This is a genomic window from Stenotrophomonas maltophilia, from assembly GCF_023518235.1.
Taxonomy (GTDB): Bacteria; Pseudomonadota; Gammaproteobacteria; order Xanthomonadales; family Xanthomonadaceae; genus Stenotrophomonas.
This window is the reverse complement of sequence record NZ_CP090423.1, coordinates 2,325,472-2,382,150: the sequence shown is the minus strand read 5'-3', so window position 1 is coordinate 2,382,150 and position 56,679 is coordinate 2,325,472. Positions and strand designations below refer to the sequence as shown.

Annotated in this window: 49 protein-coding genes, 2 tRNA genes and 1 other RNA gene (2 of these 52 cut by a window edge); 34 read left to right on the top strand and 18 right to left on the bottom strand. The window is 67.6% G+C overall.

Annotation, left to right across the window (positions count from 1 at the left end):
• Positions 1–584: the 3' portion of an MBL fold metallo-hydrolase gene (locus tag LZ605_RS11215; protein ID WP_249844873.1), read on the top strand. Its footprint begins 184 nt before the window's first position; only the last 584 of its 768 coding nucleotides appear in the window; the start codon falls outside the window, past its left edge; the stop codon is at positions 582–584.
• Positions 581–970 (top strand): DUF4440 domain-containing protein, encoded by a 390-nt coding sequence (locus tag LZ605_RS11210; RefSeq protein ID WP_249844872.1) that lies wholly within the window; start codon positions 581–583, stop codon positions 968–970. The genes LZ605_RS11215 and LZ605_RS11210 overlap by 4 nt, the downstream gene beginning before the upstream one ends.
• Positions 971–1,053: 83 nt before the next feature.
• Here LZ605_RS11210 and ffs read toward each other — a convergent pair.
• Positions 1,054–1,144, bottom strand: an RNA gene (gene ffs / locus LZ605_RS11205) — signal recognition particle sRNA small type.
• Positions 1,145–1,444: 300 nt separating this feature from the next.
• Here ffs and LZ605_RS11200 point away from each other — a divergent pair.
• Positions 1,445–1,762, top strand: a complete 318-nt coding sequence (locus LZ605_RS11200) for a DMT family transporter (protein ID WP_107230015.1) — start codon at positions 1,445–1,447, stop codon at positions 1,760–1,762.
• A 374-nt stretch (positions 1,763–2,136) separates the two neighbouring features.
• Complete coding sequence (locus tag LZ605_RS11195) at positions 2,137–13,029, top strand: autotransporter-associated beta strand repeat-containing protein (protein WP_249844871.1); 10,893 nt, start codon at positions 2,137–2,139, stop codon at positions 13,027–13,029.
• A 57-nt stretch (positions 13,030–13,086) separates the two neighbouring features.
• On the opposite strand, the gene LZ605_RS11190 is transcribed toward LZ605_RS11195, so the two are convergent.
• The 3 genes from LZ605_RS11190 to LZ605_RS11180 form a co-directional block, all read right to left on the bottom strand.
• On the bottom strand, positions 13,087–13,530 hold the full coding sequence (locus tag LZ605_RS11190) for a GNAT family N-acetyltransferase (protein WP_249844870.1): 444 nt from the start codon (positions 13,528–13,530) through the stop codon (positions 13,087–13,089).
• A 76-nt stretch (positions 13,531–13,606) separates the two neighbouring features.
• Positions 13,607–14,734: a DUF3667 domain-containing protein gene (locus tag LZ605_RS11185; RefSeq protein ID WP_249844869.1), complete on the bottom strand. Its 1,128-nt coding sequence runs from the start codon at positions 14,732–14,734 to the stop codon at positions 13,607–13,609.
• A 524-nt stretch (positions 14,735–15,258) separates the two neighbouring features.
• Positions 15,259–15,351 (bottom strand) — tRNA-Ser (locus LZ605_RS11180).
• A 143-nt stretch (positions 15,352–15,494) separates the two neighbouring features.
• Between LZ605_RS11180 and dnaX the strand changes: the two genes are divergently transcribed.
• The 4 genes from dnaX to LZ605_RS11160 all read left to right on the top strand — a co-directional run bounded on the left by dnaX (position 15,495) and on the right by LZ605_RS11160 (position 19,054).
• Positions 15,495–17,561 (top strand): DNA polymerase III subunit gamma/tau, encoded by a 2,067-nt coding sequence (dnaX, locus tag LZ605_RS11175; protein WP_249844868.1) that lies wholly within the window; start codon positions 15,495–15,497, stop codon positions 17,559–17,561.
• A 6-nt stretch (positions 17,562–17,567) separates the two neighbouring features.
• A complete protein-coding gene (locus LZ605_RS11170) occupies positions 17,568–17,888 on the top strand; it encodes a YbaB/EbfC family nucleoid-associated protein (RefSeq protein ID WP_005408298.1) in 321 nt (106 codons plus the stop codon).
• Between the two features lie 139 nt (positions 17,889–18,027).
• The gene (gene recR, locus LZ605_RS11165) at positions 18,028–18,627 is read left to right on the top strand and encodes a recombination mediator RecR (protein ID WP_249844867.1); all 600 of its coding nucleotides are present in this window, start codon (positions 18,028–18,030) and stop codon (positions 18,625–18,627) included.
• Between the two features lie 67 nt (positions 18,628–18,694).
• Positions 18,695–19,054, top strand: coding sequence for a histidine triad nucleotide-binding protein (locus tag LZ605_RS11160; protein WP_249844866.1), 360 nt, complete (start codon positions 18,695–18,697; stop codon positions 19,052–19,054).
• Positions 19,055–19,147: 93 nt separating this feature from the next.
• On the opposite strand, the gene LZ605_RS11155 is transcribed toward LZ605_RS11160, so the two are convergent.
• The 4 genes from LZ605_RS11155 to LZ605_RS11140 are packed head-to-tail and all read right to left on the bottom strand — an operon-like array spanning position 19,148 to position 23,514.
• Positions 19,148–19,675, bottom strand: coding sequence for a Slp family lipoprotein (locus LZ605_RS11155; RefSeq protein ID WP_014036182.1), 528 nt, complete (start codon positions 19,673–19,675; stop codon positions 19,148–19,150).
• Positions 19,672–21,621 carry a transglutaminase TgpA family protein gene (locus LZ605_RS11150; protein WP_249844865.1) on the bottom strand — a complete coding sequence of 650 codons (1,950 nt, stop codon included), beginning with the start codon at positions 21,619–21,621 and terminating at the stop codon, positions 19,672–19,674. Before LZ605_RS11150 ends, LZ605_RS11155 begins: the two co-directional genes overlap by 4 nt.
• Positions 21,614–22,558, bottom strand: a complete 945-nt coding sequence (locus LZ605_RS11145) for a DUF58 domain-containing protein (protein ID WP_249844864.1) — start codon at positions 22,556–22,558, stop codon at positions 21,614–21,616. Before LZ605_RS11145 ends, LZ605_RS11150 begins: the two co-directional genes overlap by 8 nt.
• 2 nt (positions 22,559–22,560) lie before the next feature.
• Positions 22,561–23,514, bottom strand: coding sequence for an AAA family ATPase (locus LZ605_RS11140; RefSeq protein WP_249844863.1), 954 nt, complete (start codon positions 23,512–23,514; stop codon positions 22,561–22,563).
• A 41-nt stretch (positions 23,515–23,555) separates the two neighbouring features.
• Between LZ605_RS11140 and LZ605_RS11135 the strand changes: the two genes are divergently transcribed.
• The gene (locus LZ605_RS11135; protein ID WP_249844862.1) at positions 23,556–25,391 is read left to right on the top strand and encodes a glycosyltransferase family 39 protein; all 1,836 of its coding nucleotides are present in this window, start codon (positions 23,556–23,558) and stop codon (positions 25,389–25,391) included.
• A gap of 79 nt (positions 25,392–25,470) precedes the next feature.
• On the opposite strand, the gene LZ605_RS11130 is transcribed toward LZ605_RS11135, so the two are convergent.
• Entirely contained in the window at positions 25,471–26,040 is a 570-nt protein-coding gene (locus LZ605_RS11130) for a Maf family protein (RefSeq protein WP_249844861.1), read from the bottom strand.
• 114 nt (positions 26,041–26,154) lie between these two features.
• Here LZ605_RS11130 and LZ605_RS11125 point away from each other — a divergent pair, with 114 nt between their 5' ends.
• The 14 genes from LZ605_RS11125 (at position 26,155) to LZ605_RS11060 (ending at position 37,438) form a co-directional block, all read left to right on the top strand.
• Positions 26,155–26,664: a YceD family protein gene (locus LZ605_RS11125; protein WP_107230026.1), complete on the top strand. Its 510-nt coding sequence runs from the start codon at positions 26,155–26,157 to the stop codon at positions 26,662–26,664.
• A 107-nt stretch (positions 26,665–26,771) separates the two neighbouring features.
• On the top strand, positions 26,772–26,966 hold the full coding sequence (gene rpmF / locus LZ605_RS11120; RefSeq protein ID WP_005408308.1) for a 50S ribosomal protein L32: 195 nt from the start codon (positions 26,772–26,774) through the stop codon (positions 26,964–26,966).
• A gap of 91 nt (positions 26,967–27,057) precedes the next feature.
• Positions 27,058–28,035, top strand: a complete 978-nt coding sequence (locus tag LZ605_RS11115) for a beta-ketoacyl-ACP synthase III (protein ID WP_107230027.1) — start codon at positions 27,058–27,060, stop codon at positions 28,033–28,035.
• A 75-nt stretch (positions 28,036–28,110) separates the two neighbouring features.
• Positions 28,111–28,893, top strand: coding sequence for a serine/threonine protein phosphatase (locus LZ605_RS11110; protein ID WP_249844860.1), 783 nt, complete (start codon positions 28,111–28,113; stop codon positions 28,891–28,893).
• Positions 28,894–29,053: 160 nt separating this feature from the next.
• The gene (gene fabD, locus LZ605_RS11105; protein ID WP_249844859.1) at positions 29,054–29,998 is read left to right on the top strand and encodes an ACP S-malonyltransferase; all 945 of its coding nucleotides are present in this window, start codon (positions 29,054–29,056) and stop codon (positions 29,996–29,998) included.
• 82 nt (positions 29,999–30,080) lie between these two features.
• Positions 30,081–30,824: a 3-oxoacyl-ACP reductase FabG gene (fabG, locus tag LZ605_RS11100; RefSeq protein ID WP_005408312.1), complete on the top strand. Its 744-nt coding sequence runs from the start codon at positions 30,081–30,083 to the stop codon at positions 30,822–30,824.
• A 152-nt stretch (positions 30,825–30,976) separates the two neighbouring features.
• The gene (gene acpP, locus LZ605_RS11095; RefSeq protein WP_005415509.1) at positions 30,977–31,216 is read left to right on the top strand and encodes an acyl carrier protein; all 240 of its coding nucleotides are present in this window, start codon (positions 30,977–30,979) and stop codon (positions 31,214–31,216) included.
• Between the two features lie 142 nt (positions 31,217–31,358).
• The gene (gene fabF / locus LZ605_RS11090) at positions 31,359–32,621 is read left to right on the top strand and encodes a beta-ketoacyl-ACP synthase II (protein ID WP_249844858.1); all 1,263 of its coding nucleotides are present in this window, start codon (positions 31,359–31,361) and stop codon (positions 32,619–32,621) included.
• Positions 32,622–32,713: 92 nt separating this feature from the next.
• Positions 32,714–34,078: an aminodeoxychorismate synthase component I gene (locus LZ605_RS11085; protein WP_249844857.1), complete on the top strand. Its 1,365-nt coding sequence runs from the start codon at positions 32,714–32,716 to the stop codon at positions 34,076–34,078.
• Between the two features lie 124 nt (positions 34,079–34,202).
• Positions 34,203–35,264: an endolytic transglycosylase MltG gene (gene mltG / locus LZ605_RS11080; RefSeq protein WP_249844856.1), complete on the top strand. Its 1,062-nt coding sequence runs from the start codon at positions 34,203–34,205 to the stop codon at positions 35,262–35,264.
• Entirely contained in the window at positions 35,261–35,926 is a 666-nt protein-coding gene (tmk, locus tag LZ605_RS11075) for a dTMP kinase (RefSeq protein WP_249844855.1), read from the top strand. Before mltG ends, tmk begins: the two co-directional genes overlap by 4 nt.
• On the top strand, positions 35,923–36,879 hold the full coding sequence (locus tag LZ605_RS11070) for a DNA polymerase III subunit delta' (RefSeq protein WP_249844854.1): 957 nt from the start codon (positions 35,923–35,925) through the stop codon (positions 36,877–36,879). The genes tmk and LZ605_RS11070 overlap by 4 nt, the downstream gene beginning before the upstream one ends.
• Entirely contained in the window at positions 36,876–37,229 is a 354-nt protein-coding gene (locus tag LZ605_RS11065) for a PilZ domain-containing protein (RefSeq protein ID WP_004146965.1), read from the top strand. The genes LZ605_RS11070 and LZ605_RS11065 overlap by 4 nt, the downstream gene beginning before the upstream one ends.
• Before the next feature lie 134 nt (positions 37,230–37,363).
• Positions 37,364–37,438: transfer RNA gene (locus tag LZ605_RS11060), tRNA-Val, on the top strand.
• An 85-nt stretch (positions 37,439–37,523) separates the two neighbouring features.
• Here the strand turns inward: LZ605_RS11060 and LZ605_RS11055 are convergent.
• Both LZ605_RS11055 and LZ605_RS11050 read right to left on the bottom strand, forming a co-directional pair.
• Positions 37,524–38,087 carry a hypothetical protein gene (locus LZ605_RS11055; protein ID WP_249844853.1) on the bottom strand — a complete coding sequence of 188 codons (564 nt, stop codon included), beginning with the start codon at positions 38,085–38,087 and terminating at the stop codon, positions 37,524–37,526.
• Between the two features lie 52 nt (positions 38,088–38,139).
• The gene (locus LZ605_RS11050; RefSeq protein WP_249844852.1) at positions 38,140–38,547 is read right to left on the bottom strand and encodes a hypothetical protein; all 408 of its coding nucleotides are present in this window, start codon (positions 38,545–38,547) and stop codon (positions 38,140–38,142) included.
• A 563-nt stretch (positions 38,548–39,110) separates the two neighbouring features.
• Here LZ605_RS11050 and LZ605_RS11045 point away from each other — a divergent pair.
• From LZ605_RS11045 to LZ605_RS11030, 4 genes are all read left to right on the top strand, one after another.
• On the top strand, positions 39,111–39,491 hold the full coding sequence (locus LZ605_RS11045; RefSeq protein WP_180866944.1) for a tautomerase family protein: 381 nt from the start codon (positions 39,111–39,113) through the stop codon (positions 39,489–39,491).
• A gap of 207 nt (positions 39,492–39,698) precedes the next feature.
• Positions 39,699–40,085 carry a DUF2946 family protein gene (locus LZ605_RS11040; RefSeq protein ID WP_249844902.1) on the top strand — a complete coding sequence of 129 codons (387 nt, stop codon included), beginning with the start codon at positions 39,699–39,701 and terminating at the stop codon, positions 40,083–40,085.
• Between the two features lie 129 nt (positions 40,086–40,214).
• Positions 40,215–42,353 carry a TonB-dependent receptor gene (locus tag LZ605_RS11035; RefSeq protein WP_249844851.1) on the top strand — a complete coding sequence of 713 codons (2,139 nt, stop codon included), beginning with the start codon at positions 40,215–40,217 and terminating at the stop codon, positions 42,351–42,353.
• 11 nt (positions 42,354–42,364) lie between these two features.
• Positions 42,365–43,870 carry a PepSY domain-containing protein gene (locus tag LZ605_RS11030; RefSeq protein WP_249844850.1) on the top strand — a complete coding sequence of 502 codons (1,506 nt, stop codon included), beginning with the start codon at positions 42,365–42,367 and terminating at the stop codon, positions 43,868–43,870.
• A gap of 9 nt (positions 43,871–43,879) precedes the next feature.
• Here the strand turns inward: LZ605_RS11030 and LZ605_RS11025 are convergent, their stop codons facing one another.
• Positions 43,880–45,013, bottom strand: a complete 1,134-nt coding sequence (locus LZ605_RS11025) for an MFS transporter (RefSeq protein ID WP_249844849.1) — start codon at positions 45,011–45,013, stop codon at positions 43,880–43,882.
• Between the two features lie 11 nt (positions 45,014–45,024).
• Complete coding sequence (locus tag LZ605_RS11020) at positions 45,025–45,801, bottom strand: DeoR/GlpR family DNA-binding transcription regulator (RefSeq protein ID WP_249844848.1); 777 nt, start codon at positions 45,799–45,801, stop codon at positions 45,025–45,027.
• A gap of 150 nt (positions 45,802–45,951) precedes the next feature.
• On the opposite strand from LZ605_RS11020, the gene smqnr reads away from it, so the two are divergent.
• The gene (gene smqnr / locus LZ605_RS11015) at positions 45,952–46,599 is read left to right on the top strand and encodes a SmQnr family pentapeptide repeat protein (RefSeq protein ID WP_249844847.1); all 648 of its coding nucleotides are present in this window, start codon (positions 45,952–45,954) and stop codon (positions 46,597–46,599) included.
• 72 nt (positions 46,600–46,671) lie between these two features.
• Here smqnr and LZ605_RS11010 read toward each other — a convergent pair whose 3' ends face one another.
• Positions 46,672–47,346 (bottom strand): class I SAM-dependent methyltransferase, encoded by a 675-nt coding sequence (locus LZ605_RS11010; RefSeq protein WP_249844846.1) that lies wholly within the window; start codon positions 47,344–47,346, stop codon positions 46,672–46,674.
• An 87-nt stretch (positions 47,347–47,433) separates the two neighbouring features.
• Positions 47,434–48,132, bottom strand: a complete 699-nt coding sequence (locus LZ605_RS11005; RefSeq protein ID WP_249844845.1) for a glutathione S-transferase family protein — start codon at positions 48,130–48,132, stop codon at positions 47,434–47,436.
• A 115-nt stretch (positions 48,133–48,247) separates the two neighbouring features.
• Here LZ605_RS11005 and LZ605_RS11000 point away from each other — a divergent pair, with 115 nt between their 5' ends.
• Positions 48,248–49,192 carry a LysR substrate-binding domain-containing protein gene (locus LZ605_RS11000; RefSeq protein WP_249844844.1) on the top strand — a complete coding sequence of 315 codons (945 nt, stop codon included), beginning with the start codon at positions 48,248–48,250 and terminating at the stop codon, positions 49,190–49,192.
• Here the strand turns inward: LZ605_RS11000 and LZ605_RS10995 are convergent.
• The gene (locus tag LZ605_RS10995; RefSeq protein WP_249844843.1) at positions 49,131–50,510 is read right to left on the bottom strand and encodes a PLP-dependent aminotransferase family protein; all 1,380 of its coding nucleotides are present in this window, start codon (positions 50,508–50,510) and stop codon (positions 49,131–49,133) included. The two genes, LZ605_RS11000 and LZ605_RS10995, sit on opposite strands and share 62 nt — an antisense overlap.
• Before the next feature lie 131 nt (positions 50,511–50,641).
• Here LZ605_RS10995 and LZ605_RS10990 point away from each other — a divergent pair, with 131 nt between their 5' ends.
• From LZ605_RS10990 to LZ605_RS10980, 3 genes are all read left to right on the top strand, one after another.
• Positions 50,642–51,505 (top strand): DMT family transporter, encoded by an 864-nt coding sequence (locus LZ605_RS10990; RefSeq protein ID WP_249844842.1) that lies wholly within the window; start codon positions 50,642–50,644, stop codon positions 51,503–51,505.
• A gap of 156 nt (positions 51,506–51,661) precedes the next feature.
• Positions 51,662–52,543, top strand: coding sequence for an SDR family NAD(P)-dependent oxidoreductase (locus LZ605_RS10985; protein ID WP_249844841.1), 882 nt, complete (start codon positions 51,662–51,664; stop codon positions 52,541–52,543).
• 38 nt (positions 52,544–52,581) lie between these two features.
• Positions 52,582–53,442, top strand: a complete 861-nt coding sequence (locus tag LZ605_RS10980) for a LysR family transcriptional regulator (RefSeq protein WP_249844840.1) — start codon at positions 52,582–52,584, stop codon at positions 53,440–53,442.
• Between the two features lie 72 nt (positions 53,443–53,514).
• Here the strand turns inward: LZ605_RS10980 and LZ605_RS10975 are convergent, their stop codons facing one another.
• The gene (locus tag LZ605_RS10975) at positions 53,515–55,602 is read right to left on the bottom strand and encodes a TonB-dependent siderophore receptor (RefSeq protein WP_249844839.1); all 2,088 of its coding nucleotides are present in this window, start codon (positions 55,600–55,602) and stop codon (positions 53,515–53,517) included.
• 161 nt (positions 55,603–55,763) lie between these two features.
• On the opposite strand from LZ605_RS10975, the gene LZ605_RS10970 reads away from it, so the two are divergent.
• A complete protein-coding gene (locus LZ605_RS10970; RefSeq protein WP_249844838.1) occupies positions 55,764–55,937 on the top strand; it encodes a hypothetical protein in 174 nt (57 codons plus the stop codon).
• Here LZ605_RS10970 and LZ605_RS10965 read toward each other — a convergent pair.
• Positions 55,934–56,338, bottom strand: coding sequence for a GFA family protein (locus tag LZ605_RS10965; RefSeq protein WP_249844837.1), 405 nt, complete (start codon positions 56,336–56,338; stop codon positions 55,934–55,936). The two genes, LZ605_RS10970 and LZ605_RS10965, sit on opposite strands and share 4 nt — an antisense overlap.
• 160 nt (positions 56,339–56,498) lie before the next feature.
• Here LZ605_RS10965 and LZ605_RS10960 point away from each other — a divergent pair, with 160 nt between their 5' ends.
• Positions 56,499–56,679, top strand: the beginning of a protein-coding gene (locus LZ605_RS10960) for a DUF4105 domain-containing protein (protein WP_249844901.1). It continues 794 nt past the right edge of the window; the window shows 181 of its 975 coding nt (coding positions 1–181); it begins with the start codon at positions 56,499–56,501; the stop codon falls past the right edge of the window.

Below are 56,679 nucleotides of genomic sequence, written 5' to 3'. Positions count from 1 at the left end.
ATCTGGACCACGTGGCCGGCTTCGAGCGGCTGTTCGTCGATACCTTCTTCAGTGCGCAGCGGCGTGGCAAGGTGCGCCTGTATGTGCCGGCCACGGTGGTGCCGCTGCTGCACAAACGCATCGGTGACTACCCGAACGTGCTGGCCGAGGGCGGTGCCAATTTCTGGGACGCGTTCCAGCTGATCGTGGTGGGCGATGCGTTCTGGCACGAGGGGGTGCGCCTGGAGGTGTTCCCGGTGCGCCACCACTGGCCGGAAACGGCCTATGGCCTGCGCCTGCAGGGCGCGCTGACCTGGAGTGGCGATACCCGGCCGATTCCGGAGATGCTGGCCCGCTTCGCCAGCGACAACGAACTGGTCGCCCACGACTGCGGCCTGCACGGCAACCCGTCGCACACCGGCGTGGATGACCTGGAGCGTGAGTACAGCGCTGAACTACGGGCGCGGATGATGCTGTACCACTACGCCAGCGTGGCCGATGGTGCGGCGCTGGCCGCGCGCGGGCACCGTGTCGCGCAGCCGGGGCAGTGCGTGCCGCTGGCCAGCCCGACGGCGCCGCACGTGTCGGTGCAGGATCCGCCGTGAGCGGCACCGGCCAGCCCGCCGACGCGGCACTGGCCGCTGAACTGGAGGCATTGGAACGTGCGCTGCATGCACCGCAGGTGCGCGCCGACAGTGAGCGCCTGGCTGCATTGCTGGACGAGGATTTCAGCGAGATCGGCAGTTCCGGGCAGTGTTATGGCCGTGCGGCCGTGCTGGCGGAGATCCCGCTGGCGCGGGCGCAGGTGCTGATCGAGTCGGATCGGTACGCGGTGCGGCTGTTGGCCGATGGCTTGGCACAGGTGCGCTACCGCAGCCGCTATCACGTCGATGGGCAGGCGCAGCGCTGGGTGCTGCGCAGTTCGCTGTGGCGCCGGCACGCGCAGGGGTGGCGGGTGTTGTTCCACCAGGGCACGCCGGAGGCACGGTAGCGCCGGGGCATGCCCGGCGAGGGGCGCCAACCAAGGTTGGCAGCTACCCGGGCCGGGCGTGGCCGGAAAAGGCGGTGGCCCCGCCGGCTGGCCTCGGCGCCCGCGTCGATCGATACCGTTGCTGCCTTCCGGCCCTGGCGGGGTTTTCGACCTAGCGTCGCGAGGGGCCGACGGGGCCACCATAGAGACGTTGGCCGCCCGGTGGGCGGCCAGTTCACGGATCAGGGGAAGCAGCGCGGGTTGCGCCGGAGACCACAGCCGGACTGCGCATCGGCTGGCCGATGGCAGACGCGCATTCTACCGCACGCGCACGCACCGACGCCAGCTTCACGCACTGAATCGGCTGTAACCCGTTCCCGGCCACGCCGGCCGTGGCGGTTCCCCGTTGCTAGAATGCCGGCCAGGAGGAACGACCTCCCCCACATCGGGAATCAAAGACCAGGACGGCCTGGCCCTACCAAGAGGAGGGCCGTCATGGCCTGGATCTATCTGTTGTTCGCCGGCCTGCTGGAAATCGTCTGGGCCGTGTCCATGAAGCAGTCCGAAGGCTTCAGCAAGCTCACCCCCACCGTGGTGACCATCATCGGCATGATCGCCAGCTTCTGGCTGTTGGCGGTGGCCATGCGCAGCCTGCCGCTGGGGACCGCCTACACGATCTGGACCGGCATTGGTGCGGTCGGCGCATTCGTGGTCGGCATCGTTTTCCTCGGCGAACAGGTCAGCCCGATGCGGATTGGTGCGGCGGTGCTTATCGTTTCCGGCCTGGTCCTGATGAAACTCTCCAGCAGCTGAGGGTTTATCCCGGCCGGATTATGCAGGGCAGGATCTGCCTGCTGTGAATATGCAATGTACATTTTCGGCAAAATAGATTTACCTGCCCGTTTTATTTGACGCGCGTCATGAAATTTCGTTGAGTGATTCACGCGGCACTGGCGGCATCCGTCGCACAGTGCCGCCATTCGTCGCGCGGAATCGGGGAGTTTCCGTGCCGATGGATACGCTGGAGCGCCGCTCTCGATGCGCGCCCGCGTGAAGATGTGAGGATGTGAAGATTTTCCGAAGTTAATGCGCCAGGCCTTGTTTCCGCAGCGGGAACCGGGATGGGCCGCATCGTCTTCAAAAAAACTGCCCGCAGTGCCATCCGGTCTCTTCATGGAGATTTACCGATGAACCGCATTTACCGTCTGGTTTTCAATCGCGCCCTCGGCGTAATGCAGGTTGCATCGGAGGTTGCCCAGAATCCGGGTGGAAGCGCAGTTTCCACCGGGAGGCCACCGCGCCTGCGGGCGCATCAGCTGGCGGTGGCGTTGGCCGCCACGCTGGCCAGTGGTTCGGCGTTCGCTGCGTGCACGGGAACCACTACGGTCAATTGCGATGGCGCAACCAACCTCAACAACTACGCCAATGGCACCAGCGGGCTGACCCTGAACATTGCCAGCGGTGCAGTGTTCAGCGTGCCGCCGCTGCTGGGCGGCAATGCGGTGACGCTGACCGGCAGCAACACCACGGTCAACAATGCCGGCACGATCGATCCGTCCCTGACCGGTGGGCTGAGCCTGGCCGCTGCCGGCCTGGTGGTCGGCAACAACACCGCCGGTGGCAGCACGATCACGGTCAACAACGAGACCGGTGGCCAGATCAAGGGCATCTTCAATATCGGTACCCTGCTCGGCTTCGGCGGTCAGGCGGTGACCGCGCAGAATGCTGCCGGTGGCACGACCACCCTGGTCAACGATGGTTCGATCGGAATGTCGCTGCTGGGCTTGGGCCAGGTGGCCGATGCAACCTCGGTGGTGACCTACGGCGGAGCACAGGCCAACGTGACCAACCGCGGCAGCATCACCGGCCGTGTCGGCCTGGGTGCTTCGGCCGGAAATACCTTCACCAATGCGGGCACGGTCAGCGGCAGCGTGCATCTGGGTGATTCCACCGGGGGCAATACCTTCACGGCCGTGGCTGGCTCCAGTGTCGCTGCGGGCGGTGGCCTGGCTGCAGCGGGCACGCTGGTGGGCGTGGCCGGCGTCAAGGTGGCGGCCGCCGGATTCGTCGACGCCGGCGCCGGTACCGGTGCGGCCAACAACACGCTGGTGCTGCAGGACAATGCCGGCAACAACGGACCGGCCACCAGCATCGGCTGGAGCAACTACGTCGGGTTCCAGAGGCTGATGGTCAACAGCGGCACCTGGAACCTGCAGGGACCCTGGTCGGGAACCGGCGCGATCACCCTCGGCGGCGGTCTGGTCAACTTCAACAGCAGCACTTCTTTCGGCTCCGGTCTGTTCACCGTCAACGGCGGCACCATCGCTGCCAGCGGCGCAGGCCTGGCGCTGGGCAACAATTTCACCCTCAACAACGCGTTGACCCTGGGCGGCACGCAGGGCTTCGCGTTGAATGGCGTGCTGTCCGGTGGCGGTGGCCTGACCGTCAGCAACACGGGGGTGGTGACGCTGGGCGCTGCAAACCTGTTTGGCGGCGGCGTCAACCTCAATGCCGGCGGCCTGCTGCTGGGCAATGCCGGTGCGCTGGGCAGCGGCAACCTGACCGTCGGTGGCGCCGCCTCGCTCGATACCAGCGCCGGCTTCGTGCTGGGCAACAACCTGGTGATCAGCGGCAGCGGTTCGCTGAACCTGCTGGGCAGCAATCCGTTGTCATTGAACGGCTCGATTTCCGGTGCCGGCAACCTGGTCAAGAACGGTGCCGGCACTCTCACCTTGAACGGTGCCAATTCGCTGACCGGCAACTTCAGCCTTGCCGGGGGCTCGCTCGCGCTCGGCGCGGGCGGCAGCCTGTCACCCACCGGTGCGATGACGCTGGGCGTTGGCACCACGCTGGACCTGACGGCAGCGGCCAACCAGACCATCGGCTCGCTGGCCGGCCTCGGCGGCGCGGTCAATCTGGGCAGCCACACGCTGACCTTGGGCGGGCTGGGCAACACCAGCTACAGCGGCACGTTCGGTGCCGGCACGGGTGGTCTGATCAAGCTGGGGACCGGCGTGCAGACGCTGTCGGGTGTCAACAATCTCAGCGGCGGTGTTGCGCTCAACGCCGGTGGCCTGCTGCTGGGCAACAACGCTGCACTCGGCAGCGGCGCGCTCAGTGTGGGGGGCAACGTGAGCCTGGATGGCACCACCGCGCTGTCCCTGACCAATGCGATCACGTTGGGCGCTGGCGGAACGCTGAACCTGCTGGGCAACCAGGCGCTGACGCTCAACGGTGTGATCGGTGGCGTGGGTGGGCTGACCAAGAATGGCGCGGCAACGCTGACGCTCAATGGTGCCAATACGTTCGGTGGCGGGCTGGCGTTCAATGCCGGCAGCCTGGTGCTGGGTAATGCCGGCGCGCTGGGCACCGGTGCACTGAATGTCGGTGGCGCGGTGACGCTGGATGCCAGTTCGGCGCTGAGCGTGGGCAATGGCATCAACCTGGGCGGCGGTGCGTCGCTCAATGTGCTCGGCGGCAATGCACTGACGCTGGGCGGTGTCATCGGCGGCAGCGGCAGCCTGGTGAAGAATGGCGCCGCAACACTGACCCTGGGCGGTGCCAACACCTACACCGGCGGCACCGCCATCAATGCGGGCACGGTGGCGATCGGTGCCGGTGGCAGCCTGGCCGCAACCGGCGCTGTCACCCTCGGTGGCGTCGGCGCGGTGCTGGATCTGTCCGCCGGCGGCAACCAGACCGTGGGCGCACTCAGTGGCGTGGCCGGCAGCACGCTGGCGCTCGGCGCCACGACGCTGACCTTCGGCGACGCCACCAACCAGACCCTGGCAGGCGTGATTACCGGTACCGGCGGCCTGGTCAAGCAGGGCGCCGGCACGCAGACACTGAGTGGAGCCAACACCTTCAGTGGTGGCCTGAACCTGGCTGCCGGTGGGCTGGTGCTGGGCAACAACGGTGCCCTCGGCAGCGGCGCGTTGACGGTCAGCGGCAACGGCACGCTGGACGGCACCGCCGCGCTGAACCTGGGCAATGCGGTGAACCTGACCGGTTCGCTGACCCTGCCGGGCGCACAGAACCTGACCCTGGGCGGTGTGGTGGCCGGGACCGGCAGCCTGGTCAAGAACGGCGCTTCGGTACTGACCCTGACCGGTACCAATACCTTCAGCGGCGGGCTGACGCTCAATGCCGGCAGCCTGCTGCTCGGCAACAGCACCTCGCTGGGCAGCGGCGCACTGAACGTCAATGGTGCGGCCACGCTTGATGGCCTGACCGCGCTCAACCTGGCCAACAACATCGCCCTGGGCGGCGGCGCTTCGCTGACACTGCCGGGCAATCAGGCAACCACCCTTGGCGGCGTGGTCTCCGGCACCGGCGCGCTGGTCAAGAACGGTGCCAGCACGCTCACGCTCAATGGAGCCAATACCTTCAGCGGCGGCCTGTCGCTCAATGCCGGTGGCCTGCTGCTGGGCAATGCCGGCGCGCTGGGCACGGGGGCATTGAATGTGGCGGGGAACACGACCCTGGACAGCAGCGTCGCGCTCACGCTGGGCAATGGCGTGAACCTGACAGGCGGCGCGGTGCTGGACCTGCTGGGCAGCCAGGACGTGACGCTGGGCGGTGTCATCGCCGGAACCGGCGAACTGGTCAAGAACGGCGCTTCGACGCTGACCTTGAATGGCCCCAACACCTTCTCCGGTGGTGTCGGCCTCAATGCCGGTGTGCTGCGGCTGGGCAATGCCGGCGCACTCGGCACGGGCGCATTGGATGTGGGTGGCAATGCGTCGCTGGATGCCAGCGCCGCACTGAACCTGGGCAACAGCGTCGGCCTGGCCGCAGGTGCCAATCTCACCGTGCTGGGCAGCAACGACCTGACGCTGGGTGGGCCGGTGTTCGGCGCCGGTGGATTGATCAAGGACGGCGCGGCACGGTTGACCCTGAGCGGTGCCAACCTCTATGCCGGCGGCACCACCATCAACAACGGCACGCTGGCGCTGGGTGCCGGTGGCAGCCTGGCGGCGGGCGGCGATGTGACGCTCGGCAATGCCGGAGCGGGCTTCGACATTTCCGCGGCCGGCGGCAACCAGACCGTCGCTGCGTTGAACGGCGTGGCCGGAACCGCGCTGACGCTGGGCGGCAATTCGCTGACCTTCGGCAGCAATGCCAACGCCACCTTTGATGGCGTGGTCAGTGGCACCGGCGGCCTGGTCAAGACCGGTACCGGCATCCAGACGCTGTCCGGTGCCAACACGTTCAGCGGTGGCCTGGCGCTCAATGGCGGCGGGCTGGTGCTGGGCAACGCCGATGCGCTGGGGACCGGCGCGCTCGGTGTGGGTGGTACCGTCAGCCTCGACAACACGGTGGCGCTGAACCTTGCCAACGCGGTGAACTTCGGTGCCGGCACGCAGCTGACCCTGGGCGGCAGCAATGACGTCACCCTGGGCGGCGTGCTGAGCGGCAACGGCAGCCTGGTCAAGAACGGCGCTGGTCTGCTGACGCTCAACAACAGCAACACCTTTGGCGGCGGCCTGACCTTGAATGGTGGCGGCCTGGTGGTTGGCGCCAGCGGCGCGCTGGGCACCGGTGCGTTGAATGTGTCCGGTAGCACCACGCTGGATGCCGGCGCTGCGGTGACGCTGGGCAACTCCGTGAACCTGGGATCGGGCGTGGCACTGACGCTGCCGGGCAGCAACGCGCTGACCCTTGGCGGCATCGTGGCCGGCAATGGCAGCCTGATCAAGAATGGTGGTGCGACGCTGACACTGTCCGGCGCCAACACCTATACCGGTGGCACCACCGTCAATGCCGGCACGCTTGCGTTGGGCGCGGGCGGCAGCCTGGCGGCGGCAGGTGATGTCACGCTGGGCGCTGCAGGGGCGACCTTCGACATCTCCGGCGCAGGCAGCAGCCAGACCATCGGTGCGCTCAACGGCGTGGCGGGAACTTCGCTGGCCCTGGGCGGCAATTCGCTGACCTTCGGCAGCGCTGGCAACGGCGCGTTTGATGGACTGATCAGTGGTGGCGGCGGGTTGGTGAAGGTGGGGGCGGGTGTGCAGACCCTGTCCGGCGCCAACACCTTCGGCGGCGGCGTGACGCTCAATGCCGGCGGCCTGGTGCTGGGCAATGACGTGGCGCTGGGGACCGGCGCACTTACCGTCGGTGGCGCGGCCACACTGGATACCACCGCGCTGGCGACGCTGGCCAACAACGTTGTGCTCAATGCCGGGCTGACCGTGCTGGGCACCAACGCACTCACCCTCAACGGAGTGCTCTCCGGGACCGGCAGCCTGACCAAGAACGGCCTTGCAACGCTGACCTTGAACGGCATCAACACCTACACCGGCGGTACCAACATCAATGCCGGTACGCTGGCGCTCGGCGCCGGCGCAAGCCTGGCCGCAAGTGGAACCGTCAATCTCGCCACCGGCGCCACGCTGGACCTGTCGGCCGGCAACGGCACGCAGGTGTTCGGCACGCTGGTGGGCAACGGCACGGTCAACCTGGGGGCCAACAACATCGAAGTGGGCGGTGCCGCCAACGGCACCTTCAGCGGTTCGATCGCCGGCACCGGTGGCCTGACCAAGGTCGGCAGCGGTATCGAAACACTGACCGGCATCAACACCTACACCGGCGGCACCACCATCAACGCCGGCACGCTGGCGATCGGTGCCGGTGGCAGCCTGGCGGCGACCGGTGCAGTGAACGTGGCGGCGCCGGGTGCGGGCTTCGACATCTCGGCCTCCGGCGCCAACCAGACCATCGGTTCGCTGTCCGGCGTGGCCGGCTCGACGGTCAGCCTGGGCGCCAACACCCTGATCCTGGGTGGCGTCAGCAGCAGCACCTTCGATGGCGCGATTGCCGGTACCGGCGGGTTGGTCAAGAACGGCGCGGGCATTCTCACCCTCGGCGGCGCCAATCTGTTCAGCGGCGGCGTGGCATTGAACGGTGGCGGGCTGGTGGTCGGCAACAACGCGGCACTGGGCAGCGGTGCGTTGAACGTCGGTGCCGATGCGTCGCTGGACAGCAGCCTGGCGGTGACCCTTGGCAATGCCATCGACCTCACCGCCGGTGCCAACCTCAACCTGCTCGGCAGCAATGCGCTCACGCTGGGGGGTGTCATCAGCGGTGGCGGTGGCCTGGTCAAGAGTGGTGCGGCGACGGTGACCCTGACCGGCGCCAATACCTACACCGGCGGTACCACCATCAACAGCGGCACGCTGGCCATCGGGGCCGGCGGCAGCCTGGCCTCCGCCGGCGCGGTGAATCTTGCCGGTGCCGGCACACTGGATATCTCCGGCGGTGGCAACCAGAGCATCGGTTCGCTGGCCGGTGTGGCCGGCAGCAGCGTGGCGCTGGGCGGCAACTCGCTGACCCTGGGCGGCGTGGCCGACAGCACCTACAACGGCGTGATCAGCGGCAGCGGCGGATTGATCAAGAACGGTGCCGGCGTGCAGACACTGACCGGCGCCAATACCTTCGGTGGAGGCGTCAGCCTCAACGCCGGTGGCCTGGTGGTGGGCAACAACGCCGCGCTGGGTACCGGCACGGTGACCGTGGGTGGCAATGCCACGCTCGATTCCAACAGCGCGATCACCCTGGGCAACAACTTCGTTCTCAATGCCGGCCTGACCGTGCTGGGCAGCAACGACCTGACCCTCAACGGCAGCCTCAGCGGCACCGGTTCGCTGACCAAGAACGGCCTGGCCACGCTGACCTTGAATGGCGCCAACACCTATACCGGCGGCACGTTCATCAATGCCGGCACGCTGGCGCTGGGGGCAGGGGCCAGCCTGCATGCCAACGGCATCGTCAACCTGGCCAGCGGCGCCACCTTCGATCTGTCGGCCGGCGCCGGTACGCAGCAGTTCGGCACGCTGATCGGCGACGGTACGGTGAACCTGGGCGCGAACACGCTGACCATTGGTGATGCCACCAACGGCACCTTCGCCGGTTCGGTGGCGGGCACCGGTGGGCTGATCAAGGAAGGCACCGGTACCCAGACCCTGACCGGCACCAACACCTTCACCGGCGGCACCACCATCAACGCCGGCACGCTGGCGATCGGCGCCGGCGGCAGCCTGGCGGCGAGCGGTGCGGTCACTCTGGCCAATGCCGGCACCGCGTTTGATATCTCCGCAGGCGGCAACCAGAGCATCGGTTCGCTGGCGGGCGTGACGGGCTCGGCTGTGTCGCTGGGCGGCAACACGCTCACCCTCGGCGGCGTCGGCAACACCGCGTTCAACGGTGTGATCGGTGGCACCGGCGCGTTGATCAAGGACGGCGCGGGCGTGCAGACGCTGGGCGGTGCGAACACCTTCACTGGCGGGGTCACCCTCAATGCCGGTGGCCTGGTGGTCGGCAACAACGCGGCACTGGGCAGTGGTGCGCTCACCGTCGCCGGCAACGGCACGCTCGATGCCAACGCGGCGGTGACCCTGGCCAACGATGTCGCCCTGGGCGCCGGCGCCAACCTGGACGTGCTCGGCAGCAACGATCTGACCCTGGGTGGCGCGATTTCCGGCGCAGGCGGCTTGATCAAGGATGGCCCGGCCACCCTGACCCTGACCGGCGCCAGCAGCTATACCGGCATCACCACCCTCAACAGCGGCACGCTGGCGGTGGGCGCGGGCGGCAGCCTGTCCGGCGCCAGCACGGTGAACCTGGCCGGCACCGGCACCCTGGACATCAGTGCCGGTGGCAATCAGAGCATCGGCGGCCTGGCCGGTGTTGCCGGCAGCGCAGTGGCGCTGGGCGGTGCCACGCTGACCACTGGCGGCAGCAACGCCAGCACCACCTTCGCCGGCGTGCTCAGCGGTACCGGTGGCCTGGTGCAGGGCGGTACCGGCACGCTGACCCTCAGTGGCGACAACACCTACACCGGGGGTACCACCGTCAATGGCGGCAGCACGCTGCAGATCGGCAATGGTGGCAGCACCGGTTCGGTGCTGGGCGACATCACCAACAGCGGCAGCCTGGTCTACAACCTGGGCACCACTGCAACGGTGGGTGGCGTGGTCAGCGGCAGCGGCGGCCTCACCCAGGCTGGCAGCGGCACGCTGGTGCTGACCGGCAACAACACCTACACCGGCGGTACCACCATCAATGCCGGTGGCACGTTGCAGGTCGGCAATGGCGGTGCCAGTGGTGCGATCGTCGGTGACATCACCAACAACGGCGCGCTGGTCTCCAACGTGGCCGGCAACACCACGCTGGGCGGCACCATCAGCGGCAGCGGTGGCCTGACCCAGGCTGGCAGCGGCACGCTGCTGCTGACCGGCAACAACACCTATACCGGTGGCACCACCATCAATGCCGGTGGCACGCTGCAGGTCGGCAACGGTGGCGCGACCGGTGCCATCACCGGCAATGTCGCCAACAACGGCAGCCTGGTGTTCGACGTGGCCGGCAACACCACCGTCGGTGGCGCGATCAGTGGCAGTGGCGCGCTGACCCAGGCCGGCGCGGGTGTGCTGACCCTGGTCGGCAACAACAGCTACACCGGTGGCACCACCATCAATGCCGGTGGCACGCTGCAGGTGGGCAATGGCGGCGCCACGGGTTCGATTGCCGGTGACATCACCAACAATGGTGCGCTGATCTCCAACGTGGCCGGCAATACGCAGCTGGGCGGCACCATCAGCGGCAGCGGTGGCCTGACCCAGGCCGGTAGCGGCACGCTGCTGCTGACCGGTAACAACACCTACAGCGGTGGCACCACCATCAACGCTGGCGGCACGCTGCAGCTGGGCAATGGCGGCGCGACCGGCTCGATCGTCGGCGACATCACCAACAACGGTGCGCTGGTGTCCAATGTGGCCGGCAACACCACGCTGGGCGGCACCATCAGCGGCAGCGGCGGCCTGACCCAGGCCGGCAGCGGCACGCTGACGCTGACCGGCAACAACACCTACACCGGCGGCACCACCATCAACACCGGTGGCACGCTGCAGGTCGGCAACGGTGGCGCCAGCGGTGCCATCACCGGCAATGTCAGCAACAACGGCAGCCTGGTATTCAACGTCGGTGGCAACACCACCGTCGGCGGCACCATCAGCGGCAGCGGTGGCCTGACCCAGGCCGGCAGCGGCACGCTGATCCTGGGCGGCAACAATACCTATACCGGTGGCACCACCATCAACACCGGTGGCACGTTGCAGGTCGGCAACGGTGGCGCCAGCGGTGCCATCACCGGCAATGTCAGCAACAACGGCAGCCTGGTGTTCAACGTCGGTGGCAACACCACGGTGGGCGGCACCATCAGCGGCAGCGGCGGCCTGACCCAGGCCGGCAGTGGCACGCTGACGCTGACCGGCAACAACACGTACACCGGCGGCACCACCATCAATGCCGGCGGCACCGTACAGGTCGGCACGGGCGGCGCCAGCGGCGCGATCACCGGCAACATCACCAACAACGGTGGCCTGATCATCAACACCGGTGGCACCACCACGCTGGGCGGCACCATCAGCGGCGGCGGCAGCATCGTACAGGCCGGCCCGGGTGGGCTGAACTTGGGCGGCAACAGCGGCGGCTTCAGCGGCACCGGCCAGGTCACCGGCGGCGGCCTGAATGTCACCGGCACCATCGGTGGCCAGTGGACCATCGGCAGCGGCACCACCCTGTCCGGCACCGGCACCATCGGTGGCACCGGCGGTGGCGTGACCGTATCCAGCGGCGGCGTGCTGTCGCCGGGCAATGGGCCGGGCAACGGCAGTGGCGCCGGCAACGGCACCGGTACGATCACCGTGGGCGGCAACCTGACCTTGTCGCCGGGCAGCACGCTGGGCATCGATCTGGGCGCCACCGGCAGCGATACCGTGCAGGTCGGCGGCAGCGCGACGGTGGGCGGCAGCACCGTGCAGGTGAACACCATTTCGCCCAGCACCAGCTACCAGCAGGGCCAGCAGTACACGGTGGTCAACGCGGCCGGTGGGGTGAGCGGGCAGTTCGCTTCGGCGACTTCGCCATCGGCGTTCCTGACCATCACGCCGGTATATACGGCCAACACCGCCAACCTGAAGATCGACGTGGCGCAGACCGCAGCGTTCACTTCGGTAGCCAACAGCCGCAACCAGTACAACACCGCGGCCGCGCTGGACAGCCTGCCGCAGAGTGGTCCGGCGTTGGGCCTGTACAACACCGTGCTGATCTATGACGCGGCCACCGCGCGCAGCGCGTTCGACCAGTTGTCCGGTGAAGTACATGCGGCCAGCCGTGCGGTGCTGCTGTACGACAACTACCTTGAAGAAGGCATCCGCCAGCGCCTGGGCAGCGAACTGCCGACCGTGCGTGGCGAGCGCGCCTCGGCCTGGCTGGCCGGCAGCGGCAAGGTGTTCAAGCAGGATGGCGATGGCAACGGGGAGGAGATCCGCGCCAACCGCAATGCGCTGATGGCCGGTGTCGATTGGCAGCTCGGCGAGCACGTGGTGCTGGGTGCGGCAGCCGGCAATGAACGCCTGGATACGCGCCTGTACGATCGCAGCTCGCGTGCCCGCCTGCGTGGCAACACCTTCGGCCTGTATGCGCAGGGCGAGTGGAACAACGGTTTCGCGGTCGGTGGCAGCGTGTCGCGCGGTGACTACCGTACGCGCACCACGCGAGAAGTGCCTCTGCTGGGGCAGACCCTGTACAGCCGCCAGGATTCGGACGTGACCATCGCCCAGGTCGAAGGCAGCTGGACCTGGAGCCACGGTCGGACCCAGCTGCAGCCGTACGTGCAGTTCACCAAGCACTGGGTCGACAGTGATCGCGCAGTGGAGCAGGGCGGGACTGCCGCGCTGGTGCTGGAAGGCGGCAAGGACACGCTCAATGTCAGCACCGTGGGTGTGCGTGGCCGCTGGGATGTGGGCAGCGGCGAGCGCTTCCCGGCGCAGCTGACGGTTGGCCTGGGCTGGCAGCACGCGTCGGGTGATACCGACGTGGCCAGTCGCAACCGCTTCGCGGTCGGCGGCAATGCCTTCGATGTCTACAGCGCGGTGATGGCACGCAATGCGCTGGTCAGCCAGGTCGGCGTGGCGGTGGGTCTGGGCCGCAACAGCCAGCTGTCGATGTTCGTGCAGGGCCAGCACGGCGATGGTCGCCGCGATGTAGGCGGGCAGATCAACCTGCGCGTGGGCTTCTGAGGGGAGTAGGGCAGCAGGGGATCCACGCGCGGCGTGGATCCGGGCCGGGGCGGAGGACTACACCCTCCGCTCCATCTCCACGGCGTCGATCCCGGCGCCGTGGCCATCGGCTACCACCCGCGTCACCTGGAAGCCGAGGCCGGCGTAGAACCCCTGGGTGTGCTGGCTGGTGCTGAGCGTGATGCGGGTGATCAACCGATCCGCTTCAGCCTGGTGCAGGCGCGCCAGGGCCAGTTCGCGGCCGATGCCCTGCCGGTGCAGCGCGCGTTCGACCATGCCCCAGCAGAAGCCGGCACTGCCATCGTCGCGGCGCGAGAGCCCACCGCAGGCCACGATGCGGCCATCGCGCTCGATGACCTGGAACGCGCAGCCCATCGCCTGCTCACGCAGGAAGCGTTCGAAATCACTGCGCTCTTCGGGCGCGAAATACGTGGGCACGTTGCCCTCGAAGATCGACAGGCAGGCGTTGGCATCCGTGTGCCGGTAGAGTCGGAGTGTCATGCGCCCACGATAGACGATCGGCGGTAGATCCACGCCACGCGTGGATTCACTGCCTGGATGCCCTGCGTGTTCCCGCTTACGCCGAAATGCCGGCCAGCGTTGCGTACATCACCACGAAACTCACCAGGCACAGGTAGATTCCACCGATGATGAGATAGCGCACGAGGGTCAGCACCTTGTTGCCGCCATAGACGCATTGCTGCATCCACAGCAGGTAGATGGGAACGGCCAGCCACAGCAGCGCGTACAGCCACGAGCTGACCGCCGAGAACGCTGGCGAGGCGAAAGCCGTGCCCAGGCCGGCGATGAGGAACGTGGCCAGCAGCACCATCATCAGCCAGCAGTGGCTGTACAGCGCCACCACCAGGTGCTCGAGATAGCCCATCGCACGTGGGATGTAGGCCACTCGCAGGACCAGTGCGAAGACCGGCATCAGGAAGAACAGCGCGCCGGGCAGCGCGGTCAGGATCGCCTGCATGTACAGATCGGTCTTGCCGCCCATGCGCTGGATGTTGGCGTTGCCGTTCTGCAGGCGCTTGTTGAGCCATTTGTTGGCGAACTGTGGCCAACCAGCAATGACGATCGGATTGCGGTCGGCGTCCCACGGTTTGCCGTTGACGGTGTGGCTGAAGAACGAACCCCCGCCGGGGGCGTTGTCCTCGCTGCCGGCATCCTGCTGCCCGCCGGTCAGCTCGGCGCGGCGTTGGGCCGCCGCAGCATTCAGCGCTGCCCTGGCCATCGCGAAGGCGGCCGGGCCGGCCGTGGCCGCGTCGGCCTGCTGCCGTTCGAGCAGGGTGATCTGCTCTGTGCGCAGCGCATCGACCTGTTCGACGGTCGTGGCGCGGGCAAACAGGGCGTCGTGTCCACCGCCGCTGCTGATGCCGAAATCGTCGACATGCACGAACAGCTTGCCGATGAAGAAGGTGAACAGCGTGAGGATCACGAACAGGCGCAGCGGCTGTACATAGCCGACCCGGCGGCCGTTGAGGTAGTTCAGCGCGATGCGGCCGGGTATCCACAGATCGCGCAGCGTGCGGAAGATGCGCCCATCCAGATGCCAGAACGATTCGAACACCTCCTCGATGGCATGGCCCACGTGCTTGAGCGGGTTGTGCGCCGATTGCCCGCAGCGATGGCAGTAGTGACCCTGCAGGGCGGTGTTGCAGTTCTCGCATGCGGCGTGCGCGCTGTCAGTCGAGCTCATGGGCGATGGGCGACGCGTCGGATTGAAGGCGCCTACGATAGCGAAATTTCAGGGTTCGTTCAGTTTTGTTTGAGGGGCCGCGAGAGTGTGGAAAGTGACCAGGCGCATCCACGCATGGCGTGGATCTACGGATCGGTCTGGAGGAACAAGCCCCTCTGTTGAGGGGCTGCCCCGACAGGGGCGGGGAGAGGCAGGCAAAGGGAGGGGCCCAAAGGTTGCGCAGCAACGTTTGGGGCGAAGCGCGCGCAGCGCACTTCGCGTCCCGCGCCAGCTTGGTTGAGGAGCATGTGGGGAAGCAGGGGGGCGCGAAGAGCATCCACGCATGGCGTGGATCTACGGATCGGTCTGGAGGAACAAGCCCCTCTGTTGAGGGGCTGCCCCGACAGGGGCGGGGAGAGGCAGGCAAAGGGAGGGGCCCAAAGGTTGCGCAGCAACGTTTGGGGCGAAGCGCGCGCAGCGCACTTCGCGTCCCGCGCCAGATAACTGAAAAGGGCTGCCCTTTCGGGCAGCCCTTTTCAGTTATCTGGCGGAGAGAGGGGGATTCGAACCCCCGAAGCGCGGTTTAGACGCTTACACACTTTCCAGGCGTGCTCCTTCAACCACTCGGACACCTCTCCGGATCCCTGCCATCGGCAAACGCCTCAGCAGGGGCGCAGATTCTAGCGGGCGGCGCGGCAGGACACAAGCACCCCGATCAGGGATACATCCCGGGGCGTTGAAAGCGAGAGGGCTGGACAGGCATGGCACAATGGAACATCCGATGGAAAACGGTGGCCTGATGTCCTATCTCGTCCTTGCCCGCAAGTGGCGTCCGAAGCGTTTTGCCGAGCTGGTGGGCCAGGAACACGTGGTCCGTGCGCTCAGCAACGCGCTGGACAGCGGCCGGGTCCACCATGCGTTCCTGTTCACCGGCACCCGCGGCGTGGGCAAGACCACCATCGCGCGCATCTTCGCCAAGTCGCTGAACTGCGAACAGGGCACCAGCGCCGACCCGTGCGGCCAGTGCGCGGCGTGCCTGGACATCGACGCCGGCCGCTATATCGACCTGCTGGAAATCGACGCTGCGTCGAACACCGGTGTGGACGACGTACGCGAGGTGATCGAGAACGCGCAGTACATGCCCTCGCGCGGCAAGTACAAGGTCTACCTGATCGACGAAGTGCACATGCTGTCCAAGGCGGCGTTCAATGCGCTGCTGAAGACGCTGGAAGAACCGCCGGAGCATGTGAAGTTCCTGCTGGCTACCACCGACCCGCAGAAGCTGCCGGTCACCGTGCTCAGCCGCTGTCTGCAGTTCAACCTCAAGCGCCTGGACGAAGACCAGATCCAGGGCCAGATGACCCGCATCCTGGCCGCCGAGGAGATCGAGGCCGACGGCAGTGCCATCGTGCAGCTGGCCAAGGCCGCCGACGGCAGCCTGCGTGATGGGCTGTCGCTGCTCGATCAGGCCATCGCCTACGCCGGTGGTGCGCTGCGCGAGGACGTGGTACGCACCATGCTGGGCACGGTCGATCGCACCCAGGTGACGGCCATGCTCGATGCGCTGGCCGAGGGCGATGGCCCGCGCCTGCTGCAGGTGGTGGCCGCGTTGGCCGAGTTCTCGCCGGATTGGAGTGGCGTGCTGGACGCGCTGGCCGAAGGCCTGCACCGCATCCAGGTGCAGCAGCTGGTGCCGGGTGCCGCGACTGCGGAAGGTCTGGATGCGGCTGCATTCGCCGAGCGCCTGCGCCCGGAAGTGGTGCAGCTCTGGTACCAGATGGCGCTCAATGGCCGTCGTGACCTGCCGCTGGCGCCGAGCCCGCGCGCAGGCTTTGAGATGGCCGTGCTGCGCATGCTGGCGTTCCGTCCAGCCGCAGCGGTGCCGCCGGTGCCGAAGTCGGTCGACGCTGCTGGCGGTGGCGTGCAGGGCGGCACTGCTGCCGGTGGTGGCGCCGCTGCTCCCGAAGCGGCGCCGGCCGCCGCTGGCGCCTCGTCCGCCCAGGCCGCAGCGCAGACGCCCGCGCCGGTACAGGCTGCGCCGCGTGAGCCTGAACCCGAACGTGAGCCGGCCCCGCAACCGGAGCCGACACCCGAGCCGACACCCGAGCCGGAGCCGGAGCCGGTTCCGGTCGAAGAGCCCGTGTCGCCGCCGCCGCTGAAGGTGGAGGCTGCGCTGCCGACGGCCAACCCTGACGCTGGGGCGGGCGATGATCTGCCGCCGTGGGCCACCGACGAAGCCGAGGCCCGTGATGCGGCGCTGGCGGCCGAGATGGCGGGCCCGGATGCGGCCATGGTCGCGCCCTGGCACGAGCCGCCGGCCCCGGCCGTCGCGCCTGCTGAACCCGCGCCAGCCGAGCCGGGGCGTCCGTTCCGCGCCGAAGGCATTGCCATCGCGCCCGCCGAGCCCGCTTCGACGCTCGAGGTCGCCGCGCAGGAGGGTGTCAGCGAGCTGGCCACGGCTGAAGACTGGCTGGATCTGGTGGCCAACAGTGGCCTGAGCGGCCCGTCGCGGCAGCTGGCCGCCAACGCCGCGTTCATCAGCTGCCAGCACGGGACCTTGAAACTGGGCCTTTCGCCCGGATTTGAATACCTGCGTTCGGAGCGCGCGCTGACCGCCCTGGGCGAGATGCTGGCCAAGGCGCTCGGCCAGGCGCCGAAGATCGTGGTCGAGACCGTGGAGACCGAGCACGTTCCGGCCGAGACCCTGCACCAGCGTGCCGACCGCCAGCGTGGCGAGCGGCAGCAGCTGGCAGAGGCTGTTTTCATGGACGACCCGGAAGTGCAGGTGCTGATCCAACAGCACGGTGCGCGGGTCGTTTCCGATTCCATCCGTTCTTTTGACGAGTAAGACACCATGCGCGGAAACATCGCCCAACTGATGCAGCAGGCCCAGAAGATGCAGGAGAACCTGCAGAAGGCCCAGGAAGAAATCGCCAAGATCGAAGTGACCGGCAGCGCCGGTGGCGGCATGGTCAGTGTGACCCTGACCGGCGCCAAGGAGTGCCGCAAGGTGCGCATCGATCCGTCGCTGACCAGCGATCCGGAAATGCTGGAAGACCTGATCGCCGCTGCCTTCAACGACGCATCGAACAAGATCGATGCCGAGTCGAAGTCGAAGATGGGTTCGGCCACCGCCGGCATGCAGCTGCCGCCGGGCATGAAGCTGCCGTTCTGATAGCGGGTAGCGTCGAGCTTGCCTGACTGCCTTCCTCGTAGCGTCGAGCTTGCTCGACTGCATGCATGAAGCAGTCGAGCGAGCTCGACCCTACCAAGCCCCTCAGTCGAGCAAGCTCGACTCTACAAAGCATGCCGCTGTGTCCGCACCCCTGCTTGAACAACTGATCGATGCGCTGCGGGTGCTGCCTGGCGTTGGCCAGAAGACCGCCCAACGCATGGCCTACCACCTGCTCGAACGTGAGCGCGAAGGTGGACAGCGCCTGGCCGAAACGCTGGCGCTGGCGGTGGAACGCATTGGCCATTGCGCGCAGTGCCGCGACTTCAGCGAAACCGAGCTGTGCCCGACCTGCGCCAACAGCAGCCGTGAGCGCAGCCAGTTGTGCGTGGTCGAATCACCGGCTGACCGGCTGGCCATCGAGAACGCTACCGGCTTTCGCGGTGTGTACTTCGTGCTGCAGGGCAGGCTGTCGCCGCTCGATGGTGTCGGGCCGCGCGAGCTGGGGCTGGAGCAGCTGGAGCAACGCCTGGCCGAAGGCGAGGTGCAGGAGTTGATCATCGCCACCAGTGCCACGGTCGAAGGCGAGGCGACGGCGCATTACCTGGCGCAGGTGGCACGGGCGCGCAAGGTGCAGCCCAGCCGCCTGGCCCAGGGGCTGCCACTGGGCGGTGAGCTGGAGTACGTCGACCGCGGCACGCTGTCGCACGCGTTCGGAACGCGCAGCGAGTTCCGCGATTGAGCGCAGGCCGGGCATTGCCCGGCGCGGGCGGCCTACAATGCGGATGACATCTCCGCCGAGGCCGACCATGAGCACCGAAACCCTCTTCAGCAAGATCATCCGCCGCGAGATCCCGGCCACCATCGTCTATGAGGATGATGAGGTGCTGGGCTTCAAGGACATCGCGCCGCAGGCACCGGTGCATGTGTTGTTCATTCCGAAGAACGAGATCATCCCGACCCTGGATGACCTGCAGCCGTCGCAGGCGCACCTGATCGGCAAGCTGGCGCTGGCTGCGGCCGAATATGCACGGCGCGAAGGCTTCGCGCAGGACGGCTACCGCATCGTGATGAACTGCCGCGAGGACGCAGGGCAGACCGTGTTCCACATCCACATGCACCTGCTGGCCGGTGCGCCGCTGGGGCATTTCGGTGCGCCGGGGCGGTGATGCGCCCGGCATCCCTCCAGTAGATCCACGCCATGCGTGGATGAAAAAGGCCGCCCGAAGGCGGCCTTTTCCGTCAAGCGTGGCGCGTGGCGATCACCACCAGCCCCAACGGCCGTAGCCGCCCCAGTACGGGCCATACGGGCCCGGGCCCCACGGCCCATAGGGATAGGGCACCACGTCGACCTGGCGCTGTTCCGGCCACAGGTAGATCACATCGGCCGACAGCTTCGGCAGGCGGTAGTCGTATTCGCCGATGCGGGTGTTCTGGTAGCCATCGATCTTGCCGATGAAGGTCACATCACGCCCGGCTTCGAACACGGCCGGATCGTAGAAGCCGGCGCGGCAGGCAATGAAGCGGCCATCGCTGGCATCGGAGGAGGTGGTGTTCGGGCGGCCACTGGCGTTGAGCGGGCGCGAGATCATCTGGAAGCAGGTCTCGCCCTGGCCGGGCTTGGTTTCAATGATGCGGCCACCCCACCGGACCGGCGTGCCGACCTGCTGGGTAGCGACCGAGTCGCGGGGGGAAACCAGGCTGAACTGTCCCTGCAGCGGCTTGGGGGCCGTGGCGCAGGCCGACAGGGCCAGCGTGGCCACAGCGGTGAGAAGGAACTTGGTGTTCATGGGGAGGCTCCGGAAGTCGGGCGATGCCTGCGCAGGTCCCGCAATAATGAAGCGAGGTCGGTGCAAGTTCCAGCGTAACGCGCGTCAGCGAAACGCTGGCTGAGTGCGAGCAGGGCCGGATCGGGCCGCGCGGCATGCACCCGCTGCGCCCAGTCGTGCGCGGTTTCGTGCGGCTCCCGGGCCAGCCCGAAGCGGGCGTAGCGACGGGCCAGGCGGTGCCAGGCGCGCAGCAGCGGGTCGCGCTCGCGTTCGCCCCGGGCCAGCAGCCAGGCCATCCAGGCCAGCGCCATCAACGCGGCGATCACAAAGCCGGCCAGCAGCTGGGCAGGCGCCAGATCGTCCAGGCCGAACGGCTTGAGCAGCTGCTGCTGGCGCTGGGCGTCGAAGGACAGCACCAGGTCGTTCCAGCCGCGGCGCAGCCAGTCGCCCACCTGGCCCAGTTGCAGCCAGCGCTGCTGCAGCGGGGTATCGGCGGCGGCCAGCAGGCGGTCATCGAGCGTATCGAGGATGCGCTCCGGCGCCACCGCAGCGGTCGGGTCGATGCGCACCCAGCCGCGCGGCGGCAGCCACACTTCGGCCCAGGCGTGCGCGTCCATCCGTCGCACCACCCAGTAGTCGCCGATCGGGTTGCGGGTGCCGCCGGCAAAGCCGGTCACCACGCGCGCGGGGATGCCGGCATTGCGCATCAGCACCACGAAAGAGGAGCTGAAGTGTTCACAGAAGCCGGCCTTCTGATCGAACAGGAACTCGTCCACCGGGTCGCGGCCGGCCGGCGGCGTATCCAGCGTGTAGGAGAAGTCGGTGCTGATCCATTGCAGTGCGCGGCGCACGAGGGCTTCATCGTCGGCACCGGCCTGCTGCCGCCACTGCCGGGCCAAGGTCGCCGTGCGCGGGTTGAAGCCGGCAGGCAGCTGCAGGGTGGCGCGGCGCAGATAGGGCGACAGGCTGGCGTCGAAGCGCTGCACTGGCGCCGAGTGCAGGCGCCAACGGCTGAGCGAGGTGAGCGGGCGTTCGCTGCCCAGGCTCATGTCGGCATCGAGCTGGCTGCCGGCCGGTGCCTGGCTGGGCAGATCCAGCGCCACCAGCTGGCGGCGGTCGGTGGGCTCGTAGTCGATCTGGTAGTCCCATCCGCTGGCCGCGGCCTCCACCTGCGGCGCCGGTCGTCGCGCGCTGGCACGGTCCCGGGTCCAGCGCCGGCCATCGAAGGCGGTCAGTACCGGGCCACGCCAGTAACGCTGTGCCGGCTCCGGCGTCGCGCCGAAGAACTGCACGCGCAGTGCCGGTGTGTCATCGGACATCAGGTCCAGCCACTGGCCCGGCTCCATGCTGTCGGACAGCCCCGGCGTACCCACCGCGCGCTCGGGCACGCCCCAGAGCGGGGTGGCCAGCCGCGGGAACAGCCAGAAGCAGGCCAGTGCCAGCGGCAGGCCGATCGCCAGCAGGCGGCCGACGCCCCGCAGCTGGCCCCGCAGCGGCAGACGGCCGGCGTGGCCCTCATCCTGTGCCAGTCGTTGCAGTGCCAGCAGCGCGCTGACCCCGGCCAGCGCGGCCAGGGTGGTCGTCGGCGGTCCCTGGTCGAGCAGGAATGCGGCAAAGGGCGAGAACAGGGCGAATCCGAGCAGGCTGCGGGCATCGCGCAGGCTGCGCAGTTCACTGGATTTGATGGCCAGCATCGCCGCCAGCAGCGCACAGCCGGTATCGCGTCCGGGTCGCACCAGGCCCATCTGCCACACGATCGCCGCAAGCATGCCCAGCACCAGCAGCAGGCGCAGCGGCATCGGCAGCACGCGCCGCCACGACAGCGCGGCGGTCAGCAGGGCGGCCACGGCGATCAGCGTCGCCAGTACCGGCGGCAGCTGCAGCAGCAGCGGCAACAGGGCCAGCGCGGCACTGGCCAGCGTCGCGTTGCGTGTGGCGCGATCAAGTTCGATGGCGGTGTCAGTCATGGGGCATCAGGGCCAGTGCACGCAGGCACAGCTGATGGTGGCTGGCGCCCTGGCCGGGCCCGAAGGGCGGATGTGCCGGCAGCAGCAGCGTGTAGCGGCGTCCTTCGCGCTCGGCACTGTCGACCCAGCGTGCCAACCGCGCGATGCGTGCTTCGCCGCCCAGTGGCGCCAGCGTGTGCCAGTCCAGCACCACGTCGATGCCGATGGGCTTCTCATACTCACGTACCAGCAGGCTGTCACGCCGCGCCGAGTGCTTCCAGGAAATGCTGCGCGGCGCATCGCCGGTGCGGTAGGCGCGCAGCTGGTGCAGTTCTTCACCGCTGGCGTGGGCGCGGGTGTGCAGCGGGTCGTTGCCACTTTCGGGTAGCGCCGGCGCCATCGCTTCGGCCAGCGGATGAACCAGCAGCGGTTGTTCCGGCCACACCCACGACCACGCCCGCACCAGCCCCAGCGGCTGGGTGGTGGACAGGCGGATGCGCGGCAGTTCCAGCCAGCCGCGTCGCTCGCTGGGCACATCCAGTTCCACCTCGCAGCGGCCGTGCGCCGGCAGCGATGCCCAGGCCTGGCTGTCGCCCAGTTGCAGATGCAGCCCATGCCGTGCGCGCGGATCACGCAGCGACAGGTCCACCCGCAGGCGCAACGGCTGGCCCGCCGGCACCGGTTCGGCGGCGATCGCATCGACCTGCACACCGGACAGTTGCAGGTGCGCGGCGATGGCGCTGGCGATGGCCGCAGCGGCCAACAGCAGCGCCAGCAGCAGGGCCGGGTTGTTGTTGTAGTTCAATGCGCCCAGCAGCATCGCTGCCAACACACCGGCGACGAACAGGCCGAAGCGGGTGGGCAGCACATAGATGCGATGGCGGTCCAGCCGCTGCGGCAGGGCTTCGGGACTGCGTGGTCGGGCCAGCAGCTGGAGGCGTGCCCAACGCGAGGCCATGTTCAATCCACCGCGACGGTCTGCAGGATCGCCCGCGCCATGGCCGGTCCCGAACTGGATTCGGCCTCGGCAACCAGCCGATGCCCGGCCACCGCCACGAACAGGGTCTGCACATCCTCGGGGACCACGTGGTTGCGGCCGAGCAGCAGCGCGTGCGCCCGGGCCGCGCGAAGCAGCGCCAGGCCGGCGCGCGGCGACAGCCCCACGCGCACGCCGGCGTGCTGGCGGCTGCGGGTCAGCAGTGCCTGCACGTAGTCGATCAGCGCGTCGCTGGCATGCACCTGGCCGACCGCCTCGCGCAGCGCACGCACCTGACGGTCATCCAGCTTCGGCACCGCACGCGCGATCAGGTCGCGACGATCGGTACCCCGCAGCAGTTCGCGTTCGGCCTGTGCGCTGGGATAGCCCATCGCCAGGCGCAGCAGGAAACGGTCCAGCTGCGAGTCCGGCAACGGGAACGTGCCGGACAGATCAACCGGGTTCTGGGTGGCGATCACGAAGAACGGGTCGGGCAGCGGATGGGTCTGTCCGTCCAGCGTGACCTGCTGTTCGGCCATGGCCTCCAGCAGGGCGCTCTGAGTGCGTGGCGGAGCGCGGTTGATCTCGTCGGCCAGCAGCACATGGGTGAACACCGGGCCGGGATGGAACTGGAACTGGCGACTGCCGGCCTCGTACACCGATACGCCGAGCACGTCGGCCGGCAGCAGATCGGAGGTGAACTGCACGCGCTGGAAGCCCAGGCCCAGGCTGCTGGCCAGCGCGTGCGCCAGTGTGGTCTTGCCCAGTCCGGGCAGATCCTCGATGAGCAGGTGGCCGCCGGAGAGCAGGGCGACAAAGGCCAGCCTGACTTCCGGCACCTTGCCCAGCACCAGTGCGTTCACCTGATCCTGTGCCTCCCGCAGGGCCTGGCGCAGTTGATCGGTTAGCATGCTGGGATTGGGGGACGAAGCTGGCATGATCGTCTCACGTCTGGAATCCATCGATTATCCATAGAGCAATGCAAGGCGAACAGCGCGCACGGACGATATTTCTCTGGTTATGGACGCTGGTCACAGCGGCCAAGCTGGTGGTGGCTGCGCGCCTGCCGCTTTTTGTCGATGAAGCGTTCTATTGGCAGGAAGGCCAGCACCTGGCCGCCGCCTATTCCGATCTGCCCGGCTTGACCGCATGGCTGGCGCGGCTGGGCGCGGAGATCGGTGGCGGGCACGTGCTCGGATTGCGGCTGCCGTTCCTGGCCATCGGCGCGTTGCTGCCGCTGCTGGTGGTACGCATTGCGACGCGCTGGTTCGGTAACGTCGCCGGCTGGCAGGCCGGCAGCCTGACCTTGTTGATGCCGCTGTCGGCCACGCTGGGCCTGCTGGCGGTGCCGGATGTACCGATGGCGCTGGCGGCGGTGATCTGCCTGAGTGCCGGCGCACGCCTGCTGCACAATGTGGAGGCGTCCTCGGCGATGAAGCTGGCACTGGGCCTGCTGATCGGTGCGCTCAGCCACTACCGTTTCATCGGTGTCATCGGCGTTGGCTTCATCGCCTTGCTGGCGCTGCCGCAGGGCCGGCGCATGCTGGCCGATCCGCGCGTCTGGGTGGCACTGGCGGTGGGCGTGCTGGCGTGGCTGCCGCTGCTGGCGTGGAATGCGGACAACCACGATGCCGGCCTGAAGTTCCAGGTGGTCGAGCGCCATCCCTGGGCCTTCGAGTGGAACGGGCTGTGGTTCCTGGTGATCCAGCCGATGCTGGTGACGCCGATCCTGTGCATCGCGATGTGGAAGGTGGCGCTGGCCGGTACCCGCAGCGGTGGCGGTGCGCGCGTGCAGTGGCGTTACTTCGGCCTGGTCGGCGGCGTGTCGACGCTGGGCATCTTCGTGCTCGGCTTCTTCACCGATGTCGAACGGATCAGCTTCCACTGGCCGCTGCCGGGCTACCTGGCACTGCTGGTGGCGGTGCCGGTGGTGCTCAATGGCTGGCCGCGCTGGCTGCGCCGTGCCGGGTGGTGGCTGGCCGCGGCCGGCGCGGTGCTGGCCTTCGGTTACTACCTGATGGCGTCGACCCCGGCGCTGCGCGAGCAGCTGGCCGGCAGCAAGTATTACCCGCGCAACTTCGCCGGTTGGCAGCCGCTGGCAGTGGCGGTGCGCGATGAACTGCGGCAGATGCCGCAGGGCACGCGCATCCTGGCGGGCAACTTCAAGGTGGGCGCCGAACTGGGCTTCCAGCTGCGTACCGGTGATATCGAGGTGCTGCCGCATCCGCTCAACGACAAGCACGGGCGGACCGCGCAGCTGGCACAGTGGAACCTGCTGCACGATGGCCAGCGTGGTGCGCCGATGCTGCTGGTGCTGTCACCCAGCGATCAGCGCTATCGCGATCTGCTGGCGCGCTACCACGCCATCTGCGAGCAGGTGGGGCCGTTGCCTGCGCCGCGTGTGGTCAGCAGCGATCATGGATTCCAGCGCTTCCTGTTGTTCCGCCTGCCCGCGCAGCGCGCGCCGGGCCCCTGCGTCACCCCGGCCATGGCGTGGCTGGATTCGCCGGCCAACGGCCAGCGGGTGTCCGGCACGCTGGCGATCAAGGGGTGGGCGTTCAAGGATGGTGTCGGGCTGGAGCGCGTGGAGATCCTGGTCGATGGCCGCCGCATCGGCGATGCGCGCTATGGACGCGTGTTCGACGTGCGTCACACCTGGCCGGACAGCACCGATCCGCAACATCCGGCGGTGGGTTTCGATTCGACGCTGGATACCACCACGCTCGAACCCGGCCGGCATTGGCTGGGCCTGCGCCTGCACGGGCGTGATGGCAGCGTTGAAGAATGGCAGGAGCAGCCGTTCGAGGTTCGCTGAGGCGCACGCTTCTGTAGGGTCGAGCTTGCTCGACTGCGCTTGTTGCAGAGGCCGAAGAAGCAGTCGAGCAAGCTCGACTCTACGGCACCGCGAATCCGGCCTTGCGCAGCAACCGGCACAGCGCGATCAGCGGCAGGCCGATCAGCGCGCTCGGGTCGCGGTTGTCGATTGCCTCGAACAGGCTGATGCCCAGACCTTCGCATTTGAAGCTGCCGGCGCAGTCCAGCGGTTGTTCAGCGGCCACATAGCGGGCGATCTCCGCCCGTTCCAGCGTGCGGAAGCGCACCTCGGTCATGTCGAGCGCGGCCAGTGATTCTCCGTGACGGGTGAGACTGATGGCGGTATGGAAGCGCACCGTCTGCCCGGACATCGCCGCCAGCTGCGCGCAGGCCGCCTCGGCCGTCCCAGGCTTGCCCAGCGGCTGTCCGTTCAGGTCCGCCACCTGGTCCGAGCCGATCACCCAAGCGCCGGGATGGCGGGCGGCCACCTCGGCGGCCTTGGCGGCGGCCAGGCGCACGGCAAGGACCTGCGGTGCCTCACCGCGCAGGGGGGTCTCGTCCACCTCCGGGCGTGCGCAGTCAAAGGGCAGCCCCAGCCGTTGCAGCAGCTCGCGGCGGTAGCGGGACGTGGAGGCCAGGACCAGTGACATGCGACAATACCGGGGCAGGGCGGGGCAGTCTGGCCCGTCGCTGGCGCCCGCAGCAAGACCCTGTATGGCGGGCATTTGACAGCCGCAGCCCCGATCCTTAGTATTCAGCGGCTTATGTCCGCGAACGTGCCCGAAACGCTGGATGCCTGGCGGATGGTTGTAGCGCGAAGGCGCTTCGACGGCCAGGTCTCCCTGGCTGAATTGACCCGCCTGCAGGGGTTGGTCGCCGATACCGACGGCGAGTGTGTCTACTCGCTTGAATTCGGTCGCGACGACGTCTTGCGGGTATCCTATGTGGAACTGACCATCGATACCGCGCTGCCGCTGATCTGTCAGCGCAGCATGCAGCGATTCCTGTTGCCGGTGAAGGTGACTCAGAGGCTTGGCCTGATCCGCGACGAGGACGAGGAATCGTCCCTGCCGGAGGAATACGAGGCGTTGCTGGTGCCGGAAGATGGCCAGCTGAAGCCGCTGGATCTGGTCGAGGACGAATTGGTGCTGGCGGTGCCGGTGGTACCGCTGTCGCCCGACGGTGAAGCAGTCGACAAGGACTGGGCACCGAGCGAAGAAGAAACGAAGAAGGCCAACCCGTTTGCGGCGTTGGCGGCATTGAAGAAACAATAGCAGCCGGTTGTCGTCGGCGGCTGCGGCGAAAGCGAAAAGTGTGCTGGGCGCTGGCGTCCTGTGCGACGAAACGACGAAGCAAAACGAACCGAGTTTGGAGCAATCCCATGGCTGTCCAGAAATCCCGTGTTACCCCGTCCCGTCGCGGCCAGCGCCGTTCGCATGACGCCCTGAGCGCCAAGCAGCTGTCGACCGACCCGACCACCGGCGAAGTGCATCTGCGTCACCACATCACTGCTGACGGTTTCTACCGCGGCAAGAAGGTCATCCAGACCAAGACCTCGGCCGTCGAAGAAGATTGATGTGCCGGGAAGGCCGCTGCCTCCGGGCAGCGGCCTTTGCCTTCTTTCCCGGGCGTGCCGGTGATCGGCGGCCCGCGCAACAGGAAACATGATGAGCAAGCGGATCTACTCGAGGATCGCGGGCACCGGTAGCTATTTGCCGGAAAAAGTCCTGACCAACGCCGACCTGGAAAAAATGGTCGAAACCTCGGATGAGTGGATCCAGTCGCGCACCGGTATTCGTGAACGGCACATCGCGGCCGAAGGCGAAACCACCAGCGATCTCGGCTACCAGGCCGCGCTGCGCGCACTTGAAGCGGCCGGCATCGATGCTTCGCAGCTCGACATGATCGTGGTCGGCACGACCACGCCTGATCTCATTTTCCCCTCCACCGCGTGCCTGATCCAGGCCAAGCTCGGTGTAGCGGGGTGCCCTGCCTTTGACGTCAACGCCGCCTGCTCGGGCTTCGTGTTCGCGTTGGGCGTGGCCGACAAGTTCATCCGTTCCGGCGACTGCAAGCATGTGCTGGTGATCGGCACCGAAACGCTGACCCGCATGGTCGACTGGAACGATCGCACCACCTGCGTGCTGTTCGGCGATGGTGCCGGCGCTGTCGTGCTCAAGGCCGACGAGGAAACCGGTATTCTCAGCACCCACCTGCATGCCGATGGCAGCAAGAAGGAACTGCTGTGGAACCCGGTGGGCGTCTCGACCGGCTTCAAGGGCGGCGCCAATGGGGGTGGCACCATCAACATGAAGGGCAACGACGTGTTCAAGTACGCCGTCAAGGCGCTGGACTCGGTCGTGGACGAAACCCTGGCCGCCAATGGCCTGGACAAATCCGACCTGGATTGGCTGATTCCGCACCAGGCCAACCTGCGCATCATCGAAGCCACGGCCAAGCGCCTGGACATGTCGATGGAGCAGGTGGTGGTGACCGTCGACAAGCACGGCAACACCTCGTCCGGTTCGGTGCCGCTGGCGCTGGACGCCGCGGTGCGCTCGGGCAAGGTCGAGCGTGGCCAGCTGCTGCTGCTGGAAGCCTTCGGTGGCGGCTTCACGTGGGGTTCGGCCCTGCTGCGCTATTGATAGTGCAAGTTACGACAACGTGAAGTCTGTCGTTACGGCCCCTCTGGGGCCGTAACGCGTTTAGGAGGTCCTGTCATGGTTGAGCCCATCGTCATTGAAGGGCAGCGCGCCTGGCTGAAGCAGTACGGCAAGGGAAGCCGCGCACTGGCCCTGGGCCTGCTCAATGTCATCGCCCGCCGTTTTCATCTCGATGCCCTGCGCCCGCCGCCGCACCGAGGCGGCGATGCCGCGCGCGAAACCGAGGCCCGTCGCCTGGCTGAGCTGCAGGCGCAGGGTGTGAACGTGCCCGGTGTGCTGGGCAGCGGCCATGCCGCGCTGGTGATCGGCGACAACGGCAGCTCGTTCAATACCTGCCTGCGCGAGGCCGACGACGCACAGCGCGACCGCCTGGTGATGGCCGCGATGCAGTCCCTCGCCGAGGCACACGCGCGCGGCGCCTACTTCGGCCAGCCGCTGCCGCGTAATCTGACCTGGGATGGGGAAAAGGTCGGTTTCATCGACTTCGAGGAAGATCCGCTGGAAGTGATGGATCTGGCCGAAGCGCAGGCCCGTGACTGGCTGATGTTCGGCTACGGCGTGGCCAAGTACTACGCCGACCGCCCCGAGCAGCTGCAGGCGATGATGGGCGAGGCGATGGGCGCGGTTCAGGCGCCGGTGCGTGAGCACGTTCACGCCGTCAGTGGCCGCCTGCGCAGCTTGGCCCGGGTCTGCATGAAGCTGGGCCGTTCAGCGCGCGCACTGGCCCATTCGATCTTCATCACCCATGGCGCCAGTACCGCTGGCGTGCTGATGCTGGTTGGGCTGTGCGTGGACTTCCTCGCCGACGGCGATCTGGACGTGCTGCAGCTGTTCTGCTGATGGATGATAGGGGTCAGATCCCTTTTCCTGCGGAAAAGGGGTCTGACCCGGTTGCGCTTGCCCGGCCGCGCTCCATACGCCTGCATACGCGCACGTACAGACGACACAGCGGATTCGCCCTTATCATGGCCCGCTTCGATTGCAGCAAGCGGATGACCGCGTGACCGTATCCACCCTCGCTTTTGTCTTCCCCGGCCAGGGCTCGCAGTCTGTGGGCATGGTGGCCGAGCTGGCCGAACTGCACCCGCAGGTGCGTGAAGCCTTCACCGAGGCATCCGACGGTGCCGGTGTCGACCTGTGGGCGCTGTCCCAGGGCGGCCCGGAGGAAATGCTCAACCGTACCGAATACACCCAGCCGGCCCTGCTGGCCGCAAGCATCGGCGTGTGGCGTGCCTGGAACGCCGTCGGCGGTCCGCGTCCGTCGGTGCTGGCCGGCCACAGCCTGGGTGAGTACACCGCCCTTGTCGCTTCCGGCGCGCTGAGCCTGCACGACGGCGCCCACCTGGTGCGCCTGCGCGGCCAGCTCATGCAGGAAGCCGCGCCGGCCGGTGTCGGCGCCATGGCCGCCGTGCTCGGTGCCGAAGACCAGCTGGTGCTGGACGTCTGCGCCGAAGCCGCAGGCAGCCAGGTGGTGGTGCCGGCCAACTTCAATTCGCCGGGCCAGATCGTGATCGGTGGCGACGCCGAGGCGGTCGACCGCGCGCTGGCGCTGCTGGCCGAAAAGGGCGTGCGCAAGGCGGTCAAGCTGGCCGTCAGCGTGCCCTCGCACACCCCGCTGATGCGCGAAGCCGCCAACCGCCTGGCCGAAGTGATGGCGGGGCTGTCCTGGCAGGCGCCGCAGCTGCCGGTGGTACAGAACGTCGATGCCAAGGTGCATGACGGCCTCGATGCCATCCGAACCGCGCTGGTGCAGCAGCTGTACCAGCCGGTGCAGTGGACCGGTTGCGTGCAGGCGCTGGCCGCCCGTGGCATCACCCAGGTTGCCGAGTGCGGCCCGGGCAAGGTGCTGACCGGCCTGGTCAAGCGCATCGACAAGGCCATCGACGGCCGTTCGCTGGCCACGCCGGGCGACTTCGAAGCCGCCCGCGAGGCATGGTCGGCCTGACCTTCCCTGTTCCTGCCGACCGTACCGGTGGCCGCTGCACGCGGTCCGGGTGCGGCGGCCGCTCCCGCCTGAGGAAAACATCATGAGCAAGCCCCTGCAGGGTGAAATCGCACTGGTCACCGGTGCCAGCCGTGGCATTGGTGCCGCCATCGCCGATCTGCTGGCCGCCCAGGGCGCCACCGTCATCGGCACCGCCACCACCGAATCCGGCGCCGCCGCGATCGGTGAGCGCCTGGCCGCCCACGGCGGTCACGGCCGCGCGCTGAACGTCACCGACGCTGCCGCACTGGACAGCGTGCTCGATGGCATCGCCAAGGAATTCGGCCCGATCTCGATCCTCGTCAACAATGCCGGCATCACCCGCGACAACCTGCTGATGCGCATGAAGGACGAGGACTGGGCGTCGATCATCGACACCAACCTGACCAGCGTGTTCCGCACCAGCAAGGCGGTCATGCGCGGCATGATGAAGGCGCGCAAGGGCCGCATCATCAACATCGCATCGGTGGTGGGCGTGACCGGCAATGCCGGCCAGGCCAACTACGCCGCGGCCAAGGCCGGCATCATCGGCTTCAGCAAGTCGCTGGCCAAGGAAATCGGTTCGCGCGGTGTCACCGTCAATGTGGTCGCACCGGGCTTCATCGACACCGACATGACCAAGGCGTTGCCGGAAGAGGCGCGTACCGCGCTGATCAACGACATCGCCCTCGAACGCCTGGGTTCGCCCGAAGACATCGCCCATGCGGTGGCCTTCCTGGCCAGCCCGGCTGCCGGTTACATCACCGGCGAAACCCTCCATGTGAACGGTGGCATGTACATGCCGTAAGCAAGGGGCGCAGGGATTGCGCCGCAAGTGGTTGATCTGCTGAGGTTTTTGCTGCGATGCAAGGCCGCGCCGGTTTCCACTACACTATCCCACGGCCATCGCCTTTGATGGCGACCACTTTTGAACCACAACTCCATCTGGAGCGAGATCCCATGAGCACCATCGAAGAACGCGTCAAGAAAATCGTCGTCGAACAGCTTGGCGTCAAGGAAGAAGAAGTCACCAACAGCGCATCGTTCGTCGATGACCTGGGCGCTGACTCGCTGGACACCGTCGAGCTGGTGATGGCCCTGGAAGAAGAATTCGAGTGCGAGATCCCGGACGAAGAAGCCGAGAAGATCAGCACCGTGCAGGCCGCCATCGACTACATCAAGGCCCACGTCAAGGCCTGATGTCAGACGGCAGTGCGCGCGCGGGTCTCCGCTCGCCGCGCACCGCATCCCATGGGGCCGCAGTTGCGGCCCCGTGTGTTTGAGCATCACACCGAAGCAAACCGTGTTACCCGATTGAACCTTCGGGTCAGGAGAATCAGCAATGAAGCGTCGCGTCGTCGTAACCGGCCTGGGTATCGTCTCGCCGTTGGGCAATGATCTGGCCAGCAGCTGGGAAGGCATCACCCACGGTCGTTCGGGCATCGGTCCGCTGACCAACGTTGCCGATGCCTACCTGGACCGGTTCACCACCAAGATTGCAGGTGAGGTCAAGGGTTTTGACATCACCGCCGACAACGAACTGTTCGGCAAGTACCGGGTCAGCGGCAAGGATGCCAAGAAGATGGACCCGTTCATCCATTACGGCCTCGGTGCCTCGTTCATGGCCCTGCACGACTCGGGCCTGGAAATCACCGAAGCCAATGCCGAGCGCATCGGCGCCATCGTCGGCGCCGGCATCGGCGGCCTGCTCGGTATCGAAGAGCAGACCATCGAGTTCCACGAGGGCAAGAAGATCTCGCCCTTCTACGTGCCCAAGACCATCATCAACATGCTGCCGGGCCAGCTGAGCATCATCAGCGGCCTGAAGGGCCCGTCGTTCTCGGCGGTGTCGGCATGCGCGACCTCGAACCATTCGATCGGTACCGCGATGCGCATGATCCAGTACGGCGATGCCGACGTGATGGTGGTCGGTGGTGCCGAGCGTGGCTCCTCGCCGACCGCACTGGGCGGCTTCTGCGCGATGAAGGCGATGAGCACCCGCAACGACGCTCCGGAACAGGCCTCGCGCCCGTGGGACAAGGACCGTGACGGCTTCGTGCTGGGCGACGGCGCCGGCATCCTGATCCTGGAAGAGTACGAGCACGCCAAGGCCCGTGGCGCGAAGATCTATTGCGAACTGGCCGGCTTCGGCGCCAGCTCCGACGCGTACCACATGACCGCCCCGAGCGAGAACGGCGAAGGCGCCGCGCGCTGCATGGTGATGGCCATGAAGGACGCCGGCGTGACCCCGGAACAGGTCGGTTACCTCAACGCGCACGGCACCTCCACGCCGCTGGGCGATCTCGGCGAAACGATGGCGATGAAGACCGCCTTCGGCGACCACGCCTACAAGATGATGGTCAGCTCCACCAAGTCGATGACCGGCCACCTGCTCGGCGCGGCCGGCGGCGTGGAAGCGATCTTCTCGGTGATGGCGCTGCAGGACAACGTCATTCCGCCGACCATCAACCTGCAGCAGCCGGGCGAAGGCTGTGACCTGGACTACGTGCCCAACGAAGCACGCCAGGCCAAGGTGGACGTGGTGATGTCCAATGGCTTCGGCTTCGGCGGCACCAACGGCACGCTGATCTTCAAGCGCATCTGACCGAGTTGTAGAGTCGAGCCATGCTCGACTCCGCGTTCCATGGAGCCGCCGCAAGGCGGCTTCCGTGCATCTGAACCCCCGAACTGGCCGCCATGACCCACGCACCGCTGATCCACCCGCTACCGCACCCGATCGACCTGCTGGCCCTGCAGCAGCACGACCCGGCGCGTTTCCCGCTGCTGATGGAATCCACCGCCTCGGGCACCGCCCAGGGACGCTGGAGCCTGCTGCTGGCCGCGCAGGGCGATGGCCTGCGGCTGGATGCCGATGGCCAGGTGCGCGATCTGCACGACGTGGTGCAGCCCGGCAGGTTCCTGCAGGCACTGGACCGTGCCTGGCAGCATGAGCGCCTGCCGCATGATGGCAGCCACAGCCTGCCGTTCCGTGGCGGCTGGGCGCTGATGCTGGATTACGAAGTGGCCAGCCAGATCGAACCGGTGCTGCCGGCACGTGCACGCGACGACGGCCGCCCGACCGCGCTGGCGCTGCGCTGCCCGGCCGCCGTGCTGCATGACCATCACAACGACGCCAGCTTCGTCATCGCCGAAGCCGGCGAGCAGGCGCTGCTGGACGCGCTGGTGGCACTGGCTTCGACCGCGCTGCCCGAAGCCGGGCAGGGCTGGCAGCCGCCGCAGGCGGTCGGCGAAGACGCGCCGCAGCGCTTCACCGATGGCGTGCGCCGGGTGATCGACTACCTGCGCGCCGGCGACGTGTTCCAGGTGAACCTGTCGCGGCGCTGGAGCGCGCAGTTCGCCGCGCCGGTCAGCCCGCAGGCGCTGTATGCGCAGCTGCGCCGTGCCAACCCGGCGCCGTTTGCTGGCCTGTTCAGCGCACACGGCCGCCACGTGGTCAGCTCCTCGCCGGAGCGGCTGGTCTCCGTGCATGCCGGGCATGCGCAGACCCGGCCGATTGCCGGCACGCGGCCGCGCTTCGAAGGCGATGATGATGCCGCGCGCATCCAGGAGCTGGTCGGCCACCCCAAGGAGCGTGCCGAGCACGTGATGCTGATCGACCTGGAGCGCAATGATCTGGGCCGCATCTGCCAGCCTGGCACCGTGGTGGTCGATGAGCTGATGACCGTGGAGAGCTACGCGCATGTGCACCACATCGTCAGCAACGTCAGCGGCCACCTGCGCCCGGAGGTCACCCCCGGCGAGGTGATTGCCGCCACCTTCCCGGGCGGCACCATCACCGGCTGCCCGAAGGTGCGCTGCATGCAGATCATCAGCGAGCTGGAACAGGTGCCGCGCGGGGCCTACACCGGCGCGTTCGGTTGGCTGAACCGCGATGGCGACCTGGACCTGAACATCCTGATCCGCACTGCCGAAGTGGATGGCCATGAGGTGAGCTTCCGCACCGGCGCCGGCATCGTGGTGGATTCGGAGCCGGACAAGGAACTGGACGAGACCCGCGCCAAGGCCCGCGGCCTGCTGCGCGCGCTGGGCCAGCAGGGGTAGTACCGGTGGGTGTCATTGTTGTGGTGGGTGCCGACCGTTGGTCGGCACGGGCACAGGCCCCGGTCATGACCCCACACCACCGGCACGGTATCCTGCACGACGGAATCGAGTTCAGAGGTAGTCCATGGCGGGAGCCAAGCGCGGGTGTCTGTTCGTGGTAACGCTGGTGGTGGTGCTGGCCGCCGTCGTGGCCGGTGCGGGCGCGTGGTTCTTCTACCAGCAGACCCGCTTCGCCGACGCCCCGATCACCCCCTCTGCCGAGAGTGTGGTCATCGCCAGCGGTGATGGCATGAACAGCGTGCTGCGCAAGCTGCGCGAGGCCGGCGTGGATGAAGGCCAGGACACCCAGTGGCAGCTGCTGGCGCGCCAGCTCGATGCCGCCGGCAAGCTGAAGGTGGGCGAGTACGCGCTCAGTGGCGAGCTGACCCCGCGCGAGCTGCTGCTGCGCATGCGCGCCGGCAAGGTGCTGCAGCACCGCCTCACCATCATCGAGGGCTGGAACATCCGCCAGGTGCGTGCCGCGCTCAAGCGCGCCGAACCGCTGGTGCACACCACCGACAGCCTGGATGACGCCGCACTGATGCAGCGTCTCGGTTTCGGTGGCCAGCATCCGGAAGGCCGCTTCCTGCCGGAGACCTACGTCTATCAGCGTGGCGACAGCGATCTGGACGTGCTAAAGCGCGCCCATGCCGCGATGGAAAAGGCGCTGGATGAAGCCTGGGAAAGCCGCGCGCCGGACCTGCCGATCAACACGCCGTATGAACTGCTGACGATGGCCTCGATCATCGAGAAGGAAACCGCGCTGGCCAGCGAGCGCCCGCAGATTGCCGGGGTGTTCATGCGCCGCCTGAAGATCGGCATGCGCCTGCAGACCGACCCGACCGTGATCTACGGCATCGGCGCTGCGTACGACGGCAACATCCGCCGCCGCGACCTGACCACCGATACGCCCTACAACACCTATACCCGTGCCGGGCTGACCCCGACCCCGATCGCCATGCCCAGCCGCGATGCGCTGATGGCGGCCGCGCAGCCCGCTGCGGGCGATGCGCTGTACTTCGTCGCCGTCGGCGATGGCAGTGGCGCGCACGTGTTCTCGCCCAGCCTGGACCAGCACAACGCCGCAGTGGCCCGCTACCTGCAGCAGCTGCGCCAGCAACGTACCCAGGAGACCCCGGCGCAATGAGTCCCGCGCTGCTTCGCCACCCACGTTTCGTCAGCCTGGAAGGCGGCGAGGGCGCGGGCAAGACCACCGCCATCAATGCCATCCGTGACTGCCTGCGCAGCCACGGCCACGAAGTGGTGCTGACCCGCGAGCCCGGCGGTACGCCGCTGGCCGAGCGCATCCGCGGCCTGGTGCTGAAGCCCGATGCCGAGATCGCCGCCGAGCCGCTCAGCGCCGAAGCCGAACTGCTGCTGGTGTTCGCCGCGCGCGCGCAGCATGTGCGCCAGGTGATCCAGCCGGCATTACAGCGCGGTGCGTATGTGTTGAGTGATCGCTTCACCGATTCCAGCTACGCCTACCAGGGCGGCGGCCGTGGCCTCGATCCGCAGTGGATTGCCGACCTTGAGCGCCGTGCGGTCGGCCTGCTGCCGGGGCTGACTCTGCTGCTGGATGTGGACGTGGCCGTCGGCCGCGCGCGCGCCAACGGGCGCGACCTGTGGCCGGACCGCATCGAAAGCGAACAGGATGATTTCTTCCAGCGCGTGCGCGAAGTGTTCCGCAGCCGCGCGCAGCAGGACCCGCAGCGCTTCGCGCTGATCGATGCCGGCCAGGTGCAGGAACGCGTGGCCGCCGATGTGGTCGCGCAGGTCGAGCGCTGGCTGCGGGACGGGGAGGGCGCATGAGCACGTTTTCGCCGTGGCAGCAGCGCGCCTTCGACCAGACCGTGGCGGCACTCGATGCCGATCGTCTCGGTCACGGCCTGCTGATCTGCGGCCCGGCCGGGCTGGGCAAGCGCGAGGTGGCGCTGGCGCTGGCCGACCACGTGCTGGCCCGTGGCGACGCTGCACACGCCACACGCACGCGCCAGCTGATCGCGGCGGGTACGCATCCGGACCTGCAGCTGGTCAGCTTCATTCCCAACAAGAGCGGCGACAAGCTGCGCACCGAGATCGTGATCGAACAGGTGCGCGAGATCACCGACAAGCTGGCGCTGACCCCGCAGTACGGCGTGGCACAGGTGGTGATCGTCGACCCGGCCGATGCGATCAACCGCTCGGCCGCCAATGCACTGCTGAAGACCCTGGAAGAGCCGCAGCCCGGCCGTTACCTGTGGCTGATCAGCAGCGACCCGGCGCGCCTGCCGCAGACCATCCGCAGCCGCTGCCAGCGCCTGGAATTCAAGTTGCCGCCGCAGCACGAAGCGCTGGCCTGGCTGCAGCAGCAGGGCCACAGCGAGGCGTCGGCACGCGAAGCGCTGGAGGCCACGCGCGGCCATCCCGGCCAGGCCGACAACTGGCTGCGCGAAGACGGCCTGAGCCTGCGCCGCGAGGTCGGCCGCGAGCTGGAACAGCTGGCCACCGGCAAGACCGGCGCGGTGGAGCTGGCGCAGAAGTGGTGCGGCGATGACAACGCGGCGCTGCGCCTGCGCTTTGCCGCCGACCTGGCGCTGGCCCAGGCCAGCACCGATGCCTTGACCACGCCGGAGCGATTGCACAAGCTTGCAGCCTGGTTCGATGCGGCCAACCGCACCCGCGACCTGCTGCGCACCACAGTGCGTGCAGACCTTGCCGTGGTCGAGTTGCTGCTGGCCTGGAACAAGGTGAACGAGCGGCCTGCCGCAAGGGGAAATCGATGAGTGCCAGCAACGCCCGCCAGGGCATCCTGTCCCTGGCTGTGAAGGACAAAGCCGCGCTGTACAGCGCGTACATGCCGTTCGTGAAGAACGGCGGCATCTTCGTGCCCACGCCCAAGCGCTACTTCCTGGGCGACGAGGTGTTCCTGCTGCTGACCCTGCCCGATTCCAGCGAGCGCCTGCCGGTGGCCGGCAAGGTGATCTGGGTGACCCCGGCCGGCGCGCAGGGCAACCGCACCGCCGGCATCGGCGTGCAGCTGGCCGACGGTGCCGAAGGCGAGGGCGTGCGCCACAAGATCGAGACCCTGCTGGCCGGCCTGACCAGCTCGGACAAGCCGACCCATACGATGTGAGGCTGCGCGGGGGCCTTCCTGTAGAGCCGAGCCATGCTCGGCTGCATGCCCCGGAAAACGCCCGTGAACACGAATGTGAAAAAGTGTTGACGGCCTCTGAAAAGCCCCTATAATGAGCGGCTCAGCAACACACCGGGCGGTTAGCTCAGCGGTAGAGCATTGCCTTCACACGGCAAGGGTCACAGGTTCGATCCCTGTACCGCCCACCATGTTGCAGAACGAAAAAAGCCTCCAGCAATGGGGGCTTTTTTGTTGCCTGCGATCCAGCAGGATCAGCTGGATGCGCACACCGTTTCAGCCGTGTTCGTCCAATAGCTCCCGCGCGATCATCGACGTAGCATCCAGCAGGTCGTGGCCGCTGCCGGCCTGCACCACCACCGCCAACAGACTACGGCCCACCTCGGCATTGCCGCTGGTCAGCTCCATCTCGCCTTCAAAGCACAGATCGGCCAACCATTCGTGGGCCTGCTGCAGCCCGCGCTTGCGGACGCGGCGGAATTCCGCGAGCAGCTTCGCCTGGCCCGCTTCATGTTCGCCATCGGCAAGCAGGCCGATGGCACCGCCATGCGCCGCGCGCCAGATGGCCGGCAGTGGCCGGCCTTTTTCATCCAGCACGTCCAGTGCGAACTGTGCGCAGTACATCTCGTAGCGCTTGCCCGCCGTGCTGGCGGGCACGATGCCTGCCTCGGCCAGCAGGCGTTCGGCTTCATCTAGCTGATTGAACTTCAACCGCAGCAGCGCAGGGCGGCTCAACTGCTGCGAAAGCGCCTGCTGGTTGGCGGCAAACCACACGTTCCAGCCCACGCTTGCGCGGCCTTCCAGTGCGGCCTTGAAGTACTCCAGGTGTTCGGCGTCCATTGCGGCCTCCTGCGCTCCCTGCGCGATTGTAGCGGGAGCGTATCCGGGCGGGTCAGGCCTCGCCGCCGGAGAGGCAGTGATGCGCCTCGCGCACCAGTTGTCGCGCGGCCACGATCAGTCCATCAGTGTGGAAGGCACCCAACTGCTGGCCCGCGCCACCCTCGGCGCGCGCTCGATCGCCCGCCTGCAGCAGGTCGAGCAATGCACTGAGCCCGGACAGCGAGCGGCGGAGCGAGGCGTGATTGCTGGCGCAAAGGGTGAGGCTGCTGCACGGTTGTCCGTCATCGCCGTCGGCGCGGTTGATGGCATTGAGGCAAGAGAAGAAGGCAGGCGACTGCACGGGCAGATGCTGTTCGTGCAAAGCGCACTCGATCTCGCGTGCGAGGTCCTCGGGCACGTCGGCGGCGATGTCGCCGATCAGAGCGTAGAGGCGGGGATGGACGGCGGTGCGGTTGGTCATGGCGAAACCCTCACTGGCATGAAGCCACCTTCCGAAGCGAAGGTGGCGGACGGTGCGGGTTGGCGTACCAAGGCAAACAAGCTTCAAGGGAGAAGAACGCCTGGCGGATCTTGCGATCCCCACGCACCGTCCGCCATTGACGGCAGTCGGTGCATTCTCTCAGCTGCGATTGATTTCGCAGGCCTTGAAGCTTGTTCGTTTATTCGAGACGCCAATCCCGACCAAGGCAACCTGCCTCGGCGAGGCGATCATCGATTCGTGCAAACACGGAAGTCAGTGAGGAAAGTTGTAAGTACGCCCGGCAGGAGCCGGCGTTTCCGGATCTGTGCAGCCCAGCACTCGCTCCATGTGCGCCCCATCCTCCATGGCGCAACCCGCCGCCCGCGCCTGAACCGGATTGCGCCGCTCGACGGTCGTCTCCACGTGGCAATCACGTCATCCGGCGTGGCCCTACCGAATGTGCCATCCATGAGAGCAGAGGATTCCATCCCTGCGCTGTCCCACCACCTCGGGCAGGCGTAGTCTCAGCCCATTGCCGCGCCCATCCACTCTGGAGCCCCGCCATGCCGCTCGCCCGCATCGATCTTCGCAAAGGCAAATCCGCCGACTACCTGCAACGCGTCGGTGAAACCATCTACCAGGCCATGCGCGCGGTGGGGGTACCGGAAAACGACCGCTTCCAGATCTTCCAGGAACACGCGCCCGGCACGCTGATCTACGACCCCGGCTACCTGGGCGTGGACCGTACCGACGATTTCATCTGCATCCAGATCACCTGGAACGAAGGGCGCACGCTGGAGCAGAAGAAGGCGCTGTACCTGGGCATTGCCGAGGGCCTGCACGCGGCAGTGGGCATCCGCCGCGAAGATGTGTTCATCAATCTGGTGGAAGTGAAGAAGGAAAACTGGTCGTTCGGTAATGGTGTGGCCCAGTACGTGAGTTGATGGGCGAAAAGCATCCACGCATGGCGTGGATCTGCAGAGCGCTGGGGCAGGGCATGCCCATCGAGCTGGCCGGCCGCACAGGCCTGCGTCACCGTGTCGCAGGGGGCAAACCCTGAACGGGGTCCAAGGTTGGCTGCGGGCCCGTAGAATGGCCGGGTGCGTCATTCTGTCCTCCACCGCCGGTTCCAGGCCCTGGCTTGGCTTGCCCTGCTGCTGGTGCTGCTCGCCCCGCTGGTGAGCCGCTGGCTGGCGCACGGGCACGTGGCCGCGGTGGTGCCGGTGGCGGCGATGGATCACTCCCAGCATGCGCAGCACGCGATGGAGGGCCATCACGACCATCACGCGATGGCGATGCCGCACGGCGAGGCTGCAACGAAGCCGCCCGCCGATCCCCATGCCGATCATGAGATGGGCGTGGATTGCGATTACTGCCTGATCGCAGCGCGGTTGATCACGTTGTTGGTAGCGGCGTTGTTGCTGCTGGTGCCGATGGCCGCGGTGTGCCGCGCGCTGCGCGGTGCGGTGCAGGCGTTGCCACAACGCGTCAGGGGCACATTGGGAGCGCGTGGGCCGCCGGTCTTGATGGCTGCCTGAGCCCCACGCGCGCTGCATTGATCTTCCTTCCATGAGGTTGCCGGCCACGGCCGGTGCCCGCACGCGCGTGTTTGTCCCTTTCTGATTGCTGCCCTGCCATTGCGGGGTGGCCTTGCATGCCGCGAACAAATGAAAACGAATCCCAACGCCGCGCACCCGCGCCGGGCGACGCTGCCTGTCATGTGCGCGTTGCTCCTGAACACCGCTCCCGTACTTGCCGCCGATGCGGCACCACCGACCACGCTGGATACCGTACGCGTGATCGATACCCGCAGCGGCGAGCTGTCAGCCACCGCCAGCGCCGGCTCTGCGCTGGGCCTGAGCGTGCTGCAGACGCCGGCCAGCCTGACGGTGATTTCGCGCGAACAGCTGGAGCAGCGCGGCGACAGCAACCTCAACGATGCGATCAGCCGGGCCGGTGCGATCAGTGCCATGCCGCACCCGGGCAACGGCCTGAGTGCGCTGTCCAGCCGTGGCTTCACCGATGGCGCTTCGGTGATGCGCCTGTACGACGGGCTGCGCCAGTACGGCGGCGTGGGCATCACCTTCCCCTTCGATACCTGGTCGATCGAGCGCATCGAAGTGCTGCGCGGGCCGGCCTCGGTGATCCACGGCGATGGTGCGATCGGCGGGGTGATCAACATCGTGCCGAAGAAACCCTCGCGCGGGGCCATCGACAACGAGATCAGCGTGACGGTGGGCAGTGAAGATACCGCGCGTCTGGGCTTCGGCAGTGGGGGCGCGCTGACGCCCGAGCTGGCCTACCGGCTGGACCTGAGTGGCAACTACAGCGGTGGCTGGATCGACCGTGGGCGCAACAGTGATGCCACCTTCTCCGGCGCAGTGCTGTGGCAGCCGCGCACCGACCTGCAGCTGACGCTTACCCATGCGCAAGGGCATCAGAAGCCGATGCGCTACTTCGGCACGCCGCTGGTGGAGGGACGCCAGTTGGACGCACTGCGCCACCGCAACTACAACGTGGAAGACAGTGATATCCGCTTCCGTGACCGCTGGACCCAGCTCGATGCGCTGTGGACGCCGAGCGCGAAGGTGGAATGGCGCACGCGCGTCTACCAGACCGACAGCCAGCGCGATTGGCGCAACGCCGAGGCCTATGTCTACAACCCGCGTACCGGCCTGATTGACCGCTCGGGCAACACCCAGATCACCCACAACCAGGACCAGACCGGGCTGACCTCGACGCTGCGCGTGCAGGGTGAGGTGGGCGGTCTTGCCAACAGTTTCGCGGTGGGGATGGATGCCAACCGCGCGCACTTCAAGCACACCAACAACACCTATGCCGGCAGCTCCGGCCCGGTCGATCCGTTCCATCCGGTGCCGGGCCAGTTCGCCAGCGATGCGCCGAACCTGCCGCGCTACCGCAACGCCGCCGAGCAGTACGCGCTGTTCGTGGAAGACCACCTGACGCTGAGCGAGCGTTGGTCGGTGCTGGGCGGCCTGCGCCATGACCGCGCGCGCATCGATCGCACCGATCTGATCAGCGGCCAGAACGCGTTCTCGAAGACCTACAACAGCACGGGCTGGCGCGCTGGCGCGGTGTTCGCGCTGCAGCCGACGTTGAGCCTGTATGCGCAGTACTCGCAGGCGGCCGACCCGGTCAGCGGCCTGCTGATGATCAGCCCGGCCAACGGTGCCTTCGACCTGGCCAAGGGGCGGCAGATCGAGGTGGGCCTGAAGCAGGCCTTCGACGGTGGCGAGTGGACGTTGGCGGCGTACCGCATCCGCAAGACCGGGCTGCTCAGCCGTGACCCACTGCAACCGGATCGCCGCGTGCAGGTGGGAGCGCAGACCTCGCGCGGCATTGAAGCGTCGTTGACCTGGGCCTTCGCGCCGCAGTGGTCGCTCGATGCCAACGCCACGCTGCTGAAGGCCGAGTTCGAGGACTTTCTGGAAACCACCGGTTCGCCGGCGATGCTGGTGTCGCGTGATGGCAACGTGCCGCCGAACGTGGCCGAGCGCCTGGCCAATGTGTGGGTGAGCTGGCAGTTCCTGCCCGACTGGAACGCGGCCGCAGGCGTGCGTTACGTCGGCAAGCGCTACGCTGACAACGCCAACACCCTGGAGCTGCCCGGCTACAGCACCACCGACCTGGCGCTGACCTGGCAGGCGGCACCGCGTACGCGGGTGAGCGCGCGCCTGTTCAATGTGTTCGACAAGGCGTATTACGCCACCGCGTACTACACCAGCACACAGTGGTTGCTGGGCGCGGACCGCCGCGTCGAGTTCACGCTCGACCATCGCTTCTGAGGACGCCGGCCATGTCGCTGCGATCCACCGCCAAGCGCTGGACCTATCTGGTGCACCGTTGGCTGGGCATCGGCGGATGCCTGCTGATGCTGCTGTGGTTCGTCAGCGGCATGGTGATGCTGTTCATCGGCTACCCGAAGCTGACACCCGGTGAGCGGCTGGCGGCGTTGCCTGTGCTGGGCGATGCGCACGGGCTGCTTGGCTTGTCGGCGTTGCCGGCAGCAGTGCACGCCGAGCCGGAGAGCGTGGTGCTGACCACGCTGCGTGGCGAGCCTGCCTACGTGGTGCGTAGTGGCAACCACGTGGGGGCGTGGTCGGCGCACACCGGGCAGGCCCTGCTGTCGGTCTCGGCACAGCGCGCCGAAGCCTCGGCGGCGCAGTTTGCCGGCGGGCCAGCCTTCGTCGGTGCGATGCGCGTGGATGAGGACCGCTGGACCCATTCGCGTGCGCTGGACGCGCATCGGCCGCTGTACCGGGTGGAGGTGGGCGGTGCGCAGCCGGGCGACCTGTATGTGTCTTCGCGCACCGGTGAGGTGGTACTGGATGCACCGCATGTGCAGCAGCGCTGGAACTATGTGGGGGCGTGGCTGCACTGGCTGTACTTCCTGCGCATGCAGTCGGTGGACCCGGTGTGGACGTGGGTGGTGATCGTGCTGTCCGCGCTGTGCACGCTGGCGGCAGTGAGCGGCATCGTGGTGGGCGTGTGGCGCTGGCGTTTCCGTGGGCACTATCGTTCCGGTGCGAAGACGCCGTACGTCGAGCCGTGGATGCGCTGGCATCATCTGATCGGTCTGGCGGCTGCGGCGTTCGTGTTCACCTGGATCTTCAGTGGTCTGATGTCGATGAATCCACTGGGCGTCTTCAGCAGTACGCGCGAAGCGATCAACACGGCGCACTATCGCGGCGATGCGGTGGCGGTGAATGGCGCGCTGGGCCAACCGGCAGCGCTGCTGGCTGCGGCCCACGAGGGGGCGTTCATGCCGGTGGAGATCCAGTGGCGGCGCATCGGCGGTGAGCTGTTCGCGCTGCTGCTGGACGGGCAGGGCGATACGCGCATCGTGGCCGCGGGCGAAGGGCATCTTCGGTTGATGCAGTGGCTGCCGCTGGCATGGCTGCAGCACAAAGCGCAGGCGATGTCCGCCGCGCCGATGCATCGGTTCACGCTGCTGCATGCAGCCGATGCCTATTTCTATCCACGTGCGCCGGAGGCGATGAACGGTGCGGCGGTGCGCCGCTTCCCGGTGGCAGTGGCGGACTTCGGCGATGCCGAAGCAACGCGCGTCTACTTCGATCTGGCCAGCGGTGACCCACTGCTGACCCTGGGGCATCGTGAGCGGGCCGGGCGCTGGCTGTTCTACTTCCTGCACAGCTGGGACCTGCCGGCGATGCTGCGGCAGGAGACGGCCCGGTTGGGCGTGCTGCTGCTGTTGAGCATGGCCGGCACCGCGCTGTGTGCGACGGCCACGGTGATCGGTTACCGCCGGGTGCGGATGAAGCTGCGGCGCCGGCGCCGTTGATGCCGCGCGCTACACCCGCAGCCAGCGCGTGGACACCGCCACCAGCAGCAGTGCGATGGCCACACCGATGAATGCAGCGATCAGGCCGAAGTGGTTGGCGGCGAAGCCGATGAGTGCCGGGCCGGCAAGAATGCCGGCAAAGCCCAGCGTGGACACGGCGGTGATCGCCAGCGCACCCGGCATGCGTGTCTGGTGGCCCGCCAGCGAGAACAGCGCGGGTGCGATGTTGGCGCAGCCGAGGCCGACCAGCACATACCCGGCCAGTGAGGCCTGCCAGGGCGTGACCAGCGTGAGCACCAGTACGCCGCTGGCAGCGAGCAGGCCGCCGAACACGATGGCGCGTTCGCGTCCCACCCGCGCCACCAGTGCATCGCCGAACAGGCGCGCGACGGTCATGGTCAGGGTGAAGGTCACATAGCCGATGCCGGCCAGGCTCGCATCGACGCGGCGTACATCGCTGAGGAACACCGCGCTCCAGTCCAGCATCGCGCCTTCGCCGAGGAAAGCAATGAAGGCCAGCACGCCGATGAACAGCACGATGCCATGGGGCATCGCCAGCATCGGGGTGTCGTGGGGCATGCGTTCGCTGTGCCAGTACGACGCCGACACCAGCATCGCCAGCAGCATTGCAGCCACACCGATCAGCACCGAGGCCAGCGGTGGCAGCTGTGCGGAAAGCAGCAGGGTCATCATCGCTGCACCGAGGAAGCCGCCGATGCTGAAGAAGGCGTGGAAGCCGGACATCATCACGCGCCGTGCCTCGCGCTCGACGATCACCGCCTGTACGTTCATGGTGCAGTCCATCGCGCCAACGGCGGCACCGAACACGAACAGCACCAGGCCCAGCAGCCACGCCGAATCGGCCAGTGCCAGCCCGGGCACGGTCAGGCAGATCAGCAGGCTGCTGGCCACCATCACCCGGCGGCAGCCGAGGCGCGCGGCCAGCACGCCGGACAACGGCATCGCCAGCAGCGAACCGGCACCGAGGCAAAGCAGCACCAGGCCCAATGTGGCGTCGTTGATCTCCGTACGTGCCTTGGCGAACGGCACCAGGGTGGCCCACAGCGCGGTGGCGAAGCCGGGAATGAAGAACGCAGCGCGGGTCGCGTGCTGTTCGGCACGCGCGCGGTTGGCAAGGGACATGAGCGGTACGGTCAGGGGGGAGTGGGGTGCACTGCGATGCCGGCGGCGCGGAAGCGCGCGGCCAAGGCCGGTGGTGCGCTGGTGGTGAGCACCAGGTCGTCGATCTCGTCCAGGCTGGCAATCTGCCAGTGGCCACGGGCGCCGAGCTTCTCGGTGGTGGCGGCGACGATGACACGGCCGCTGCAGGCCACCATGGCACGCTTCAATGTGGCTTCTTCGGCATCCATCGCCCACACACCGGTGTCGCCGTCCACCGCGCACGGGCCGGGCAGGTACACGTCGGCACGCAGGCGCTGCACCTGGGCCAGTGCTTCGGCGCCCACCGCGCCCCCACCGCTGGCCAGGCGGCCGCCGATCAGCTGCACGGAAGTGCCTTCATGCAGGCTGGCGGCGGTGGCGATCTGCGGCGCGTTGGTGATCACCGTCAGTGCCAGTTCGGGCGGCAACTGCTGGGCGATGGCCAGGTTGGTCGAACTGGCATCGAGCAGCACCAGCTGGCCAGGTTGCAGCAGGGCACAGACGCGCGCGGCCAGTTCGGCCTTGTCGCCACGGTCGCGGGTGAGCCGCTCGCGCAGCGGGCGTTCCTTCGGCGGCGGCAGCACGGCGCCGCCGTAGACGCGCTGGCACAGGCCCTGGGCAGCCAGTTCGCGCAGGTCGCGGCGGATCGAATCTTCGGAGACGGCATAACGACGCGCCAGCTCGGCGGCCACCACGCGGCCCTGCTGGCGCAGTTCCTCGAGGATCAGCCGGGTGCGCTCGGCGGGGAGGGAATTGGGTTCGGAGCTCATGGTACGAGTGTGCATGTTCGTGCATGAACGTGCAACAACAGGCATTGGGCAATGGCGCGGCCGATGAGCGGGTGAGCCCGTGCCGGCGTAGGGCTTTGGAATGCGGCAGTGGCCCGGCATCATGGCCGCGCTTCTGGCATGGAATCCCTGATGTCCCCCATCGTTCACCGCAGGCTGCGCATCGGCGCGGACCAGTACACCGGCCAGAAAGTGGTCGACCAGCAGTTCCACGAATGCGATTTTTCCGGCGTGGACCTGACCGCCACCGAGTTCATCAACTGCAGCTTCTACGATGCTGACAGCCGCTTGGGCTGCCGCTTCAACGGCGCCACGCTGAAGGAAGCCAGCTTCCGCAGCTGCGACCTCAGCCTGTGCCATTTCAACTTCATCAAGGCGCTCGGCCTGGAGATCAGCGAGTGCCGCGCGCAGGGCGCGGACTTCAGCAACGCCAGCTTCATGAACCAGATCACCACGCGCAGCTGGTTCTGCAGTGCGTTCATCAAGAAATCGAACCTGCGCTATGCCAATTTTTCGCGGGTGACGCTGGAAAAGTGCGAGCTGTGGGAGAACTGCTGGGACGGCGCGAATGTGAGCGGTGCCAGCTTCGCCGGCTCGGACCTGTCCGGGGGCCAGTTCGAGGGCATCGACTGGAACAGCGCCAGCTTCACCGACTGCGATCTGACCAACTCGGAGCTGGGTGAGCTGGACCTGCGCAGCACCAACCTGCGCGGCGCCACGCTGGACGTGCAGCAGGTGGCGCTGTTGATGAAGCGCATCGGCATTACGGTGGTGCCCTGAGCGTACCCGTAGCGTCGAGCTTGCTCGACGGCCGACGCCGCATCCAAACCTGGCCTCGGCTGCGCCAAGGCGTCAAGCCGCATAAGCCACCCAGCCCTTGAAACTGAAACCTGCATAGAACAGCTCTGCGCCTTCGAAGCCGGCCTCCTGCAGCAGGGCGACCTCCTGTTCGGGCGCCAGCAGTGGCAATCGCTCGGCAATGGCCTCGATCGCGCGCTGCGCATCAGCATGTGCCACGCCGGATGCTTCGGCGAAGGCTGCATAGCGCTGCAACCAGCGCCGCTTGCCGGCCGGATCCTGCGGCACGCTGTGGTGGGCCACCACCAGTGGCGCGCCGCGTTGCAGGCGCCTGTGCAGTTCACGCAGTGTGTGCAGGCGCTGCGCGGCATCGAGGAAATGCAGGGTCAGCAGGCAGCTGGCACCGTCGAAGCGCATGTCCGGCGCATCGTCGATATAGCCTTCCAACAGCTGCACTCGCGATATCAACGGGCCCAGTGTCTGCTCGGCCAGGGCCAGCATCGGCGCGGCTGGGTCGACCCCCAGCAGTTGCCAACCCGGTTGCGCCTCGGCAAAGGCCTTCAGCTCCAGCCCGCCACCGGCGCCGAGCACCAGCACGCGGCCCTGTGCTGGAACCCGCTCGGCCAGCAGCAACTGGCTCATCTGCTGCAGGGCCAGAAAGCCCGGCACCTGGCGCAGTGGGCCTTCGGCGTAGCGGGCTACCGCCTGCGGATCGGAGAACATGGACATGCGCGGTTTCCTGCAACGGGCGACATACCACTGTAGCGCGGCGCGCAAGGGGCATTGCGCGCCGCTGCCGCACAGGCAGGTGATCGCTCAGGCCGCTTCCGCTTCCAGCACATCCTGCAACCGCACCTCGCCAAGGAAACCGCCGCTGCTGGTTACCGTCCGCTGCGCCTCGATGGCGTGCGCGAACTGCACGCCGGCATCGTCCTGGAGTCGTTCGAACAGCTGCTGCAGCTTCGGGAAGTGGCGGCGGTCGACCACCTGGTGGTAGTCGTTCCAGCGGGCGATGCCGGCGAAGTAGGCGTCGGCCAGGCTGCGCTGTCCGCCCAGCAGCCAGGGGCCGTTGCCGATCATCTGCTCAAGCGCCTGATGCACGTGGCGTACTTTTTCCGTGCCGTAGCGGCGCAGGGCTTCGCCGTCGGCACCTTCGGCATGTTCCAGCGCGTGCCAGAGCGGGGCATAGGCGCCAAAGAAGCTGGTGTTGAGGTAGGCCAGCGCCTGGTTGAGGCGGTCGAAGCCGGGCGTGCCCTGCGCGAATCCCCAGCCCTGGGCGATGCCGCGCGCGGCCAGGTGGTTGAGGATGGCCAGGCTTTCGCTGATCAGTTCACCGTTGGCGGTGCGCAGGGTGGGCGTTTCTCCAAGCAGATTGAGGCGGCGATAGTCTTCGCCCTGTACCTGGCCGGGCATTTCGATGCGGCACAGCTGGTAGGGCTGGCGCAGCCATTCCAGGGCAACGATGGAGCCGAACGAGCAGCCCGAGGGCACGCCGTAGAAGAGGATCGGGGTCATGGCAGGTTTCCGGTTGAAGCCGCGGTGCGGCGGGTAGGGGAAGCGTGCCTGCATGGACATTGCGACAGAAGCCATTCGAATGGCATCCTGAAGTCCACATCTGTGGACGTTGCGCATGCTCAATCTCAACGACCTGGCCCTGTTCGTGACTGCCGTGGAGCAGGGCGGCTTTGCCGCCGGCGGTCGCCATCTGGGCCTGCCGCGCTCGACCCTGAGCAAGCGTGTGGCATTGCTGGAGGAGCATCTGCAGGTGCGCCTGCTGCAGCGCAGTTCGCGTCGCTTTGCGCTGACCGAGGTCGGTCAGGAGTTCTTCGAACGCGCACGCGCGGCGTTGTCCGAGGTTGAGGCTGCCGAGGCCATCGTCCGCGACCGCCAGGCCGAACCCAGCGGCACCGTGCGCATCAGCGCTTCGATTCCGGTGGTACAGGGCGAGCTCGCCGCCTGCCTGCCCGCGCTGGCCCGGCGCTATCCGCGGCTGCGCATCGAAGTTGAAGTGAGTGATCGTTTCATCGACCTGGCGCAGGAAGGCATCGACATCGCCCTGCGCAGCCACTTCGGCCCCTTGCCGGATTCGGGTCTGGTGCAGCGCGCGCTGGGCAGCGAACGCATTGTGCTGGTGGCGGCGCCCGCATACCTGGCCACCGCGCCTGCGCTGGATGCGCCGGAGCAGCTGCGCGGGCATGCCGGGCTGCTGACCGCGCGCCACGCAACGCGCTGGACACTGCAGGGGCCGGCCGCGCGCAGCGTGCAGGTGGAACCGCAGGTGGCGATGGTCGGCAACGAATCGCAGCTGCTGATCGCGGCGGCCGAAGCCGGCCTGGGCATCACCGTGTTGCCGCACAGCCTGTGTGCGGCGGCCATCGCCGCCGGCCGCCTGCAGCAGGTATTGCCGCAGTGGCATGCCGGAGAGGTGACCACCAGCGTGCTGCTGCCGCATCGTCGCGGCCAGTTGCCGGGCGTGCGCGTGGTGGTGGACGCGCTGGTGGCGCATTACCAGCTCAGCGCAGCGCCTGCGCCAGCACCTGCCAGATCCGTGGGTCCTGGCACTGCGAAACGTTGAAGCGCAGATAGTCGGCCGCGCGCTGCGACTGGCTGAAGGCATTGCCCGGTGCCAGCACGATGCCCTCGCGCAGGCATTGCCGCGCCAACGCAGCGGCATCGCGGCCATCGGGTAGCTGGCACCAGAGGAACAGGCCGGCTTCCGGTTGCAGCCACGCGGTGATGCCCAGCGCGTGCAGTTTCCGCAGCGTGTGCCGGCGCGCATCGGCCAGGCGCGAGCGCACCGACTGCATGTGGCGGCGATAGCCGCTGTCGGTCAATGCGATGTGCATCAGCTGCGCGGTCAGGTGGCCACCGCCGAAGCTGGTGGCCAGCTTCAGATCAGTCAGCGCCTCGATCCACTCCGGGCGCGCGGCGATGTAACCGCAGCGCGAGGCGGCCGACAACGTCTTGGAGAAACTGCCGACATGGATCACCCGCGACAGGCCATCGAGCGCGGCCAGCCGCGGCGCAGGGTGCAGCTCGAAGTCGGCAAAGATGTCGTCTTCGATGATGATCAGTTCGCTGCGTTCGGCCAGCCCCAACAGCCGATGCGCGGTGCTGGCCGAGAGGATCGCGCCGGTCGGGTTGTGCAGGCCGGAATTGGTGATGTACAGCCGCGGTGTGTGCGCCTGCAGGGCCTGCGCGAACGCGTCCAGATCCGGGCCGGCGTGCGTGTACGGCACACCCACCGCCTGTACCTGGTGGGCCTTCAGCAGGGCGTGGTAATTGAAGTAGCTGGGGTCATCGACCAGCACGCAGTCGCCGGGCTTGAGCAGGAAACGGCAGATCAGGTCGACGGCATGCGTGCCCGATTCGGTGAGCAGGATCTGCTCCATCGGCGCGTCGATGCCCAGCATGGCCGCACGCCGCTGCAACAGCTGGCGCAGGACGGGCAGCCCGAGCGGTCCGGCGTAGTCGACCAGCTGCGGTGCATCGACGCGCGCCAGCCGGCGCAGGCCGCGACGCATGCCATCGTGGTACAGCCAGGCGCTGGGCATCCAGCCGCAGCCGGGCTTGAGGTGGCCGGCGGGTGTTTCCAGCGATTGTCGTGACACCCACAGCGGATCCACCGCACGGTCCAGCCGGGGTTCCATCTCGGCCAGGGCCAACGGCGCCACCGGGCCGCTGACGTAGAAGCCGGACCCGGCGCGGGCGGCGATCACGCCTTCCGCTGTCAGGCGCTCGTAGGCCTCGACCACGGTGGACACCGACACCCCCATCGCCGCCGCCTGCGCGCGCACCGAGGGCAGACGCGAGCCCGGCCCGTCCAGCCGTGCGCTGATGCGGCTGCGGACTGTGTGGATGACCGATTCGATGCGGGTAAGGGGGCGGTTCATGGCGGGACTGTAGTGGAAGTGTGAGCAGTACAGTTTCTTGAAACTGTACTGGATTGTAGCTGGGGAGATGCGGCGGTCGATGCTTCCATGGACGTCCACCGGGCATCGCCCGGCATTGCGGGAGCACAGCTGTGGAACGGTCGGCGAGTGGGTGGGTCAATGGCTTCATTGGTGTGGTGATTTTTGCCGGCTCGTTGCCGGCCACTCGCCTGGCGGTGCTGCAGCTGGATGCGGGGTTCGTCACCGCCGCGCGCGCCAGCATCGCCGCCGTGCTCGGGCTGGGGCTTTTGCTGCTGCTGCGCCAGCCCTGGCCCCGGCGCGCAGACCTGCCCGGGCTGGCGGTAGTCAGCCTGGGCGTGGTGGTGGGCTTTCCGCTGTTGACCGCGCTGGCCCTGCGCCATGCGTCCTCGGCGCACACGATCGTGTTTCTCGGCCTGCTGCCGTTGAGCACGGCGTTGTTCGGCGTGCTGCGGGGCGGTGATCGTCCGCGCCCGGCGTTCTGGCTGTTCTCGCTGCTGGGCAGTGCCTGCGTGGTCGGCTACGCGGCCCGCAACGGTATCGAGGCCTCGCTGCAGGCCGACCTGCTGATGCTGGCGGCGATCGTGGTGTGCGGGCTGGGCTATGCAGAGGGCGGCCGGCTTGCGCGACATCTCGGTGGCTGGCAGGTGATCAGCTGGGCGCTACTGCTGGCGCTGCCGGTGATGTTGCCGCTGACAGTACTGATGCGCCCGGTCTCGTTTGCTGCGGTGGATGCCTCGGCATGGTGGGCGCTGGGGTACGTGGCGGTGTTCAGCATGCTGCTTGGGTTCCTGTTCTGGTACCGCGGCCTGGCACAAGGCGGCATCGCGGCCGTCGGCCAGTTGCAGCTGCTGCAACCGTTCTTCGGCCTGGCGCTGGCTGCACTGCTGCTGCACGAGTCGGTCAGCCTGGGCATGGTGCTGGTGACGCTGGCCGCGGTGATCTGCGTGGCCGGCGCCCGCCGCTTCAGCCGCTGAAGAAAGGGGACGGAGGGGATTAAGTCGCTTCTGGCACTTCATGGGCGATTGCGACTTAATCCCCTCCGTCCCCTCTTCTGGCGATAGCGTGGGCGTATCGTGGTGGGTGGCCAACGGTATTGGCCAGCGCCGTCGCTCCTGGTTGAAGCTGGGCGGATGCAGCCGATTTCCCCTATTTCCTTTGAGGGCCAGGTGGGCCTGGTGACCGGTGCCGCCGGTGGGCTGGGGCTGGCCTACAGCCGCCTGCTGGCCCAGCGCGGTGCGCACGTGGTGATGCATGACGTGGGTGCGGGTACCGATGGCCGTGGTCGCGACCCGCAGCGCATCCTGCACAGTGCCGAGATGCTGCGGGCGCAGGGCCTGTCGGTGCAGGGCGCAAGCGGACCGATCGACGACCGCGCCGGTTGTCACGCTGTCCTGCATTCGCTGTTGCAGCAGCATGGCCGTATCGACTTCCTGATCCACAACGCCGGTTGGGTGGAGTACCAGGCGCTGGAAGCCATTGAGGACGAGGCATTGGAGCGGATGCTGTGCCTGGCGGCGAAGACGCCGTTGTGGCTGGCGCAGGCGGCATGGCCGGCCATGCGCGATGCGGGGGGAGGGCGGATCGTCATCACCACCTCCGATCGCGCGCTGTATCCGCAGTACGCACAGCGTGGGCTGTCTGCCTATGCGATGGGCAAGCTGGCCGCGCTCGGGCTGGTCAATGTGCTGGCGCTGGAAGGGGCCACACACGGCATCGTGGTCAACGCGGTGTCGCCGGTGGCCAAGACGCGCATGTGGGGCATCGACGGCGAGCCGGATGAACTGCATCCGGAGGCGGTCGCACACGGCGTGGCCTACCTCGCCTCGCCGCGCTGCCTGCAGGGCGGGTGGGCGCTGCGCGCGAGCAACGGGCAGTTCCACGCGCTGCGCCTGCAGGAGGCCGAGCATGTGGCCTACCCACGCGATCTGCGCGCGATCAGCGCCGACAGCATCGAAGCGGTGGCGTTGCAGTGGCCGGCCATCGCCCGCGCCAGCGTGGACGTGCGCAGCTGAGGGCGTACGCTAGGCAGGTTTCCATCGGCTGCATCCAGATGATCGACCTGCGCCTGCTCCGCCAGTTCGTGGCCGTGGCCGAAGAACTGCACTTCCACCGCGCTGCGGCCCGCCTGCACATGTCACAGCCGCCGCTGACCGCGGCGATCCGGCGTCTGGAAGACGCGTTGGGCAGCGAGCTGATCGTGCGCGGCAACCGCACCCTGCAGACCTTGCTGGTGGAAGCGCGGGCCACCCTGCAGCAGGCCGAGCAGGCGTTGCAGCGCACCCGCGCCGCCGCCGCCGGGCACTGTGGCAGCCTGCGTGTGGGGTACGTGGGCAGCGCACTGTACGGACGCCTGCCGGGATTGATCCGCCACTTTCGTCAGCAGTATCCGCAGGTGCAGCTGCATCTGCACGAAGCCACCTCGCGCCAGCAGCAGCAATGGCTGCGGGAGCAGCGCATCGACGTCGGCCTACTGATTCCACCGATTCCGGCCGCCGAGCTGCTGCTGCACGACTTCGATCACGACCGCCTGGCGATTGCGCTGCCGCGTGCACACGCACTGGCCGACGCAGCGCAGGTCAGTGTGGCGATGCTGGCCGACGAACCGTTCGTATCCTGGCCAGCGGGCGAAGGCATCGGTTTCCATGCGCAGGTGCTGGGCCTGTGCACCGCCGCAGGCTTCACCCCGCACGTGGTGCAGGAAGCACAGGGCATGCACGCGGTGCTGTCACTGGTGGCGGTGGAAGCCGGGGTGGCGATCGTGCCGGCCAGCATGGCCAGCTTTCGTCCGGAAGAAATCGTCTATTTCCAGCTGGAAGGCGATGCAGCGCGCTTCGCCCTGCAGTTCTGCACGCGTCCGGAGGCACCGTCACCGGTGCTGCGCAATTTCCTGGAGACCGCCAACGCTGGCTGAAAGTGCGCGTCCCCGAACCGGGAGATGCCCTTCTGCAGGCCGGACCGTGGTGCCGGCCTGCAGGCGTCCGGCTCAGAACCGATAGCTGATGGTGCCGGTGACCACGCGCGGATAGCCGGCGAAGCAGTCGCCGAAGGTGCGGCACGGTGCGTAGTAGCGCTTGTCGGTGAGGTTTGTGATGTTCAACGCCATCGTCCAATCGGTTACCTGCACCTCCAGCAGTGCATCGGCCAGCGTGTAGCTGGGGGTGACGATGCGCCCGCCGTTGCCCAGCGAGACCGTGTTGCCGACGTGGCGCACGCCCAGGCCCAGGCGCAGGCGTGCGGCATCATCCAGCTGGAAGCCCTTGGACACCCAGGCCGAGGCCAGGTCCTGCGGCGTATCGTTCAGGCGCTCGCCCACTTCCAGCGCGAAGTTGCTGCGGCTGACTTCGGCTTCGTTGCGTGCAACGGCGGCGGTGACGGTGAGGTCGTTGGCGAACTGGAACTGGCCTTCCAGCTCGATGCCCTTGGAGCGGATCTGGCCGGTCTGCACCACGTTCAGCACGTTGTCCGGATCGTTGGTCTGCCGGTTGGTTTCGGTGATGCGATAGGCCGCCATCGTCAGCAGCAGGTTGCGTGCCGGCTGCCACTTGATGCCGGCCTCGGCCTGGCGGCCGCGCATCGGCTTGAAGGCCTGGCCGAACAGGTCCTGGCCGGATACCGGCAGGAACGATTCGCTGTAGCTCAGGTAGGGCGACACGCCGGCTCCCACGTCGGCAATCAGGCCGGCGCGATAGGTGGTGGCGTTGTCGGTCTGGCTGGGCTGGCCCTCGGTTTTGGAGCGCGCATGGTCGCGACGCGCACCGAGCACCAGCGAGACGCGGTCGGCCCAGCGGATCTGGTCCTGCACGTACAGGCCCAGCTGGCTGGAGGTCTGGTCGGGCTGGCTTTCCCAGCCGCGCACCGTCGGCGCCACCGACACCGGGTCGTAGATGTCGATCGGCGTGCCGGTGGCATCCAGGCGCTGCAGCTGTTCCTTGTACTGGCTGTAATCCACGCCCGCCAGCAGCAGGTGCTGGAAGGCACCGGTGGCGAAGTCGAACTGCAGTGCGTTGTCGGCGCTGAGGATCTGCACGTCCGGGCGGGTACCGTAGGCAGTGCGGTTGACCACGCGGCGCGCAGCGTCGATGAACGGATCGGCCGGGTTGCTGTAGCTGTCCACGTACATCTGCTGCAGCGTGGTCCTGCCGTCGATGTAGCGCAGTGCCGAACGCAGGCTGAGCACATCGTTGAAGCTGTGGTCGAACAGTGCGGTGAGGCTGTAGACGCGCGAGTCGATGCGGTCGAAACCGGGGTCGCCGATGAAGGTGGATGGATCCAGGCGGCGCCCGGGCGGCGCCAGCAGGGTTGCCGCCAGGGGCAGGAACTGCTGGCTGGAGCCGGTCTTGTCATGCTGGTAGCTGGCCAGCAGGGTGAGGTTGCTGCGCTCGCCGCGCCAGCTGATCGACGGGGCCAGGTAGACGCGATCATCCTTGAGCGTGTCGGTCTGCATGTTCGACGCGCGTACCAGCCCGACGAAGCGTCCGGCCACGCTGCCATCGGCGTTCAGCGTGCCGTTGAGATCGCCCTGCAGCTGGCGCCGGTCGAAGCTGCCGAGCTGCACGCCGAGCTCGCCGCTGGGCGCGGAGAAGGTGGGGCGCTTGCTCATCGCATTGATGATGCCGCCGGTGGCACCGGCGCCGTACAGCACCGAAGAGGGGCCGCGCAGCACCTCCACCCGTTCCAGGCCGTAGATCTCCGGTCGTGCCAGCGGGCTGAAGCCATAACTGCGGCGCAGACCATCGAGGTACTGCACCGGGTCCAGGCCGCGCACCGAGCTGGCGTCGTTGCGGGTATCCAGGCCCCAGGCGTCGGCGGTGACGCCGGCGCTGTAGCGCAGCACTTCCTGCAGGTTGTGCGCGCCGCGATCGGTGAACAGCTGCTGGGTGACCACGCTGATCGCCTGTGGCGTCTGGGTCAGCGCGGTATCGGTCTTGGTCGCGGTGCTGGCACGGTCGGCGACGACGCTGAGCCGGTCCAGGGTGCGCGCATCAGGCGCGTCATCGGCCAGGGCCAGCGGAGCGGTGAGACAGGCGGGAAGGCAGAGCGCAAGCGACAACAGGGTGCGGCGGGCGGGCATGGCGGTCGGTCCACAGGAGATCGCCGCGGATTATCAGGACCGATCGCGCATGATGCAAATGATTCTCAATGGCGTGTCATCCGGGGGTCGTCCGCGCATCACGCCGTGCATGCCGCCATGGGCCCAGTATTGATCGTCCCCGTCCCCCACGGAGACCCGCCATGTGGCTGCTCGACCATCTCTGGCCCGGCCGCAGGCCCGTGCCCGCCCCGGTTGCCGCCGAGCCGCCGGCGATGCCCCGCCGGCCCTGGCTGAAACGCCCCGCGCGGGCCGGCCGCAGCGGCATGGCGCCCTGGCAGAAGATCGCCGCACCGCCGCGGCGCAGTCGCCACTAGGCGTTGCGGTCGGCGGGGTGGTTGACCCCGTCGTTGACCGGGATCACGCCCAGCGCGAACGGGTCGATGCCTTCCAGGCAGGCCACGTTGTAGCCGTACTGGTCGGGGTTGGAGCGCCGGCGATGATGGGTGTAGATGCCGCACACGCCGCAGAAGTAGTGCTCGGCCACGTGGGTATTGAACTGGTACCGCTGCAGGTGGTTCTGCCCGCGCACCACCTGCAGGCCTGCGCGGGTGACGCTGGCGGCGATGGCGCCACGGCGGCGGCACATCGAGCAGTCGCAGCGGCGCGGGTCGACGATGCCATCGGGCAGATCGAGCAGCAGTTCGACCGCGCCGCAGTGGCAGGTGGCGCGGTGCCGGGGGTGGACCGGAACACCGGCCACGGACGTAATGCCCATTGTTGATCCTGTGTGGTGGAACGTGGTCCAAGACCCTGCGCCGGCCGGCCTGAACGGGCCGTAGATGCCACGCTGAGCCGGCTTGTGGCTAACTATGCGGCTTCAAGACCGCCACAGGATGCCAGTGAACGCCGCAGGACGTTGGATGACAGGAAGTGCCATGGCGCTGGCGGCGTTGTGGGTGACCGGCCTGCTGGCCTATCAGCTGCCAGGGCCGGGCTGGCTGGCCACGGGCGTGGCGATGCTGTGGCTGCTGCCCGCCCTGTGGGCCGCGTGGCAGGTGGCGCGCGGCCACGGCACGCGCCGCCTGGGCCTGGCGTTCGGCGCATCGCTGGCGCTGG

Coding starts and splice junctions, on each gene's coding strand:
- LZ605_RS11200 (WP_107230015.1), top strand. CDS start 1,445: ATGGCCTGGATCTATCTGTTGTTCGCCGGCCTGCTGGAAATCGTCTGG.
- LZ605_RS11195 (WP_249844871.1), top strand. CDS start 2,137: ATGAACCGCATTTACCGTCTGGTTTTCAATCGCGCCCTCGGCGTAATG.
- LZ605_RS11190 (WP_249844870.1), bottom strand. CDS start 13,530: ATGACACTCCGACTCTACCGGCACACGGATGCCAACGCCTGCCTGTCG.
- LZ605_RS11185 (WP_249844869.1), bottom strand. CDS start 14,734: ATGAGCTCGACTGACAGCGCGCACGCCGCATGCGAGAACTGCAACACC.
- dnaX (WP_249844868.1), top strand. CDS start 15,495: ATGGAAAACGGTGGCCTGATGTCCTATCTCGTCCTTGCCCGCAAGTGG.
- LZ605_RS11170 (WP_005408298.1), top strand. CDS start 17,568: ATGCGCGGAAACATCGCCCAACTGATGCAGCAGGCCCAGAAGATGCAG.
- LZ605_RS11160 (WP_249844866.1), top strand. CDS start 18,695: ATGAGCACCGAAACCCTCTTCAGCAAGATCATCCGCCGCGAGATCCCG.
- LZ605_RS11155 (WP_014036182.1), bottom strand. CDS start 19,675: ATGAACACCAAGTTCCTTCTCACCGCTGTGGCCACGCTGGCCCTGTCG.
- LZ605_RS11150 (WP_249844865.1), bottom strand. CDS start 21,621: ATGACTGACACCGCCATCGAACTTGATCGCGCCACACGCAACGCGACG.
- LZ605_RS11145 (WP_249844864.1), bottom strand. CDS start 22,558: ATGGCCTCGCGTTGGGCACGCCTCCAGCTGCTGGCCCGACCACGCAGT.
- LZ605_RS11140 (WP_249844863.1), bottom strand. CDS start 23,514: ATGCCAGCTTCGTCCCCCAATCCCAGCATGCTAACCGATCAACTGCGC.
- LZ605_RS11135 (WP_249844862.1), top strand. CDS start 23,556: ATGCAAGGCGAACAGCGCGCACGGACGATATTTCTCTGGTTATGGACG.
- LZ605_RS11130 (WP_249844861.1), bottom strand. CDS start 26,040: ATGTCACTGGTCCTGGCCTCCACGTCCCGCTACCGCCGCGAGCTGCTG.
- LZ605_RS11125 (WP_107230026.1), top strand. CDS start 26,155: ATGTCCGCGAACGTGCCCGAAACGCTGGATGCCTGGCGGATGGTTGTA.
- rpmF (WP_005408308.1), top strand. CDS start 26,772: ATGGCTGTCCAGAAATCCCGTGTTACCCCGTCCCGTCGCGGCCAGCGC.
- LZ605_RS11115 (WP_107230027.1), top strand. CDS start 27,058: ATGAGCAAGCGGATCTACTCGAGGATCGCGGGCACCGGTAGCTATTTG.
- LZ605_RS11110 (WP_249844860.1), top strand. CDS start 28,111: ATGGTTGAGCCCATCGTCATTGAAGGGCAGCGCGCCTGGCTGAAGCAG.
- fabG (WP_005408312.1), top strand. CDS start 30,081: ATGAGCAAGCCCCTGCAGGGTGAAATCGCACTGGTCACCGGTGCCAGC.
- acpP (WP_005415509.1), top strand. CDS start 30,977: ATGAGCACCATCGAAGAACGCGTCAAGAAAATCGTCGTCGAACAGCTT.
- fabF (WP_249844858.1), top strand. CDS start 31,359: ATGAAGCGTCGCGTCGTCGTAACCGGCCTGGGTATCGTCTCGCCGTTG.
- LZ605_RS11085 (WP_249844857.1), top strand. CDS start 32,714: ATGACCCACGCACCGCTGATCCACCCGCTACCGCACCCGATCGACCTG.
- mltG (WP_249844856.1), top strand. CDS start 34,203: ATGGCGGGAGCCAAGCGCGGGTGTCTGTTCGTGGTAACGCTGGTGGTG.
- tmk (WP_249844855.1), top strand. CDS start 35,261: ATGAGTCCCGCGCTGCTTCGCCACCCACGTTTCGTCAGCCTGGAAGGC.
- LZ605_RS11070 (WP_249844854.1), top strand. CDS start 35,923: ATGAGCACGTTTTCGCCGTGGCAGCAGCGCGCCTTCGACCAGACCGTG.
- LZ605_RS11065 (WP_004146965.1), top strand. CDS start 36,876: ATGAGTGCCAGCAACGCCCGCCAGGGCATCCTGTCCCTGGCTGTGAAG.
- LZ605_RS11055 (WP_249844853.1), bottom strand. CDS start 38,087: ATGGACGCCGAACACCTGGAGTACTTCAAGGCCGCACTGGAAGGCCGC.
- LZ605_RS11050 (WP_249844852.1), bottom strand. CDS start 38,547: ATGACCAACCGCACCGCCGTCCATCCCCGCCTCTACGCTCTGATCGGC.
- LZ605_RS11045 (WP_180866944.1), top strand. CDS start 39,111: ATGCCGCTCGCCCGCATCGATCTTCGCAAAGGCAAATCCGCCGACTAC.
- LZ605_RS11035 (WP_249844851.1), top strand. CDS start 40,215: ATGAAAACGAATCCCAACGCCGCGCACCCGCGCCGGGCGACGCTGCCT.
- LZ605_RS11030 (WP_249844850.1), top strand. CDS start 42,365: ATGTCGCTGCGATCCACCGCCAAGCGCTGGACCTATCTGGTGCACCGT.
- LZ605_RS11025 (WP_249844849.1), bottom strand. CDS start 45,013: ATGTCCCTTGCCAACCGCGCGCGTGCCGAACAGCACGCGACCCGCGCT.
- LZ605_RS11020 (WP_249844848.1), bottom strand. CDS start 45,801: ATGAGCTCCGAACCCAATTCCCTCCCCGCCGAGCGCACCCGGCTGATC.
- smqnr (WP_249844847.1), top strand. CDS start 45,952: ATGTCCCCCATCGTTCACCGCAGGCTGCGCATCGGCGCGGACCAGTAC.
- LZ605_RS11010 (WP_249844846.1), bottom strand. CDS start 47,346: ATGTCCATGTTCTCCGATCCGCAGGCGGTAGCCCGCTACGCCGAAGGC.
- LZ605_RS11005 (WP_249844845.1), bottom strand. CDS start 48,132: ATGACCCCGATCCTCTTCTACGGCGTGCCCTCGGGCTGCTCGTTCGGC.
- LZ605_RS11000 (WP_249844844.1), top strand. CDS start 48,248: ATGCTCAATCTCAACGACCTGGCCCTGTTCGTGACTGCCGTGGAGCAG.
- LZ605_RS10995 (WP_249844843.1), bottom strand. CDS start 50,510: ATGAACCGCCCCCTTACCCGCATCGAATCGGTCATCCACACAGTCCGC.
- LZ605_RS10985 (WP_249844841.1), top strand. CDS start 51,662: ATGCAGCCGATTTCCCCTATTTCCTTTGAGGGCCAGGTGGGCCTGGTG.
- LZ605_RS10980 (WP_249844840.1), top strand. CDS start 52,582: ATGATCGACCTGCGCCTGCTCCGCCAGTTCGTGGCCGTGGCCGAAGAA.
- LZ605_RS10975 (WP_249844839.1), bottom strand. CDS start 55,602: ATGCCCGCCCGCCGCACCCTGTTGTCGCTTGCGCTCTGCCTTCCCGCC.
- LZ605_RS10970 (WP_249844838.1), top strand. CDS start 55,764: ATGTGGCTGCTCGACCATCTCTGGCCCGGCCGCAGGCCCGTGCCCGCC.
- LZ605_RS10965 (WP_249844837.1), bottom strand. CDS start 56,338: ATGGGCATTACGTCCGTGGCCGGTGTTCCGGTCCACCCCCGGCACCGC.